At 65.5% G+C, this 53,026-nt stretch carries 54 protein-coding genes, 1 tRNA gene and 2 pseudogenes; 19 read left to right on the forward strand and 38 right to left on the reverse strand.

Annotated features, from left to right (window positions below; all coding sequences use genetic code 11):
* Positions 1-90: 90 nt before the first annotated feature.
* From ACZ60G_RS42265 to rpsA, 3 genes are all read right to left on the reverse strand, one after another.
* Positions 91-1,635: a phospholipase C gene (locus ACZ60G_RS42265; RefSeq protein WP_465817800.1), complete on the reverse strand. Its 1,545-nt coding sequence runs from the start codon at positions 1,633-1,635 to the stop codon at positions 91-93.
* 129 nt (positions 1,636-1,764) lie between these two features.
* Positions 1,765-3,222 (reverse strand): SPFH domain-containing protein, encoded by a 1,458-nt coding sequence (locus ACZ60G_RS42270; RefSeq protein ID WP_465817802.1) that lies wholly within the window; start codon positions 3,220-3,222, stop codon positions 1,765-1,767.
* A 96-nt stretch (positions 3,223-3,318) separates the two neighbouring features.
* Complete coding sequence (rpsA, locus tag ACZ60G_RS42275; protein WP_465817804.1) at positions 3,319-4,788, reverse strand: 30S ribosomal protein S1; 1,470 nt, start codon at positions 4,786-4,788, stop codon at positions 3,319-3,321.
* Between the two features lie 292 nt (positions 4,789-5,080).
* Between rpsA and ACZ60G_RS42280 the strand changes: the two genes are divergently transcribed.
* Positions 5,081-5,935, forward strand: coding sequence for a class I SAM-dependent methyltransferase (locus ACZ60G_RS42280; RefSeq protein ID WP_465817806.1), 855 nt, complete (start codon positions 5,081-5,083; stop codon positions 5,933-5,935).
* A gap of 4 nt (positions 5,936-5,939) precedes the next feature.
* On the opposite strand, the gene ACZ60G_RS42285 is transcribed toward ACZ60G_RS42280, so the two are convergent.
* Entirely contained in the window at positions 5,940-6,521 is a 582-nt protein-coding gene (locus ACZ60G_RS42285) for a hypothetical protein (RefSeq protein ID WP_465817808.1), read from the reverse strand.
* 43 nt (positions 6,522-6,564) lie between these two features.
* Entirely contained in the window at positions 6,565-7,152 is a 588-nt protein-coding gene (locus tag ACZ60G_RS42290) for a TetR/AcrR family transcriptional regulator (RefSeq protein ID WP_465817810.1), read from the reverse strand.
* A 43-nt stretch (positions 7,153-7,195) separates the two neighbouring features.
* On the opposite strand from ACZ60G_RS42290, the gene ACZ60G_RS42295 reads away from it, so the two are divergent.
* Positions 7,196-8,092, forward strand: a complete 897-nt coding sequence (locus tag ACZ60G_RS42295; RefSeq protein WP_465817811.1) for an SDR family NAD(P)-dependent oxidoreductase — start codon at positions 7,196-7,198, stop codon at positions 8,090-8,092.
* Between the two features lie 76 nt (positions 8,093-8,168).
* Here the strand turns inward: ACZ60G_RS42295 and ACZ60G_RS42300 are convergent, their stop codons facing one another.
* The 3 genes from ACZ60G_RS42300 to ACZ60G_RS42310 form a co-directional block, all read right to left on the reverse strand.
* On the reverse strand, positions 8,169-8,339 hold the full coding sequence (locus ACZ60G_RS42300) for a type II toxin-antitoxin system antitoxin (RefSeq protein ID WP_157187107.1): 171 nt from the start codon (positions 8,337-8,339) through the stop codon (positions 8,169-8,171).
* Positions 8,340-8,347: 8 nt separating this feature from the next.
* Positions 8,348-9,232, reverse strand: coding sequence for an SPFH domain-containing protein (locus ACZ60G_RS42305; RefSeq protein WP_387295553.1), 885 nt, complete (start codon positions 9,230-9,232; stop codon positions 8,348-8,350).
* 75 nt (positions 9,233-9,307) lie between these two features.
* On the reverse strand, positions 9,308-10,672 hold the full coding sequence (locus ACZ60G_RS42310; protein WP_465817814.1) for an FAD-binding oxidoreductase: 1,365 nt from the start codon (positions 10,670-10,672) through the stop codon (positions 9,308-9,310).
* Between the two features lie 71 nt (positions 10,673-10,743).
* On the opposite strand from ACZ60G_RS42310, the gene ACZ60G_RS42315 reads away from it, so the two are divergent.
* The gene (locus ACZ60G_RS42315; RefSeq protein ID WP_465817815.1) at positions 10,744-11,637 is read left to right on the forward strand and encodes a LysR family transcriptional regulator; all 894 of its coding nucleotides are present in this window, start codon (positions 10,744-10,746) and stop codon (positions 11,635-11,637) included.
* Positions 11,638-11,639: 2 nt separating this feature from the next.
* Here the strand turns inward: ACZ60G_RS42315 and ACZ60G_RS42320 are convergent, their stop codons facing one another.
* From ACZ60G_RS42320 to ACZ60G_RS42335, 4 genes are all read right to left on the reverse strand, one after another.
* Positions 11,640-12,392 (reverse strand): amino acid ABC transporter ATP-binding protein, encoded by a 753-nt coding sequence (locus tag ACZ60G_RS42320; RefSeq protein ID WP_465817874.1) that lies wholly within the window; start codon positions 12,390-12,392, stop codon positions 11,640-11,642.
* Between the two features lie 35 nt (positions 12,393-12,427).
* A complete protein-coding gene (locus tag ACZ60G_RS42325; RefSeq protein WP_465817817.1) occupies positions 12,428-13,390 on the reverse strand; it encodes an amino acid ABC transporter permease in 963 nt (320 codons plus the stop codon).
* Positions 13,391-13,393: 3 nt separating this feature from the next.
* Complete coding sequence (locus tag ACZ60G_RS42330) at positions 13,394-14,314, reverse strand: ABC transporter substrate-binding protein (protein WP_465817819.1); 921 nt, start codon at positions 14,312-14,314, stop codon at positions 13,394-13,396.
* A gap of 201 nt (positions 14,315-14,515) precedes the next feature.
* Entirely contained in the window at positions 14,516-15,583 is a 1,068-nt protein-coding gene (locus ACZ60G_RS42335) for an isocitrate/isopropylmalate dehydrogenase family protein (protein ID WP_465817876.1), read from the reverse strand.
* Positions 15,584-15,690: 107 nt separating this feature from the next.
* Here ACZ60G_RS42335 and ACZ60G_RS42340 point away from each other — a divergent pair, with 107 nt between their 5' ends.
* Together ACZ60G_RS42340 and trxA are read left to right on the forward strand one after the other, a co-directional pair.
* Complete coding sequence (locus ACZ60G_RS42340) at positions 15,691-16,212, forward strand: 2'-5' RNA ligase family protein (protein WP_465817820.1); 522 nt, start codon at positions 15,691-15,693, stop codon at positions 16,210-16,212.
* A 68-nt stretch (positions 16,213-16,280) separates the two neighbouring features.
* Entirely contained in the window at positions 16,281-16,649 is a 369-nt protein-coding gene (trxA, locus tag ACZ60G_RS42345; RefSeq protein WP_433521811.1) for a thioredoxin, read from the forward strand.
* A gap of 62 nt (positions 16,650-16,711) precedes the next feature.
* On the opposite strand, the gene ACZ60G_RS42350 is transcribed toward trxA, so the two are convergent.
* Positions 16,712-17,146: a 2-keto-3-deoxygluconate kinase gene (locus tag ACZ60G_RS42350; protein ID WP_465817822.1), complete on the reverse strand. Its 435-nt coding sequence runs from the start codon at positions 17,144-17,146 to the stop codon at positions 16,712-16,714.
* A 371-nt stretch (positions 17,147-17,517) separates the two neighbouring features.
* On the opposite strand from ACZ60G_RS42350, the gene ACZ60G_RS42355 reads away from it, so the two are divergent.
* Both ACZ60G_RS42355 and ACZ60G_RS42360 read left to right on the forward strand, forming a co-directional pair.
* Entirely contained in the window at positions 17,518-17,829 is a 312-nt protein-coding gene (locus ACZ60G_RS42355) for a DUF6191 domain-containing protein (RefSeq protein ID WP_397055058.1), read from the forward strand.
* A 300-nt stretch (positions 17,830-18,129) separates the two neighbouring features.
* Positions 18,130-18,246, forward strand: a pseudogene (locus tag ACZ60G_RS42360) (hypothetical protein); the annotation flags it as partial.
* Positions 18,247-18,366: 120 nt separating this feature from the next.
* Here the strand turns inward: ACZ60G_RS42360 and polA are convergent.
* Entirely contained in the window at positions 18,367-21,069 is a 2,703-nt protein-coding gene (gene polA, locus ACZ60G_RS42365) for a DNA polymerase I (RefSeq protein ID WP_465817878.1), read from the reverse strand.
* A 163-nt stretch (positions 21,070-21,232) separates the two neighbouring features.
* On the opposite strand from polA, the gene ACZ60G_RS42370 reads away from it, so the two are divergent.
* Complete coding sequence (locus tag ACZ60G_RS42370; protein ID WP_465817824.1) at positions 21,233-21,649, forward strand: nuclear transport factor 2 family protein; 417 nt, start codon at positions 21,233-21,235, stop codon at positions 21,647-21,649.
* Positions 21,650-21,661: 12 nt separating this feature from the next.
* On the opposite strand, the gene ACZ60G_RS42375 is transcribed toward ACZ60G_RS42370, so the two are convergent.
* The 8 genes and pseudogenes from ACZ60G_RS42375 to ACZ60G_RS42410 form a co-directional block, all read right to left on the reverse strand.
* On the reverse strand, positions 21,662-22,669 hold the full coding sequence (locus ACZ60G_RS42375) for a neutral zinc metallopeptidase (protein ID WP_465817826.1): 1,008 nt from the start codon (positions 22,667-22,669) through the stop codon (positions 21,662-21,664).
* An 83-nt stretch (positions 22,670-22,752) separates the two neighbouring features.
* On the reverse strand, positions 22,753-24,429 hold the full coding sequence (locus tag ACZ60G_RS42380) for a DUF885 domain-containing protein (RefSeq protein ID WP_465817828.1): 1,677 nt from the start codon (positions 24,427-24,429) through the stop codon (positions 22,753-22,755).
* Positions 24,430-24,580: 151 nt separating this feature from the next.
* Entirely contained in the window at positions 24,581-25,276 is a 696-nt protein-coding gene (locus ACZ60G_RS42385) for an ABC transporter ATP-binding protein (protein ID WP_245567112.1), read from the reverse strand.
* 141 nt (positions 25,277-25,417) lie between these two features.
* Positions 25,418-26,374: pseudogene (locus tag ACZ60G_RS42390) on the reverse strand (ABC transporter ATP-binding protein); the annotation flags it as partial.
* Positions 26,371-27,807 carry a branched-chain amino acid ABC transporter permease gene (locus ACZ60G_RS42395; protein WP_465817829.1) on the reverse strand — a complete coding sequence of 479 codons (1,437 nt, stop codon included), beginning with the start codon at positions 27,805-27,807 and terminating at the stop codon, positions 26,371-26,373. The gene ACZ60G_RS42395 and the pseudogene ACZ60G_RS42390, both read right to left, overlap by 4 nt.
* On the reverse strand, positions 27,804-28,838 hold the full coding sequence (locus ACZ60G_RS42400; protein ID WP_433598522.1) for a branched-chain amino acid ABC transporter permease: 1,035 nt from the start codon (positions 28,836-28,838) through the stop codon (positions 27,804-27,806). Before ACZ60G_RS42400 ends, ACZ60G_RS42395 begins: the two co-directional genes overlap by 4 nt.
* A 96-nt stretch (positions 28,839-28,934) precedes the next feature.
* Positions 28,935-30,146 (reverse strand): branched-chain amino acid ABC transporter substrate-binding protein, encoded by a 1,212-nt coding sequence (locus ACZ60G_RS42405; protein WP_465817832.1) that lies wholly within the window; start codon positions 30,144-30,146, stop codon positions 28,935-28,937.
* Positions 30,147-30,378: 232 nt separating this feature from the next.
* Complete coding sequence (locus ACZ60G_RS42410) at positions 30,379-30,996, reverse strand: ANTAR domain-containing response regulator (RefSeq protein WP_040688928.1); 618 nt, start codon at positions 30,994-30,996, stop codon at positions 30,379-30,381.
* 221 nt (positions 30,997-31,217) lie between these two features.
* On the opposite strand from ACZ60G_RS42410, the gene ACZ60G_RS42415 reads away from it, so the two are divergent.
* From ACZ60G_RS42415 to ACZ60G_RS42430, 4 genes are all read left to right on the forward strand, one after another.
* Positions 31,218-31,304 (forward strand) — tRNA-Leu (locus tag ACZ60G_RS42415).
* A 140-nt stretch (positions 31,305-31,444) separates the two neighbouring features.
* Entirely contained in the window at positions 31,445-31,957 is a 513-nt protein-coding gene (locus ACZ60G_RS42420) for a monooxygenase family protein (RefSeq protein WP_465817834.1), read from the forward strand.
* A gap of 244 nt (positions 31,958-32,201) precedes the next feature.
* Positions 32,202-32,822 carry an arsenate reductase/protein-tyrosine-phosphatase family protein gene (locus ACZ60G_RS42425; protein WP_465817836.1) on the forward strand — a complete coding sequence of 207 codons (621 nt, stop codon included), beginning with the start codon at positions 32,202-32,204 and terminating at the stop codon, positions 32,820-32,822.
* A 98-nt stretch (positions 32,823-32,920) separates the two neighbouring features.
* Entirely contained in the window at positions 32,921-33,331 is a 411-nt protein-coding gene (locus tag ACZ60G_RS42430; protein WP_465817837.1) for a hypothetical protein, read from the forward strand.
* Between the two features lie 21 nt (positions 33,332-33,352).
* Here ACZ60G_RS42430 and ACZ60G_RS42435 read toward each other — a convergent pair whose 3' ends face one another.
* From ACZ60G_RS42435 to ACZ60G_RS42485, 11 genes are all read right to left on the reverse strand, one after another.
* Positions 33,353-34,258: an acyl-CoA thioesterase gene (locus ACZ60G_RS42435; RefSeq protein ID WP_465817839.1), complete on the reverse strand. Its 906-nt coding sequence runs from the start codon at positions 34,256-34,258 to the stop codon at positions 33,353-33,355.
* Between the two features lie 2 nt (positions 34,259-34,260).
* Complete coding sequence (pyk, locus tag ACZ60G_RS42440) at positions 34,261-35,679, reverse strand: pyruvate kinase (protein ID WP_465817841.1); 1,419 nt, start codon at positions 35,677-35,679, stop codon at positions 34,261-34,263.
* A 105-nt stretch (positions 35,680-35,784) separates the two neighbouring features.
* Positions 35,785-36,453 (reverse strand): amino acid ABC transporter permease, encoded by a 669-nt coding sequence (locus ACZ60G_RS42445; protein ID WP_465817842.1) that lies wholly within the window; start codon positions 36,451-36,453, stop codon positions 35,785-35,787.
* A gap of 6 nt (positions 36,454-36,459) precedes the next feature.
* Entirely contained in the window at positions 36,460-37,215 is a 756-nt protein-coding gene (locus ACZ60G_RS42450) for an amino acid ABC transporter substrate-binding protein (RefSeq protein ID WP_465817844.1), read from the reverse strand.
* Positions 37,216-37,389: 174 nt separating this feature from the next.
* The gene (locus ACZ60G_RS42455; protein ID WP_465817846.1) at positions 37,390-37,902 is read right to left on the reverse strand and encodes a TM2 domain-containing protein; all 513 of its coding nucleotides are present in this window, start codon (positions 37,900-37,902) and stop codon (positions 37,390-37,392) included.
* A gap of 152 nt (positions 37,903-38,054) precedes the next feature.
* Positions 38,055-39,203, reverse strand: a complete 1,149-nt coding sequence (gene lgt / locus ACZ60G_RS42460; protein WP_465817848.1) for a prolipoprotein diacylglyceryl transferase — start codon at positions 39,201-39,203, stop codon at positions 38,055-38,057.
* Between the two features lie 66 nt (positions 39,204-39,269).
* On the reverse strand, positions 39,270-40,070 hold the full coding sequence (trpA, locus tag ACZ60G_RS42465; protein WP_465817850.1) for a tryptophan synthase subunit alpha: 801 nt from the start codon (positions 40,068-40,070) through the stop codon (positions 39,270-39,272).
* Positions 40,067-41,341 (reverse strand): tryptophan synthase subunit beta, encoded by a 1,275-nt coding sequence (gene trpB / locus ACZ60G_RS42470; protein ID WP_465817852.1) that lies wholly within the window; start codon positions 41,339-41,341, stop codon positions 40,067-40,069. The genes trpA and trpB overlap by 4 nt, the downstream gene beginning before the upstream one ends.
* Entirely contained in the window at positions 41,338-42,156 is an 819-nt protein-coding gene (gene trpC, locus ACZ60G_RS42475) for an indole-3-glycerol phosphate synthase TrpC (protein ID WP_063044178.1), read from the reverse strand. Before trpC ends, trpB begins: the two co-directional genes overlap by 4 nt.
* A 129-nt stretch (positions 42,157-42,285) precedes the next feature.
* On the reverse strand, positions 42,286-43,041 hold the full coding sequence (locus ACZ60G_RS42480) for a TIGR02234 family membrane protein (protein ID WP_465817853.1): 756 nt from the start codon (positions 43,039-43,041) through the stop codon (positions 42,286-42,288).
* Positions 43,038-44,588 carry an anthranilate synthase component I gene (locus ACZ60G_RS42485; protein ID WP_465817855.1) on the reverse strand — a complete coding sequence of 517 codons (1,551 nt, stop codon included), beginning with the start codon at positions 44,586-44,588 and terminating at the stop codon, positions 43,038-43,040. Before ACZ60G_RS42485 ends, ACZ60G_RS42480 begins: the two co-directional genes overlap by 4 nt.
* A gap of 160 nt (positions 44,589-44,748) precedes the next feature.
* On the opposite strand from ACZ60G_RS42485, the gene ACZ60G_RS42490 reads away from it, so the two are divergent.
* From ACZ60G_RS42490 to ACZ60G_RS42505, 4 genes are all read left to right on the forward strand, one after another.
* A complete protein-coding gene (locus ACZ60G_RS42490) occupies positions 44,749-45,057 on the forward strand; it encodes a hypothetical protein (protein ID WP_465817857.1) in 309 nt (102 codons plus the stop codon).
* Positions 45,058-45,149: 92 nt separating this feature from the next.
* A complete protein-coding gene (locus ACZ60G_RS42495) occupies positions 45,150-45,614 on the forward strand; it encodes a peroxiredoxin (RefSeq protein WP_063044176.1) in 465 nt (154 codons plus the stop codon).
* Between the two features lie 87 nt (positions 45,615-45,701).
* A complete protein-coding gene (locus ACZ60G_RS42500; RefSeq protein WP_465817859.1) occupies positions 45,702-46,274 on the forward strand; it encodes a permease in 573 nt (190 codons plus the stop codon).
* Between the two features lie 234 nt (positions 46,275-46,508).
* Positions 46,509-46,961 (forward strand): MarR family winged helix-turn-helix transcriptional regulator, encoded by a 453-nt coding sequence (locus ACZ60G_RS42505; protein WP_465817861.1) that lies wholly within the window; start codon positions 46,509-46,511, stop codon positions 46,959-46,961.
* Between the two features lie 10 nt (positions 46,962-46,971).
* Here ACZ60G_RS42505 and hisI read toward each other — a convergent pair whose 3' ends face one another.
* A complete protein-coding gene (gene hisI, locus ACZ60G_RS42510) occupies positions 46,972-47,316 on the reverse strand; it encodes a phosphoribosyl-AMP cyclohydrolase (RefSeq protein WP_062993581.1) in 345 nt (114 codons plus the stop codon).
* Between the two features lie 240 nt (positions 47,317-47,556).
* Between hisI and ACZ60G_RS42515 the strand changes: the two genes are divergently transcribed.
* On the forward strand, positions 47,557-47,853 hold the full coding sequence (locus ACZ60G_RS42515; RefSeq protein WP_465817863.1) for a hypothetical protein: 297 nt from the start codon (positions 47,557-47,559) through the stop codon (positions 47,851-47,853).
* A 75-nt stretch (positions 47,854-47,928) separates the two neighbouring features.
* Here ACZ60G_RS42515 and hisF read toward each other — a convergent pair whose 3' ends face one another.
* The 4 genes from hisF to ACZ60G_RS42535 all read right to left on the reverse strand — a co-directional run bounded on the left by hisF (position 47,929) and on the right by ACZ60G_RS42535 (position 50,856).
* Complete coding sequence (gene hisF, locus ACZ60G_RS42520) at positions 47,929-48,702, reverse strand: imidazole glycerol phosphate synthase subunit HisF (protein ID WP_465817865.1); 774 nt, start codon at positions 48,700-48,702, stop codon at positions 47,929-47,931.
* 84 nt (positions 48,703-48,786) lie between these two features.
* Positions 48,787-49,602 (reverse strand): inositol monophosphatase family protein, encoded by an 816-nt coding sequence (locus ACZ60G_RS42525; RefSeq protein ID WP_465817867.1) that lies wholly within the window; start codon positions 49,600-49,602, stop codon positions 48,787-48,789.
* Between the two features lie 7 nt (positions 49,603-49,609).
* Positions 49,610-50,341 carry a bifunctional 1-(5-phosphoribosyl)-5-((5-phosphoribosylamino)methylideneamino)imidazole-4-carboxamide isomerase/phosphoribosylanthranilate isomerase PriA gene (gene priA, locus ACZ60G_RS42530; protein WP_040688875.1) on the reverse strand — a complete coding sequence of 244 codons (732 nt, stop codon included), beginning with the start codon at positions 50,339-50,341 and terminating at the stop codon, positions 49,610-49,612.
* A 68-nt stretch (positions 50,342-50,409) separates the two neighbouring features.
* The gene (locus ACZ60G_RS42535; RefSeq protein WP_465817869.1) at positions 50,410-50,856 is read right to left on the reverse strand and encodes a MarR family winged helix-turn-helix transcriptional regulator; all 447 of its coding nucleotides are present in this window, start codon (positions 50,854-50,856) and stop codon (positions 50,410-50,412) included.
* Positions 50,857-50,956: 100 nt separating this feature from the next.
* On the opposite strand from ACZ60G_RS42535, the gene ACZ60G_RS42540 reads away from it, so the two are divergent.
* A complete protein-coding gene (locus ACZ60G_RS42540) occupies positions 50,957-51,466 on the forward strand; it encodes a nuclear transport factor 2 family protein (protein WP_465817870.1) in 510 nt (169 codons plus the stop codon).
* A 274-nt stretch (positions 51,467-51,740) separates the two neighbouring features.
* Positions 51,741-52,907 (forward strand): DUF2786 domain-containing protein, encoded by a 1,167-nt coding sequence (locus ACZ60G_RS42545; protein ID WP_465817872.1) that lies wholly within the window; start codon positions 51,741-51,743, stop codon positions 52,905-52,907.
* Positions 52,908-53,026: the final 119 nt, after the last annotated feature.

Below are 53,026 nucleotides of genomic sequence, written 5' to 3' on the forward strand. Positions count from 1 at the left end.
ATACGACAAACTCGCCGTCCGCTACCTGGCCACTGTCCACATCGCAGCCATCAACATCTGGCTTGGCACCGGCTACTTCTTAAACACGGCCTAGCCCCGCACGATGCCACTCGGACGGCGTCGCGAGCCGGGCTGCTGGGTCGGCATCTGGTTGGGCGGCACCGGATACGGAACACCCGAGTTTTCGGCGCCCAGTGCGATATTCGGGCCGCACTGGGCGATCGCGGCATCCATTTTCGGCTTCGGATCACTCAGCACCGGCTTCGCCGCATCCGGGGTCGAGCCGAAATCGAAGGCCGAGGTCATATCGCCGGTGACACTGCGCCGCCACCGCGTCAGGTTCGGCACCTCGACGCCGAAGCGAGTTTCCAGCAGCCGCAGCTGAGACGTGTGATCGAAGGTCTCCGAGGCGACCAGCCCGCCGCGGCTGTACGGCGAAAGCACCAGGCCGGGAACGCGATAGCCCAAACCGATCGGACCCGCGATACCGTTGGATGCCTTCACCCGATCCAGCGGCACGGTGACGAATTCGCCCGATGTGCCCGCGGGTGCGGTCGGCGGGGTGACGTGGTCGAAGAAGCCGCCGTTCTCGTCGTAGCTGATGATCAGCGCGGTCTTCTCCCACACCTTCGGATTGGAGGTGAGGATATCGAGCAGTTGCACGATGCCGTATGCGCCGAACGCCGCGGGCAACGCGGGATGTTCGCAGTTGAGCAACGACGGAATCACCCAGGACACGGCGGGCAGCGTGTCGTTGGCGACATCGGCCTGAAAGTCGTTGGGATACACCGGCGCAAGACCGCGCCGAGCCAATTCGGAATTCGGATCCGAGGATTGGGTGAAACAGCCGAGCATGCCGTCCAGAATCACCGAGGACAGCGGGCCGACATCGCGATTGTTGTAGACCTTCCAGCTGACGCCCGCCTCGGAGAGGTTCTCCGGGAAGGTCCGCCAGCTGTAGACATGCTGTGGAATCAGCGTGGGCGTCTCCAGCAGCGGCCCACCCGCCACGCCATCCGGGTCGATGGTGGCGCTGATCCAGTACAGCCGGTTCGGGTCCGTCGGGCCCAGGACCGAGCAGTGGTAGTTGTCGCAGATGGTGAACGCATCGGCGAGTTCGTGGTGGATCGGAATGTCCTCGCGCAGGTAGTAGCCCATGGCCGCGGGTGCGTTGGCGGGGCCGACGCTGGCAATGGACATCGGCATCCACTGATCGTTGGCGCCGCCGTTCCAGGCCCGGTGCATACCGCCCCAGCTGTGATCCGGATCGTTGATGCATTCACCGTCGAGGGTCGCGCCGCGGGTGGTGTCGAGGCGGAACGGATTCACGAAGCCGTCCGGGGTCGGACCGACACCGGGCGTCCATCCGTACTGCTGCCACGCCTTTGACGCCTCGCCGAAGCCGCGCACACCGGACATGGTGCCGAAATAGTGGTCGAATGAACGGTTTTCCTGCATGAGCAGCACGAAATGCTCGATATCGCCGAGGCCTCCGGTGCCTGCCGGATCGGCGGCGAATGCGCGTTCGATGATCGGGTTGGCCCAGGACGCCAATGCGCCAACCGCTCCCGCCGCGGCGGCCTTCGCCAGGAACTGCCTACGGTTGAGACCGCTGAACGGACTCGCTGCGCACATGCGTGGTGTTCCTTCTCATCCGGGCTGATCGGTCGGGGTTGATCTTGCCAGCAGGCTGCCGACACGCTGCACCCTATCGCTCGGTCGGGCACACATTCCGGCGAAGTTGGTCAATTGTCCGACTTATCGCTATCGGCGGTTCACCTGATCCCCCGACTCCTCGAGCCCGGCCCTGCTCTCGCTCAACGTCCGTGCCGCCGACCACGTTTCGAGCACCCGCGTCAGCTGCCCGATGAGCGCGGACAGCCCGGACAGATCCCCGCCGAGTTGATACGTCGTCAACTCACCGGGCGTCGGCAACTGCGCGACGATCTGCGGAAGCGAATCGACCAGTTGCGCCTGCGTGGCCGCGGCCGAGCGGTGATTCGTATTGTCGATCCGAATCCGATCACGTTCCAGATCGAGCAGGGCGTCATCATGCGTCGCCCGCGAGCGCCGGGCCGCGACGGCGATCTCACCGTCGAGTTCCAGCTCCCGCAATTCCACCTTCCTGCGCAGGTTTTCGGCCTGTTCGCCATGTTGCTCGCGCTCCAACCGCAGCGCGTGCAGTGCGGTCTCCTTGGCCAGATCGGCTACCGCGCGCTGATCGTCGTGCTCACGAGTGGTGCGCCGCAACCGTTCCGCGGTCTCCCGATCGAACCGCGCGGCCTCGTTGCGCGCCCGCAGTTCGGCCAATTCCCGCTCGTTCTCGATCCTGCGTTCCTCGGCGACCCTATTCGCGTCCGTCTCACGGGCCGAAAGCACTTCCTGCGCGGCGAGTTCCGCGAGGCGGGCGATCTGGTTCTGTTCGCTACGGTAGGGCTTCTGCAGGTTCTCCCACAGCGTCGAGGAGCTGACCACCGCCTCCTTGATCTGCACCGTGACAATGCGCAGGCCGAGCCCACGATCGCTGTCCGCCTCGGCATTTCGATCGGCGCTGCCCTCGGCGACCGCCCGCAGCCGCGCGGTCAACTCTTCGATGATCGGCTGTTTATCGCTGAGCACGTCGCGCACACCCATCGTGGAGACCTTGTCCTTGATGGCCGCCTCGGCCTGCTCGCGCAGCTGAATGTTGACCAGCCGCATGGGATCTTCGGCATCGGAGAAGTCCAGCTTGCGGTACGCGGTGGCGAAATCCTCGATGATCCACTGCACATAGCCCTGCACCAGCACACCCTGCAGTTCACTGCAGATGCAGTAGGCGTTGATGAGAATCGTCTGCATCGCGCCCGGCACAACGAGATACGAATCCGTCGTGGGGTTGAATCGGAACGACATCCCGAGGCCGATGTGCAGCGGTGCGCCGCGACCGCGGCGGGTGTGCACGACGAAGGCATTGGGTGGCACCAAAACCGTTTGCCAGCGCCAGAATCCGGTGACCCGGACCTCCACCGGCCCCGGACCACTGCCCTGTGGTGTGGGCCCGACCAGTTCGGCCCGCTTAGCGGTCGCACTGCGCCGCACCGGACCGCCCGGTGCCGCCGGCGCTGCGGCCGAAGCCATCGGCGCCGGGGCGACGGGTTTGCGGCTACGCAGGTCACCCTCGAGCGCCGCCTGCTGCGCCACCACTTGGTCGAGATAATCGTTCTTGGCCGGATTGCTCCCCATGTCCGGGCACACTACCGGTTGCCGCAACACGAAGGCCCCGGTCCGATCGGACCGGGGCCTTCGCTACTGCGCTGTTGAATCAGGTGCTACCGGGAATCAGGCGTTGCCGGAGAGCTTCTCACGCAGGGCCGCGAGCTGGGCGTCGCTGGCGAGCGAACCGCCGGCGGGCTCGGCCTGGCCGGAGGACGCCTGCGCACCACTCTCGGAGGAGTAGTTGCCCGACGCGCCGCCGCCGTTCGCGGCCTCGGCCGCGGCGTCGGCCGCCATCTTCTCCATCTGCGCGGTGTGCATCTTGTGGCGACGCTCCGCCTCTGCGTAGCGGCCTTCCCACTCTTCGCGCTGCTTGTCGAAGCCCTCGAGCCACTCGTTAGTGTCGGGGTCGAAGCCCTCGGGGAAGATGTAGTTGCCCTGGTCGTCGTAGCTGTCGGCCATGCCGTACTTCGACGGGTCGAACTCGGCGTGGTAGTCCTCGTTCGCCTGCTTCAGCGACAGCGAGATCCGGCGACGCTCCAGGTCGATGTCGATGACCTTGACCATCGCGTCGTCGCTGACCGAGACAACCTGATCCGGGACCTCCACGTGGCGCTCGGCCAGCTCGGAGATGTGCACCAGGCCTTCGATGCCCTCTTCGACGCGCACGAACGCACCGAACGGAACCAGCTTGGTGACCTTGCCCGGCACGATCTGGCCGATCGCGTGGGTGCGGGCGAACTGACGCCACGGGTCTTCCTGGGTCGCCTTGAGCGACAGCGAAACACGCTCGCGGTCCAGGTCGACGTCGAGGACCTCGACGGTGACCTCGTTGCCGACCTCGACAACCTCGGACGGGTGGTCGATGTGCTTCCAGGACAGCTCGGAGACGTGCACCAGACCGTCGACGCCGCCGAGATCGACGAACGCGCCGAAGTTGACGATCGAGGAGACCACACCCTTGCGGACCTGGCCCTTCTGCAGCTGGTGCAGGAACTCGCTGCGGACCTCGGACTGGGTCTGCTCGAGCCAGGCGCGGCGGGAAAGGACCACATTGTTGCGGTTCTTGTCCAGCTCGATGATCTTGGCCTCGATCTCCTTGCCGACGTACGGCTGGAGATCGCGGACCCGGCGCATCTCGACCAGGGAGGCCGGGAGGAAGCCGCGCAGGCCGATGTCCAGGATCAGACCACCCTTGACGACCTCGATGACGGTGCCCTTGACGGCTTCGTCCTTCTCCTTGAGCTCCTCGATGGTGCCCCACGCCCGCTCGTACTGCGCCCGCTTCTTCGACAGGATCAGGCGGCCTTCTTTGTCCTCCTTGGTGAGAACAAGAGCCTCGACCTCATCGCCCACGGAAACGACCTCGTTGGGGTCGACGTCGTGCTTGATGGAGAGTTCGCGAGAGGGGATGACGCCTTCGGTCTTGTAACCGATGTCGAGCAGGACCTCGTCGCGATCGACCTTGACGATGGTTCCTTCGACGATGTCGCCGTCGTTGAAGTACTTGATCGTGGCGTCGATGGCGGCGAGGAAGTCCTCGGCGGAGCCGATGTCGTTGACGGCTACCTGCGGCGAGGTGACGGTGGTGGGCATATGTCGGTTTGCTCCGGACGGATTGTGGTCGGTTGCGGACATTGGAACTTTCGGTACGCTGCGATCTCACCGCGATGACGCGACGTGACGGACATAATGAACGTACCGCACGCAAACGCTTGTGAAACTCAGCACGGGTGTTGGCGATACTTTCTGTACAGTTGCCCCCGCAGATTGTTACTGCAATGACACCGGTACGGGCAGTACCCAAGACACTCGCGCGTTCAGCGTACGCGACCTTGGTCCAGCCGGGCAAACCGGTCCCGACGCCACGCCGGGATAGTCTGACGGCGTGTCGGAAGATCGCCATGCGCAGGCAAATGCACTGCTAGGGACCACCGCGACCGCGCGGACCAGAATCGGCTCGGCCGCCAGTCAGCAGGCCAGTCGGCGCTGGTGGGACGCCGATGCCGACCAGTATCACGAAACCCACGCCGACTTTCTCGGCGTCGACTCCCCTGAGGGCGAATTCATCTGGTGCCCGGAGGGCTTGCACGAGGGCGATATGCATTTCCTCGGCGAGGTCGCCGGTAAGCGGATCCTGGAGATCGGATGCGGATCCGCACCGTGTTCGCGCTGGTTGGCCGGGCAGGGAGCGCAGCCGGTCGGGCTCGACCTGTCCATGGGGATGCTCGCGCGCGGCATCGCGGCGATGACGCGCGGCGGACCGCGGGTGCCATTGGTGCAGGCGGGGGCCGAGGCATTGCCGTTCGCCGATGAATCCTTCGATCTGGCGTGTTCGTCCTTCGGCGCGGTCCCGTTCGTCGCGGACTCCGAACTGGTGATGCGCGAGGTTGCGCGGGTGTTGCGGCCGGGCGGTCGCTGGGTGTTCTCGGTGAACCATCCGATGCGCTGGATATTTCCGGACGACCCCGGACCCGCCGGTCTGACCGCCTCGATCCCCTACTTCGACCGCACGCCGTATGTAGAGGTCGACAGCGAGGGCGCGCCGACCTACGTCGAACACCACCGCACCATCGGGGATCGGGTGCGCGAGATCGTCGCAGCGGGGCTGCTGCTCGATGACATCGTCGAACCGGACTGGCCGGAATGGCTCGAGCGGGAGTGGGGACAGTGGAGTCCGCTGCGGGGTGAGTTGTTCCCCGGCACCGCCATCTTCGTCACCCACAAACCGGCCTGCGCCTGACTTCTCAGAACGCCGGGAGGGCCGCGAAGTTCGGATCGAGACGGGCGGCGGGGCAGGTGTATGCCACCCAGCGGCGGGCACGCGAGAGCGGATGATCGGGGAAGCGCTCGTCCCAGCGCAGGTCATCGGCCATGTTGTAGGGCAGCGCGCCTTGCAGACCGGGGGCGTACGGATGGGGCGGATACATATTGTCGAAGCCGATTTCCAGTGCGAGGACCGCCTCACGGATTCCGGTGGTGCCGGTCTCCGGGCAGAGGATCTGCAGCACCGCACTGCAATTCGCCTTCGGTACGGTGAGCGAGGCGGCGAAGATCAGGCCCGTCGGCTGATCCGGCAGTCGCATCTTCTGCAGCCGCAGCAGTGCCGGTTGCGAATCGATACCGACGACGAAAGCTTCGATGAGACAACCGCTTTCGGCATGGATCTCGGCGAGCCTGCGGCGCAGCGCAGCCAGGTCCGTCAGTGGCGCGGGCAGATCTGGTACCAGATCGAAGTAACTCAACTGAACAATGTCGCCCGTGGCGGGGTCCCGCCACGCGTTGCTGTCGAGCTGCTGTAATCCACTGGTGTCGAACGAAATTGGCACCCGATCACGCTACTGCGGACGCGGCATCGCCTGAGGTGCCGGGTCAGATACCGGCCGAACGAAATTCATCGAGCAATGCGGTTCGCGCATCGCCGATGTGCGAGCCGAGGTCGCCGCCGGTGTGCAGCCAGATCTCGTAGCCCGCGAAGAAACAGGCCATGCCGACTTTGGCCCACAGCAGCGGCCGCACATCGGTGCCCGCCGCTACGCCCAATCGGCGCGCAAGGTGTTCGGCGACAAGGGATTCCACCGCATTTCGTTTGGCCAGCTCGCGGGCCTGCAGGGCCGGATTGCCCGCGATCAGCGCATCGCGGGCACGCGCGTCGGCGATGCGGTCGGCGAAACGTTCGACCAGCGGGCCGATGACCGCTGCCATGGTCGCCTCCGGCGATTCGTCGGCCGGACGGTCGGCCAATAGCCGAGCCAGCTCCGCGCGATGTTCGTCGTCCTCAGCGAATAGCAATTCGTCCTTGCTCGCGTAGTAGCGGTGCAGGGTGCGTGTCCCGACTTCGGCTTCGGCGGCGATATCAGCAACGGTCACGGCGTCGTACCCGCGCTCGACAAACAATCGCAGCGCGGCATCGGCGATCGCCCGCCTGGTCCGCTCCTTCTTCCGATCCCGCAATGACATCGGAATATTGTCGCACAGCGCGCCATATGGCAGACTCTGCCATATGACAACAAGTGACAGAACTGTTGTGATCACCGGCGGCACCAGCGGACTCGGCCGTGAATGCGCGCGGGCGCTCGCCGCCGATCCACGATGGACGGTCGTCGTAACCGGGCGCGACGCCGACCGGGCCCGGACGGAAGCCGCCGCCATCGGGGCGCGGGCGGCAACACTCGACCTCGGCGCACTGGCCTCCGTCGCCCATTTCGCCGACGAATTCCGCAGCAGCGGACTGCCCCCGTTGCGCGCGCTGGTCTGCAATGCGGGACTGCAATTCACCCGCCGCAGCTACACCGAGGACGGCATCGAGGCCACCTTCGGCGTCAACCATCTTGGACACGTCGCACTGGTCCAAGCGCTGCTCGACGACCTGATCGCGCCCGCGCGCATCGTCTTCGTCACCTCCGGAACGCACAATCCGGATCAGTTCACGGGCATGCCCGATCCGCTGGATACCGATGTCCGCGAACTCGCCTACCCACCCGAGTCGACCGAATTCGCGCAGCGCGACGGCCGTCGCCGCTACAGCACGTCGAAGTTGGCGAACCTGCAGACCGCCTACGAATTGGCGCGACAATTCGAGGCGCGCGGCATCACGGTGAATGCCTTCGATCCTGGACTGATGCCGGGCACCGGCCTCGCCAGGGATGCCGGGTCGGCGGCACAACTGTTGTGGCGCACGGTCGCTCGGGGTCTGGTGTTATTGCCCGGCGTGAATACGCCGCGCCGATCGGGCGAGGATCTCGCGTGGCTGGTCACGGATCCGTCGCTCGACGAGGTGTCCGGCCGGCATTTCGTGGGCCGCACCGCGAAACCGTCGTCGAAGGCGTCCTATGACCGCGACGCGCAACGCGCGCTGTACGCCGACAGTCTCGAACTCCTCGGCGAACTCGCGCGCTGACACATCGTCGGACCGAATACCGACGATGCCGAATACCCGTGGGCATTCGGCATCGTTACGGCAGAGCTTATTCCGGCTACTCCTCGGCCGGTTTCGCCTTCGGGCCACGCCCCGCCTGTTTCAACGCGAGGCGAAGTGCGTACTCGATCTGGGCATTGATACTGCGCAGGTCGTCGGCGGCCCATTGGGCAATCGCCTCGTGTATCGCCGGGTCCAGGCGTAGCAGGATCTTCTTGCGCTCGGCCATGAGGCGACTCAGGAGTAGAGCGAGCCGGTATTGACGACGGGTTGGGTAGCGCGGTCACCGCAGAGGACGACCAGCAGGTTGGAGACCATGGCAGCCTTGCGTTCCTCGTCGAGTTCGACGACGCCCTGTTCGGCGAGCCGGTCCAGTGCGAGGCGGACCATGCCGACCGCGCCCTCGACAATGCGGGTGCGCGCGGCGACCACCTGGGCCGCCTGCTGCCGCACGAGCATGGCCTGGGCGATCTCCGGCGCGTACGCGAGGTGGGTGATCCTGGCCTCGATGACCTCGATACCCGCCAGATCGGTGCGGTCGCGCAATTCGATGGTCAATTCCTCGGCCACCTCGGCGCCGTCGCGCAGGCTGGTGGTGTTCTGGTCGTGCGCGTCGTACGGGTGGGTCGTGGCCAGATGCCGCACCGCTGCCTCGGACTGGGTCTCCACGTACTCCTCGTAGTCGTCGACCGAGAAGGCGGCCTTGAAGCTGTCGACCACCCGGTAGACCACGACGGCGGCGATCTCCACCGGATTGCCGTCGGCATCGTTGACCTTGAGCTTCTGGGTTTCGAAGTTACGCACCTTCAGCGAGATGCTGCGCCGGTCGGTGAGCGGCACCACCGAATAGAAGCCGGGTTCGCTCAGCGAGCCTATGTAGCGGCCGAAGAACTGAACGACCTTGGCCTCGTTGGGATTCACCACGGTGAGCCCGGTGGCCAGCAGCAGGAGCACGACCACGACCACGGTCGCGATGATCGCGCCGACCAGGGCGAGCACATTGTCGTTGTGCGCGGCCACGGCGTATCCGGCAATGGCGCCGCCACCGATCAGGAGCGTGAGGACAAACCACGACACCAGCACGAGAAAGCCGTTGACGTGGAACGCCGACCGAAGCTTCATGACATCCTCCGAGTATCAAAGTGATATCACGAAGATAGCACCAGACCGCCCCCGGCGATAGGGCGGTCGCGGCGATCAACTCGCAGGTGTGATGTTGCGGTTGAAGCGGAACATGTTGCGGGAGTCGTACTTCGCCTTCAGCATGGCGAGCCGGGCGTAGGTGTCCGGCGCGTAGCCACCTCGGGTCTGCGCCTCGTCGGCTGCGGCACCCGCACCGTAGAGGAAGTTCAGGCTGTGGCCGACGGTCCACGGCGCGAGTGCCGTGCGGACCACCGCAAGCTCCTCGGGCGCGGCGTCACCCGCATCGGGTCCGGGCATGGTGATGACGCGAACGATGTACTCGGCATCCCGGTTGTCCACGGCAATCCCCGCAGGACCACGCCTGCCTAGCGCTCCGCCGAGGTGCCGGATATCGACGACCGCCTGAATCGTCGATTCGGGTCCAGTGGCAGTGAGCAAGGCCGACAACGTTTCTCCGGTGAGCTCACCGAGCAAGGCGTTGGTGGCGGCGTAGGCATGCGGGTGGTCGGGATCACTGTGGATGGTGTGCGACTCGGTGTACGGCATGAGCCGCAGATCGTCCTTCAAACGATCCCCGACCGCGCGCAACGGCGCGACCAGACGCTCGCCGTCCGCTGCGGATCCGTTGTAGGCGATCCGGATCGATGCGACATAGCGCCCGCGCAGCGGTTCCGGAATCTGCGGAATGGGCGGGAAGGCCATGACTGTCACCGTCGAGGTCACCTCGTCGGGAAGCGTCGCGGTCCAGTCCTTCCAGGCTTCCATGGCCTGCTGGACCAGCGGGGTATCGAAGACCAACTGACCGCCGTAGACGGACACAACCGGCACGAGTTCCAGTTCCAACGCGGTCACCACGCCGAAGTTGCCACCGCTGCCGAGCACCGCGCCGAAGAGTTCGTCGCCGGGGGTCAGCGTGCGGACCCGACCGTCGGCCGTGACGATCTCGATGACCCGCACATGTTCGGCGGCGTAACCGAATTGCCGTGCCAGTAGGCCTAATCCGCCGCCGAGGCTGTAGCCGACGACCCCGACCGACGGCGAGGACCCGTTCAGCGGCGCCAGCCCGTACGGTGCGGCGGCCTCGACCAGCGCGCCCGCCCGCACTCCGGCGCCGACACGGGCGATGCGCGCCTGCGGGTCGATCCGGATATCGGTCATCCGGCGGGTGCTGATCAGCACGCCGCCGTCGGCCGCGACCGAGAGTCCGTGCCCGGTGGCCTGGACCGCAACCGGAAGCCCCTGGCGCGCGGCGTATTCCACCGCACTGCGTACATCCTCTGTGTGCACCGCGCCGACGACCAATGCGGGGCGGTGGCGGTAAGCGGCCTGGAAGCCGGCGATCTCTTCGTCATATCCGGTGTCGCCGGGGCGGAAGACCGGGCCGGTGAAGGTGTCGATGATCTCTGCGGTGTTTCCCATGCCTTAGACGATGCCGCGCGCCGAGCCAGAAGTACAACAGATAGTTCTGCTTGGACCTATAATCAACAGTTATGGAACTGCGCCAACTTCGATACTTCGTGACCGTGGTCGAGGAGGCCAACTTCACCCGCGCCGCCGCCCGATTGCACCTGGCTCAACCCGGACTCAGCGCCCAGATCCGCCAGCTCGAACACGAACTGGGACAACAACTTCTGGATCGCGGCGGCCGCTCGGTGACCTTGACCGAGGTGGGCGCGGCGGTGCTGGCGCATGCCAGGGCCGCGCTGGCGGCGACCGAGCGGATTACCGCGACGGTGGACGAATTCACCGGACTGCTCCGTGGACACGTCCGCCTCGGCTGCATCTCCGGCGCGGGCGACGAGGAATTCGATATCGCCTCGGTGCTCGCGGATTTTCACGACGATCACCCGCAGGTCGGCATCAGCCTGACCGAGGACACCTCCGAACGGATGCTCGCGGCGGTGCGCAGCGGCGAGCTGGATATCGCCCTGGTCGGATTGACCGGTGCGGACATCGGCGCCGATATCGGCATAGATGTTGTGCTCGATACGCCGGTGGTCGCGGCGGTCGCGCTGGGCGGTAAGAAGCGTGCATCGATCACGCTCGACCAGTTGCGTGAGCACTCGCTGATCTGTCTACCGCGCGGCACCGGCATCCGGGGTGTCTTCGATCGCGCCTGCGCCGCAGCGGGATTCGAACCCGATATCGCATTCGAGGCCGCCGCTCCCCCGCTGTTGCTGCGGCTCGCCGCCCGTGGCCTCGGCATCGCGGTGGTGCCCGCGCTGACCGCCGAGGAGGCCACGGCATTCGGCGTGCGGGTGCTGCCGATCACCGAACCGGAGCTGCGCGGACAACTCGCGCTGGCGTGGCGGCGCGATCGCCCGGGCAGTCCGGCCGCGAAAGTCCTGCTCGGACAACTCCGTATCGGCTTGGGCGGCCGCTGAATTCAGAGCAATCGCGACAGGAACGCCTTGGTGCGTTCATGTTTCGGGTCGGCGAGCACCTCGCGCGGATTACCCGCCTCCACGACCACACCGCCGTCCATGAACACCAGTTGATCGGCAACCTCACGGGCGAAACCCATTTCGTGGGTCACGACCACCATGGTCATACCGTCGGCGGCGAGTTCGCGCATGACCCCGAGCACCTCGCCGACCAATTCCGGATCCAGCGCCGAGGTGGGCTCGTCGAAGAGCATCAGCTTGGGATCCATGGCCAGCGCACGGGCGATCGCGACGCGCTGCTGCTGTCCGCCGGAGAGCTGGGCCGGATAGGCATTCGCCTTGTCCCCCATGCCGACCCGGTCCAGCAACTCGTGCGCACGCGCCACCGCGTCCGCCTTGCGGATGCCCTTCACCTGGATAGGCGCCTCGACAATGTTCTCCAGCGCCGTCCGATGCGGGAACAGGTTGAAATGCTGGAACACCATGCCGATATCGCGGCGCTGCTTGGCCGCATCGCGCGGGTGCAATTCGTAGAGTTTGCCGCCCTTTTCGCGATAGCCGATCAGGTCGCCGTCGACATAGAGCCGACCCGCGTTCACCTGCTCGAGGTGGTTGATACAGCGCAGGAAGGTCGACTTACCCGAACCCGACGGCCCGATCAGGCACAGCACATCGCCGCGCCCGACCTCGAGCGAAATACCCTTGAGCACCTGCAGCGCACCGAAGTTCTTGCACACCCGATCCGCACGGATCATCGGCTGTACGCCAGCCGGCCCTACCTTGTCTGCGCTCATTTCGCCTTCACAATCGTCTGAGCGTCGGCCAGTTCCTGCAACTGCTTGGCGGTCAGCTGCCGCGAGGCGCCCCGCGAGTAGTAGCGCTCCAGGTAGTACTGCCCGATCATCAGCACGCTGGTGACCGCGAGATACCAAGTGGCGGTGACCAATAGCAATGGAATCGGCTGGAAGTTCACGCCGTAGATATCGCGGGCCCGGCCGTACAGGTCGGTGCTCAACGGGATCGCGGTGACGAGCGCGGTGGTCTTGAGCATTCCGATCAGCTCATTGCCGGTGGGCGGGATGATCACCCGCATGGCCTGCGGCAGCACGGTCCTGCGCATGGTCTGCGACCACGACATGCCGAGCGCCGTCGAGGCCTCGCGCTGCCCCTCGCCGACGGAATTGATTCCGGCACGAACGATTTCGGCCATATACGCGGCCTCGTTCAGTGCGAGGCCGATCACCGCGAAGGCGAACGCGGCCTGCAGCCCCTGCACGTCGATCCGCACGAACTCGGGCCCGAACGGCACACCGAGCTGGATCGACTTGTAGAGCGACGGGAACAGACCCCAGAAGACCAACTGCACGAAAACCGGTGTGCCACGGAAGATCCAGAGATACACCCACGCCACGGCGCGCAACACCGGATTCGGCGACAGACGCATCACCGCGAGCAACGCGCCGAGCACGATGGCGATCGCCATCGCGAACACGGTCAGCTCGAGGGTGACCACCGCGCCGGAGGCGATCCGGCTGTCGAACAAATACTTTCGATAGGTGCCCCACCCGTACGCGGGATTGGTGGCCGCGCCGTAGATGAACAACCCGAGCAGGGCGAGAATGATCGCCGCGGCGATCCAGCGGCCCGGCCTGCGTAGTGGAACGGCCTTGATCGGCTCCGGTTCTGCCGCGTCGATCGGCCCGCCGGGCCCGGTGTTGTCGCCGGGCGCCGACGTGATTTCGGATGACGACATCGATCAGCCCGCGGCGCCGTTGATGACCGACTTGGTGATCGCGCCTTCCTGCACACCCCAGTTCTTGGTGATCTCCATGTACTTACCGTTATCGATCAGGTGTTGGACGGCGGCCTGCAGCGCCTTGCCGAGCGCCGAACCCTTGGGGATGGCCCAACCGTAGGGTGCGGAATCGAAGACCTTGCCCGCCGCCTCGATCTTGCCGTCGCTCTTCTTGATCGCGTACGCGGTCACCGGCGAATCCGCCGACATCGCGTCGACCTGGCCGAGCACCAGTGCGTTGGTCGCCGCGCTCTGCTCATCGAACGGCTTCTTATCGATGGCGGGCTTGCCCTCCGCCTCGCATTTCTTGCTGCGCGCCGGAATCTCGTCGGTGTCCTGAACCGTGGTGGCCTGCACCGCGACCCGCTTACCGCAGGCATTGTCCGGGTCGATCGGCTTACCCGTCTGCTGCGCCCACTGGCTGCCCGCGTTGAAGTAGGTGGTGAAGTCGACGCTCTGTTCACGTTCCTTCGAGTCGGTGATGGAGGACATGCCGACGTCGTAGGTGCCCGCCTGGATCGCGGGAATGATCTTCTCGAAGGAGGACTCGAGGTATTCGGCCTTGAGGCCGAGGGTCGCGGCGACCGCGTCCATCATGTCTACATCGAAGCCGACGATCTTGCCGCTCGGATCCTTGTACTCGTTGGGCTGATACGGGATATTGACTCCGACGACGAGCTTGCCCGACTGCTTGATCTTGTCCGGGAGCAGCGCGGCGGCCGTGTCGAGCTTGTCGATACCCTGTACCTTCGCTACCGCGGGCGAGTTGTCTTCGGAGTTACTACAGCCCGTCAACACCAGTGCACCACCGGCTAGTACGCACATCGCTTGCAGGGCGCGCCTGCCAAGAACCGATCGAACAGACACAGCAGCCCTCCACATTTCGGATTCGAGAAACCCGGGTGTCACCACCCGTTTGGCAATCTAAGCGATCGTCGCGTTTCGTGCTGGACAGTAACGGAAGATTATCCGTTCTGTGCGGAACACTCCGGGCACAGCAAACACTCAGGTACCGGCGGTGGACCCTACCGGACGGTCCAGTGTTCGAACGAGCCGGGTTCACGGTCGCCCCGCCGATCCGAGTCAGCGGCGGTGCACCCTGGCGCAGACCTGCTCGGTGAATTCGCTGGTCGAGGCGAGACCGCCCAGGTCGGCGGTGGCAATGCCCGCGGCAAAGGCGCCCGCGACGGCGCGTTCGATACGCTCACCCGCGCTCGACAGCGCGCGGTTGTTGTCGCGAATTCCCAGCCAGTGCAACAACATTGCCGCCGAGAGTTGGAGCGCCGCCGGGTTTGCGCGGTTGTGTCCGGCCAGTGTCGGCGCGGCGCCGTGCACCGCCTGTGCCATCGCCTTGGTCGCCGAGCAGTTTAGCGATGCGGCGATGCCGAGCGAGCCGCTCAGCTCACCCGCGAGATCGGAAAGGATGTCGCCGAAGAGATTCTCGGTCACCACCACGTCGTAGTCGTGGGCGGCGCGGACCAGATGGGCGGCGACCGCGTCGACGTGTTCGTCGTCGACCTCGACGCCCGGATAGGCGTGAGCGACGTCATAGCAGACGTCGCGGAACAGGCCCATGGTCATGGGCAGCACATTGGCCTTGTGCACGATGGTGACCCGCTTACGTCGCGCGGCCGCGAGCCGGAAGGCATCGTGCGCGATCCGCTCGCAGGCCTGCCGGGTGATCAGGCCGACCGCCATCGCCACGTCGGGGGTGGGCCGGAACTCGCCCGACCCGGCGAACATATTGCGGTCGGCGTAGAACCCCTCGCTGTTCTCCCGGACGATCACCAGATCGATATCGGGAGCGCTCGACTTGATTCCGGCGAAGGCACGGGCGGGGCGGATATTCGCGTAGAGGCCGAAGCGTTTGCGGATGGCGCCGCCGGGTGCGATTCGATGTTCGGGAGGGTAGGCGGCATTGTCGTGCGGGCCGAGGATCCAGGCATCGAGTTCGTCGAGGACCGCGAGGGTCTGCTCCGGCAGCGGATTGCCGAATTCCGCGATCGCGTGCTGGCCCATCGGTAACCGAACCCAGTCGACCGCGGCCGCGCCGACCGCGGCGAGTGCTTCGTCGACCACCGCGCGGGTGGCGCGCACCACCTCGGGGCCGATGCCGTCACCTTCGATGAGGCCGAGTCGCATGGGCGACATATCACGGTTCACCTGGCCATCCTCCCGCGAGACGGTTCGTGCGCCGACAACTGGGCCGCGTGTTCGCTGCCCATCGAGCCGCGCGGGCGGCTAACCTCTCGTGAACTATGGTGCAGTCGGTCGAATTGCTATTGGACGATGTGGCCGATGCGGAGATCCGGCGGCAGTGGCAGTTGCTCGCCGATGCAGGCATTCCGAGTTTGGCCGGCAAGCAGGCCGAAACCAACCGGCCGCATATCACCGTCGCGGTGGCCAGGCAGATCTGGCCGCGCATCGATCACGCACTGGACCAGCTCACCTTCCGGCCGATTCCGATACGACTCGGCGGCGTACTGGTCTTCGGTGCGCGCAATCCGATCCTGGTCCGGTCGGTGGTGCCCTCGGAACACCTGCTCGCACTGCAGCGTCGTATTTTCGCCGTCGTTTCGCCGTGTCCCGACATACCGTCGAATGTGCAACCCGACGGGTGGACGCCGCATATCACCCTGGCCAGACGAGTGCCGACGCAGCATTTGGGCGAGGCGATCCACGCCGTCGCCAGGGACCGTGATTTTCCCGCGACCGTCGTGGGTATCCGGCGTTGGGACGGCGATCAGCGGCGCGAGTGGCCGGTCGCCCGGGGAAGATAGAGGCACCGTCGGAAGATATGTACCGCGCCGGACGTTATAGCTGGCGACATACGACACGAGAGGACGTCATGGCCACCCAGACGCTGAACCAACAGAATTTCGATGAGATCGTCACCGGAAACGACGTGGTACTCGTCGATTTCTGGGCCGACTGGTGCGGTCCGTGCAAGAGCTTCGCGCCCACCTTCGAGGCCTCCTCGGACAAGCATCCCGATGTCGTGCACGGCAAGGTCGACACCGAGGCCGAACAGGGTCTGGCCGCCGCCGCCAACATCCGCTCGATTCCGACCATCATGGCGTTCCGCGAGGGCGTGCTGGTCTTCGCGCAGCCGGGCGCCCTGCCGCCCGCCGCGCTGGAGGATCTGGTCACCCAGGTGAAGGCGCTGGATATGGACGAGGTTCGCAAGCAACTCGCCGAGCAGCAGCCCGGTCAGTAAACCGCGCCGACGGGCCGTTCACATTCCGCGGAATGTGAACGGCCCGTTGCGTTTTCGTACGTTCAGACGCCCAGCTTGTTGACGCCCGCGATCATCGCGCGGACGGTCGATTCGGCGCCGTCGTCGGCCAGGGCCGCGCCCCAGCCGCGTCTGCCGTTGCATTCGCACTGCACGAACGTCGCGGTGCCCGCAGCGGTGCGGCGCTGGTGGAATTGCAGGATTTCGACCGGATAGCCCTCGTCGTAGAGGGCCGAGGTCATCGCGGCGACCGGGCTGCCGGTGGCGATCACCGTGCGCAGATGGTCGGCGAATTCCAGGGTGGCCGTGAACTCCGCGCTCCGATTGCCCGCGGGCGACCAGTCGCCGACCCGAATTGGGCCGGCGTGCTCGCAATAGCGGTGGTGGAATTGCGCGGGTGTCAGATCGGCGCATTCGGCGCGCAGCGCCTTGGGGGCAGCGGCGATGAACATGTTGGGGTCAAGAGTCAGGATGGTCATTGTGCGGAGGTCTTCCCGAGGATTGTCTTCTCAATTGACAGAGGGGACCAGCAGTAAGTAGTCAGTAGCCCGCAGCGAGGGGGCCGGTCCGAATCAGACCCCGCTACGGCGGGTTACTACGAGAAGTCGCCGGGTTGCCACCATCGCGGTAAGCGGAATTAGCACTGCGCTGTCGCGGTCTGCGACATGGAGCGCGGCGCTGTGGCGGTCGGCGGGATTCGGCACGCCGACCAGAATATGTCGATCCCGACGCAATAGCAACCACATATGTTGCCCCGTCGCGCCTACTCGCGAGTACCATCTGCGCAGCTCAGGGGCATAGCGCCGAGGCGCGGATGGCAAGCCGCCGTCGCGGCGGTACTTTCGGTCACATGGGTGCCCTTGTCGCCATGACCATTCCCGGGTTGGCCATCCTGCTGATCGGACTCGCATTCGTCGAGGTGCTGTGGAATCGGCTCACCGGCAGTCGGATACTGCCGTGGTTCAAGCACCGCAAGCACACGCCGGTCGCCGCGACCGGATTCGAACAGGTCGCCGCGACCTTTCAAGGTTCGAAGCATTACGAGTTCGAGCAGCGGCAGACGGCGCTGATGCATAAAGAAGACAAGTCCGACGGAGCGCCGCCGCGCGATGAGATCGATCTGCGCACCGGGTCGGCGAAGCTGGTGCGGCGCGAGCAGTGATCATTCGAACGTGAACGATCCGGCGGTCCGACGTAGTATCCGCACCATCGGAAAGCTGTCCCGGGGGACATTGATGTCGTTATCGGTCTTGGCTCGAGCTGGATGTGCGCTGGTTGTCGCCGTGACCTGGCGATCGGTGTAACCGGTTGCGGCTCCGCGATTTCCGGACAGGCCGAGCCCGGCATGACCCCGGCGAACCTGACTGCTCTCAATACCGGGCCGTACCAGTCCGCACCGCAGGTCTACCGGCCGAAGATCAGTTACAACACCCAGGTCTTCCATATCGAGTCCCGCCGCATGATGGGCTATCTCGTCTCGCCCTACCAGATCGATCCGGATATGAAGTTGCTGGAGGCGGTGCGGGTCATCGACCAGAGCAGCTTCCGCAGCATTACCGGCGAATTCCCGGAGAGCTATGCGCCGGTCGCCGAACGCAGCCATCTCATCGGCGGTGCGCTGACCAGGCGGTCCAATATTGGCCGCCGGGCACTGAATTGCGGTGCGGCACACCGGATTTCCGGTGTGCCGCCCAAACGCTCAGTGCGCGGCGGAGTCCCAGCTGCGGCCGGTGCCGACGGATACGTCCAACGGGACCGACAGCGTGATCGCCGAGGACATCTGTTCGCGGGCGAGTGCGTCGAGGGCGTCCTTCTCCCCCTCGGCGACCTCGAAGACCAGTTCGTCGTGGATCTGCAGCAGCATGCGCGAGCGCAGGCCCGCCTCCTTGATCGCCTTGTGCACGTTGATCATCGCGACCTTGATGATGTCGGCGGCAGTGCCCTGGATGGGCGCGTTGAGGGCCATACGTTCGGCAGACTCGCGGCGCTGGCGGTTACTGGAATCCAGATCGGGCAGGTAGCGGCGGCGACCGAAGAGGGTTTCGGTATAGCCGACCTTGCGTGCCTGTTCGACGACCTCGTACAGGTAGTCGCGAATGCCGCCGAAGCGGTCGAAGTAGACCTCCATCTGCTCCTTGGCCTCCTGCGTGCTGATCTTCAGCTGCGTCGAAAGGCCATAGGAGCTCAGGCCGTACGCGAGACCGTAGGACATCGCCTTGATCCGGCGGCGCATCTCGGGTGTCACCTCCGACAGCGGGATATCGAAGGCCTTGGAGGCGACGAAAGTATGCAGATCCTCGCCGGAGTTGAAGGCCTCGATCAGGCCTTCATCACCGGAAAGGTGGGCCATGATACGCATTTCGATCTGGCTGTAATCCGCGGTCATCAGCGACTGGTAGCCCGGGCCGACCACGAAGGTGTCGCGGATCTGGCGGCCGGTGTCGGTGCGGATCGGAATGTTCTGCAGATTCGGCTCGGTCGAGGACAGTCGGCCGGTGGCGGCGATGGTCTGGTTGAACGTGGTGTGGATGCGGCCGTCGTCGGCGACGGATTTGAGCAGCCCGTCCACGGTGACCTTGAGCCGGGTGGCGTCGCGGTGCTCGAGCAGATGCCGCAGGAACGGATGCTCGGTCTTCTCGAACAGCGATTCCAGCGCGTCGGCATCGGTGGTGTAGCCGGTCTTGGTGCGCTTGGTCTTCGGCATATCGAGTTCGTCGAAGAGCACCACCTGCAGCTGCTTGGGTGAGCCGAGGTTGATCTGCTTGCCGATCACGGCATAGGCGGCGTTGGCCGCATCGGTGACCTTATCGGCGAATTGGCGCTGCAGGTTCTCGAGCTGCTCGATATCGACCGCGATGCCGGCGTTCTCCAGTTCGGCGAGCACGCTGAGCAGTGGCAGTTCCATATCGTCGAGCAGTGCGCTGGATTCGATCTGGCGCAGTTCGCCGTCGAGTGCCTCGGCCAGGTCGAGAACCGCCCTGGCGCGCAGCATTTCGGTCTGCGCCAGCTCGGCGTCCACGGTGTCGGCGTCGTCGAGCAGGGACAGCTGCGGGGTTTCGTCGGTTTCGGCGCGCAGTTCGCGGTGCAGATAGCGCAGCGAGAGATCGTCGAGGTTGAAGCTGCGCTGGCCGGGGCGGACCAGGTAGGCGGCCAGCGCGGTATCGCTGGTGAGACCGGCCAGGGTCCAGCCGCGACCACGCAGCGCGTGCATGGCGGCCTTGGCCTCGTGCAGGGCCTTCGGCACGGCCGGATCGGCCAGCCAAGCGCCAAGTGCGGCTTCGTCTTCCGGGGTCAGCACGGCGACATCGATGTAGCCGCTCTCGCCGTCCGCGGCGGCGATGGCGAGCGCGCGCGCGTCGCCATTACCTGGAGTATTGGTGCCGACCACCGAAATACCGTGTCGGGCACCGACTTTCGCATGTTCGGCGAGCCACTCGGTGACCGCGCCGACCTCGAGCGCGCCGCCGCTGATCTCGAAGCCGGATTCGGCCTCGGGCTCCGGCGGGGCAAGGGTTTCGAAGAGCCGGTCGCGCAGCACCCGGAACTCCAGGTCGTCGAAGAGCTGATGGATCTTGTTGCGATCCCACGGCTGCTGGGCCAGCTGATCGGGGGTGTAGGGCAGCGGAACGTCGCGGACCATCTCGGTGAGCTGGCGGTTGAGCACGACACTGCTGAGATTGGCGCGCAGTGCGTCGCCGACCTTGCCCTTCACCTCGTCCACCTTGTCGACGAGGGTGGTCAGATCGCCGTATTCACGAATCCACTTGGCGGCGGTCTTCTCCCCGACGCCCGGAATGCCGGGCAGGTTATCGCTCGGGTCGCCGCGCAGGGCCGCGTAATCCGGGTACTGGGCCGGGGTGAGCTGATATTTGGCCATCACCTCATCCGGGGTGAACCGGGTGAGATCGGAGACGCCCTTGCGCGGGTAGAGCAGTGTGACCTCATCGCTGACCAGCTGGATGGCATCACGGTCACCGGAGACGATCAGAACGCGGAAGCCTTCGCCCACGGCCTGGGTCGCGATGGTGGCGATCAGATCGTCGGCCTCGAAACCGTCGATCGCCATCACCGGGATGCCCATGGCGCCGAGCACATCCTTGGTGAGTTCGACCTGGCCGCGGAACTCATCGGGCGTGGCACTGCGCCCGGCCTTGTACTCCGGATACGCCTCGGTGCGGAAGGTCTTGCGGCTGACATCGAAAGCGGCCGCGATATGCGTCGGCTTCTCGTCCCGCAACAGATTGATCAGCATCGCGGTGAATCCGTACACCGCATTCGTGGTCTGCCCGGTGACCGTCTTGAAGTTCTCCGCGGGCAGCGCGAAGAACGCGCGATAGGCAATCGAATGCCCGTCCAACAGCAACAACGTCGGCCGCTCACCACCCGCATCACCGGCTGCCATAGGCACGACGCTGGAACGCTGATCAGTAGTCGCTGGGGTCACGTGCAAGAGTCTAGGGAGCCCCACCGACAATCCACAGCCGCGGCACCCCCTTGTTGTGCGAGTCCAGCGAGCCGTCCGATTTCCGCCGGAAGCGATACGCCGCGGCAACCATGATTTCCCGGTGACCACAACCCGCGCAGCACTGCAGAACTTTTTCGCCGCCGAAGCCGCCTACATCACCGAGGGCGCGAACTTCGATGCGATGGCCGCCTGCCTGGCCCCCGATGTCGTCATGTACCAGGCCGAGCACCTCCCCTACGGCGGCGAATGGCACGGCCCCGACGGCATCGAGAACTTCATGGCGGCGATGAGCCGGACCTGGGCCTCGCTGGAGTTCCTCGAGCAGCGGTTCGTGGTGGACGGCGACGCGGTGGTCATCTACAACCGCGGCCGCATGCTGGCCCGCGCCACCGGCCGGATGCTGGAGACCTCGGTGATGCAGCTGATGACATTCCGCGACGGACTGATCGCCGAAATCCGGCCGTTCTATCTGGATACCGCGGCCGTCATCGAGGTACTGACCCAAGCGCACCGCTGATAGAGCACGCACTCATTCCACGTGGGCCGGAGAGCTGTACCAGGTATTGCACTCCCAGGTGTCGCCCTTGTCGGAGCCCCATTTCCACCAGCCCCACACGTTTTCCTCGGTGCCTTGCATGCGTGGATCGCGGGTTGCGTGGCCGCTCTGGACGGTGTGGGAGGCTTCGGTCCAGGTTTGTTCATCGATATCGGCGCGGCCGAAGTTGGTGCCGAGGAACATGCCGGAGAAGCAGCGGGCCTGCAGTTCCATGCGGCGGCTCTGCTCGCGACCGGTGGTGGTTTCCTTGCCGACGGTCGCACGTTTTTCGTTGTAGGCCTGCATGACGCCGATCAGGTTCTGCACGTGGTGGCCGTATTCGGTACTGAGGACGGCCAATTGGGCGCCGCGACGCGAGCCGCTGGACAGCGGCCGCATGGCGTCGTACGGCAGAACCAGGGTTTCGTCGAGGGCGCAGTAGAAGGTTGTCGGGCCGTTGCGCAGTCGCTGCACGCATTGGCTTGCCACATCACGGGATTCGGTGGGGGCGAGTAGCCGCGGCGGATGGAACGGCAGTCCGGCACCGCGCAGTGTCGGTTCCCATGACGCGTCCAGGCAGGCGATCGCGGACCGGTAGAAGGCCCGCGCCGTCTCCGGATCGTCGTGCCAGGCGGGCAATTTGCAATCGACCCTGCCGAGTCCGACGTGCTGGGCGAAGAGCGGATGATCGGCCAGCGCCTGCACCGCGCGGCTCGACGCGACCGGCATCCCGGCCGGCGATAACCCCGCCAACGGCGCGAAGGCGACCGGGGGCGCGGCATCGCCGATCGGATTCGCCGAGTCGGGCAGAGCGCCCGCGAATCCCGGTGTCGTCGAATCGGAAATCGTACGCGCAGTACGCGTTTCACCCGCGTCGGCGGAGCGTCCGGTCACCAGCAGCCCCGTCGCGGTGAGCGCACCGATCACACCGAGAACCACCCAGATCAGCACGATGCGATTGCCGCGCAACAGACCGAGCCGAGAGCTGAACGTGCTGTTCATGACCTACCTAGAGAGCTCGATCACCGCACATTCATTGGAACTCCGCCCACATCGGTCCGCAACTCGAGGAGCCGCTCAGCGGGTCACAGTGTGGCCACAAGTTCGCGCAGCACCGGCAGGCTGACCGAGCCGGAGCCGAGCACCACATCGTGGAAGGCCTTGATGTCGAAGGCGGCACCGAGCCGCTCGGCGGTCTGCCGTCGTTGCCGACGAATCTCGAGCTGACCGACCTTATAGGCCACGGCTTGACCGGGGATCGCGATATAGCGGTCGATCTCGACCTCGATCTCGGTCAGCCCGACCGGTGCGTTGGCCACCATGAAGTCGATGGCCTGCTGACGACTCCAGCCCTTGGCGTGGATTCCGGTATCCACGACGAGCCGGCACGAGCGCCACGAATCGGCGGCCAGCATGCCGACGCGCGCCAAATCGTCGTCGTACAAACCCATTTCGTCGGCAAGTCGTTCGGTGTAGAGCGCCCAGCCCTCGACGAAGGCGGTATTCGCGAAGGACTGCCGCTGGAATCGCGGCAGCTGATCGAGTTCATTGGCGATGGTGAGTTGCAGGTGATGCCCCGGAATCGCCTCGTGATAGGCGACCGCCGCCGTCTCGTAGCGGCTGCGGCCGGTGGGTTCGTACTGGTTCACGAAGTAGGTGCCGGGCCTGGATCCGTCCGCGGCGGGCGGAAAGTAGTACGCCGCAGGCGCATCCGCGGCCAGGAATTCCGGCACCGGGACGATATCGCAGGATTCCTTGGGCAGGCGGCCGAACCAGTTGCCCATCTCCGCGACCGCCGCGCCGAGCGCACGCTGCGCATCGGCCATGATCTCCTCGCCACTGACATAACGCAGTTCGGTATCCCGGCGCAGGCGGGTGAAGATTTCGGCGGTATCGGCAGTGCCGAACAACCGGGTGCCGACCGCTGCGTATTCCGCACGCAGCAGCGCCAATTCGGAGAGACCGAGCTCGTGGATCTCGTCCGCGCCGAGATCGGGCAAGGTGGTGTGGCGGCGCAGCTGCCGCTGGTAGATGTCCTCGCCGTCGGCACCGAGCCAGCACAGGCCGCATTTGTCATCGGGACGGGCGGCGGGCCGCAATTCGTCGGCCAGCACGTCTCGATACCGTTGGAACGCCGGGCGAATCACCTCGCGGGCGACCTCGGTGAGTTCGGTGCGCCAGGCGCCTTCCCCGTCCCAGTCCGCCGGTCCGGCGAAGGTAGCGAACGGATCGGTGGCGATATCGGAGGCCAGGTAGCCATCCAGCTGGTTGAGCGAGCGTTCGATGGTGATGCGCGCCGGCGTGCGGCCTGCGGCCAGGCCGTTGCGGAACTGCTGGACCGCCTGGTCGAACAGCGTGCCGAATTGGCGATACCGCCGGACCAGGGCGTGCGCGTGTTCGGGCTGCGGCGCCTTGGTCTGGGTGGCCATCATGAGCATGCCCGCGTGCACACCGTCCATCTGGTCCGATGCCAGTTCGGTCGGTCGCCACGCCAGATTGTCGATGGCCGTATCCAGTTCGGTGCGCAGCAGACCCCAGGTGACCCGGTCGGTTCCGTCGAGTTCTTCGGCGTCGAGACCGACGACCTGATCGCGCAACTCGCGCAAGGTCGCGAGCAGTCGCTGTTCGGCCTCGGGCGAGCGATCCTCGACGCGGTCGTCGAAGCGGTGGTCGCCGAGCAAGGTGGCTGTGCTCGGCGCGGCCGCCAGCACACTGTCCCAGTAGCGGTCGGCCAGATTCGTCAGTTCGTCATGCCCGTCCACAGCGCCATTCCTCCAGTAGTGGTCATTGGGCGCACCAGCGCCCAACGCAGGCCAGCGTCTGATGTGCACGGCGAAGACCGAGCGCCAGCTCGGCCTTCGCCGTGCACATCCCGCCATCATGCCTGAAGGCAGCCACGGACGGGTCCGACTTTCAGCCCACGCCGAGGTAAGCCGACTTCACGGCGGGGTCGGTGAGCAGATCCCCACCGATACCGCTCTTGGTGACCTCACCGGTCTCCAGGATGTAGGCGCGATCGCTGCGGGTGAGCGCCTGCTGGGCATTCTGCTCGACCAACAGCACCGTTGTGCCCTGCTGGTTGATCTCGCTGATGATCCGGAAGATCTGCTGAATCACCATGGGCGCCAAGCCCATCGACGGTTCATCGAGCAGCAGCAGGCGCGGACGGGCCATGAGCGAGCGGCCGATGGCCAGCATCTGCTGCTCACCGCCGGAGAGCGTGCCGCCGACCTGCTTGCGCCGCTCGGACAGCCGCGGGAACAGCTCGAAGACCCACTCCAGCGTCTGTCCGTACTCCGCCTTCTGCTTGAAAGCCCTTCCGTAGCAACCCATATCGAGGTTTTCCTGGACCGTCATACCGGGGAAGACACCCCGGCCCTCCGGCGCCTGGATCAACCCGTGCGTCACCCGCTCGTGTGCCTTCATTTGGGTGATGTCGCGACCCTCGAACCTGATCTTGCCGCGGGTCAGCGGCAGCAGGCCGGACAGCGCACGCATGGTGGTGGTCTTCCCCGCGCCGTTGGCACCGAGCAGGGTCACCAGCTCACCCTCGGCGACACGGAGCGAAACTCCGTGCAGCGCTTGGATTCTGCCGTAGTTGACGACCATATCGTCGACCTCGAGCAGCGGCGGCGCCTCGCTGAAGTCGCGCGGCTCCGCTTTGCGATGCTCGCCACCGGCCGGAGTCGATTCGCCGACGGGCTGTTCCGGTTCGATCACTTCGGTTACCGCGGTGGCCTTTTCGGCTGCCGCGGCCTCGGCATCCGGCACACCCAGATACGCCGCGATCACATCCGGGTTGTCGCGGATGTCCGCGGGCAGCCCATCGGCGATCTTGCGACCGAACTCCAGCACCACGATCCGGTCCGTGACACCCATGACCAGGCGCATATCGTGCTCGATCAACAGCACGGTGAACCCGTCGTCGCGGATCTTGCGGATCAGATCCATCAGCGCCGATTTCTCGCTCGGATTGAACCCGGCGGCGGGTTCGTCCAGGCAGAGCAGTTTCGGTTCGGTGGCCAGCGCGCGGGCGATCTCCAATCGGCGCTGATCGCCGTAGGAGAGATTGCGCGCCTTCTCCACCGCACGCGGCGCGATTCCGACGAATTCGAGCAGGGCCATGCCGCGCTCGATCGCGTCCTTCTCCTCGCTGCGATGCCGCGGGGTGCGGAAGATCGCACCGGGTACCGAGGTCTTATGCCTGGCGTCGGTGCCGACCACCACATTCTCCAGCGCGGTCATCTCGCCGAAGAGCCGCACATTCTGGAAGGTGCGGGCAATTCCGAGCCGGGTGATCTCATTGCGCTTGGTTTTCGTCAGCGGTTTGCCATCGAAATACACCAGACCCGAGGCCGGTTTGTAGACACCGGTAATGGCGTTGAAGCAGGTGGTCTTGCCCGCGCCATTCGGTCCGATCAGTCCGAGGATTTCACCGCGGCGAATCTCGAAACTGACCTTGTCCAATGCGGTCAGACCGCCGAACTGCACCGTGAGCTCATCGGTGCGCAGCAGCGGCGCACCCACCGCGGTCTCGATATCGCGGTGCGGCGCAACCACATCCGCGACCACCTCGGCATCGGCGAGCACCGGGATCACGGCGGTGACATCGACCTCGCCCGCGCTCTCGACCTCGGGCGGGGCCGCGTAACCGGCGGCCATATCTTCGTTGTCGAACAGGGCGTCACCCGCGCCTGGCCCGGTCATCGTCGCGCTCCGATCAATTCACGCTCACCCGGTTTGCGCACGGCCTGATACACCTGCCTGCCGAAGGTCAGCAGCTTCTGCCGCACCGGGAACAGACCCTGTGGCCGCAGAATCATCATGACCACCAAGGTAATTCCGAAGTACATGTACTTGAGGTCACCGAGGGACTGCGCACCGCCGACCCGGAACAGCAGCACGCTGCCGAGCAACAGTGCACCCAAGACGCCGGTGACCACCATGCCGAGGATGCAGCCGCGCCGCGGCCACGCACTCAGACTGTCGCCCTTGTACCTCCACACGAGGACCAACCCGACGAAGACCAGCACGTCGATGGCCAACAGGATGTACCCGGTGGATTCGTTGCTCACCAATTTCACCGACTGCAGCCGCGCGGGCAGATAGGCAATGATGAACGCGCCGAAGATGACTCCGAGCTTATTGCCCTGACCGCCGATGACGACCGCGCACAGGAACAGCATCGAGTTGATGATGTTGAACCCGGTCGGATTGATGAACTGCACCTGACCGGCGTAGATCGCACCGGACATGCCGCCGACGGCTGCGCCGATCAGGAAGGCCCACAGCTTGAATTTGAAGGTCGGCACGCCCATGATCTCGGCGGCGTCCTCGTCCTCGCGAATGGCCACCCAGGCGCGGCCGACCCGGCTGCGTTCCAGATTGCCGACGATCAGCAGCACGATGATCACGAGCACCATCGCGAACCAGTACCACCACGTGCCGTAACTGGCTCGGTCGAGCAGATTCGCGCTGTCGGCATTGCCGCTGTTACCGCCGGAGAACACACCCTCCGGCTTGCTGGCGGATTCGCCGATATGCGGGAAGGCGACACCGGACAAACCCAGGCTGCCATTGGTGATATCGGAGAGATTGTCGGCGAGCAGCCGCACGATCTCACCGAAGCCGAGGGTCACGATCGCCAGATAGTCACCGCGCAGCCGCAGTGTCGGGGTGCCGAGGATGATGCCCGAGATGGCCGTCACCGCGACCGCGATCGGCAGACAGGCCATCCAGGCCCAGGTCGGATTCAGCCAGCCACCGTCGGTCTGATTCCACGGACTGTTCGGACTGGTGAGCAGGCCGACCGTATACGCGCCGATGGCGTAGAAGCCGACATAGCCGAGGTCGAGCAGACCCGCCTGCCCGACAACGACATTCAGGCCGATGGCGATCAGTGCGTACATCGCGACCTGCGCCATGACCAGACCGAAGTTGTAGCCGGGGGTATCCAGCAGCGGCGGCGGGAACAGCGGAAGCAGTGCGAGCAGAATGAGGATCGGCACGCCGACACCCCATTGCGCGGGGCGGCTCAAGCCGTCCCACCAGGTCCGAATCGCGTCTCCGACACCGTGTTTGGGCGAGGCCGCCTTGGTCGTCTCGGGTACCGAGTCCGGGGTTTTGGTCGAGTCGGTCATGCGCGGGCCCTCCCGAGACTCTCACCGAGGATGCCGGTCGGGCGCACCATCAGCACCAGCACCAGCACGACGAACGCGACGACATCGCGCCACTCCGACCCGAGCAGCGACTGGCCGTACTGTTCCACCACACCGAGCAGGATGCCGCCGAGCAATGCGCCGCGCAGATTGCCGATGCCGCCAAGTACCGCGGCGCTGAATGCCTTGATGCCCAGGATGAATCCGCCGGAGTAGATGATGCCCTGCGGGATCTTGATCGCGTACAGCAGCGCGGCCGCACCGGCGAGTACACCGCCGATGAAGAAGGTCAACATGATGACCCGCTCCCGCGAAACGCCCATCAGCGTCGCGGTATCGGGATCCTGGGCGACGGCACGGATGCCGCGCCCGAATTTGGTCCGGTTGATCAGCACCTCGGTCACGATCGCCAGCGCGATCGCCGCGAGGACGATCAGAAGTTTGATGTTGTCGACCTCGGCGCCGAAGAAGCTGAACTGCACGCTCGGCTCGACCAGTTTGATCGGCTGCTGCGCGTTGGTGCCGCCGAGTTTGGGATTGATCTTCGGCAGGATGAAGTGCACGAATTCCTGGATCACGAACGACATACCGATCGCCGTGATGAGGAAGCTGAGCGGTTTGGCCCCGCGTTTGCGCAATGGCCGATAGGCCACACGCTCCAATCCGACCGCGGCGCCACCGGATACCAGCATGCCGATGATCATCGCCAACGCGAGATAGGTGACCGTCAGGATGATGCCCTGGGTGTACACATCGGGATTCGCCACGAATCCGAACAGCATGAGCCCGACCAATTGACCGAACATGCCGAGCATGAATATTTCCGAATGGGCGAAATTGATCAGCCGCAATACGCCGTAGACCAGGGTATAGCCCACGGCGACCAAGGCATAGATTGAGCCGTAGGTCACCCCGTCGACGGTCAGTCGCCAGAAGTTATCGATCACTCCGTGGTAGTTGAAGTCGATCGAGCCGGCGAGTTGTGCTGCACCGGCCAATGCCGTTGATGTCATTCGTCTTTTGCCCTCATTCATTCGCCCACCCGACACGGCGGCACGTACGGGGATTCCACGAACCCCTGTACGTGCCGCCGTGCGGATTGTCTAGGGCTACTTGACCTCGTAGATCCAGATCAGCGCGTTGGACAGTTCACCGGTCGGGTTCCACTTGTACTGACGCGCAAGACCGGGGCCGTCATAGGAGCGCACGTATTCCAGCAGGTCCGGACGGGTCAGCTTGCCGCCGTCGATGCCCTTGGCCAAGATCGTGGTCAGATCGTAGCCCTCGACCGAGTACACGCCCGGCTCGGCGCCATTGAGTGCCTTGTAGTCCGCGGTGAACTTATCCGGCGCCGGACCACACGGGCAGGACAGCACCGCACCCTTGGCCGAGCTACCGGCCTGGGCGACGAACTGCGGATCGTTGGTGCCGTCGGCGGAGACGAAGACCGCCTTGACGCCACCGGACTTCAGCTGCTGGGCCAGCGGGGCGCCCTCGGAGTAGTAGCCGGAGTAGAAGACGGCGTCCGGCGCGGCGCTCGCGATCTTGGTGACCGTGGCGGAGAAGTCCTTGTCGCCCTTCTTGATGCTGGCGTTGCAGGACGCGTCGTTGGCCGAACCGAGGCCCTCGATGATCGTCTTGGCCAGACCGGTGCCGTAGTCGGTGTTGTCCTGGATGACGCAGACCTTCTTGTAGCCCGCGGTGTTGACCAGGTACTTGCCGACCGACGGACCCTGCACGCCGTCATTGGCCAGGCCGCGGAAGAAGCTGGTCCAACCGTTCTGGGTCAGCGTCTCATTGGTGGCCGAGGCGGTCGTCGAGACCAGGCCGGCGTCGCTGAGGATCTTGCCGGTCGCCTTGGTCTCACCGGAGAACGCCGGACCGACCAGGCCGATGATCGACTTGTCGTTGACGATCTGCGGGATGACCTGGGTGGCCTTCTGCGGGTCGCCCTCGGTGTCGAACTGCTTGAGCTCGATCTTGCAGCCCGGGTTGGCCTTGTTGTGCTTGTCCAGTGCAAGCTTCACGCCGTCGACGATATTGATGCCGAGGGCCGCGTCCGGACCGGTGAGCGCACCCGCCATGGCGATCGCGGTGCCCGCGGGGCAGGTGGCCTTACCGTCGCCTGCGGGGTCGGCGGCCGAGGCGCTGTCCGACTTCGGCACCTGCTTGCCGTTGGCGTCGATCTGCATGACCGGCTGGATCGTCAGACCGCCCGCGCCACTGGTGCCGGAGGTGCCCGAACCACCGTCGGTCGATTTATCGCTACACCCTGTCAGCACGAGCGCGGCGGCGGCACCGATGGCCAATGCACCCCGCATCGAACGACTGCGCCATGTCGAACTAAGCACGTTTCACCTCTACGTCCTGTGCTCCCCCGGGCTCTCCTCCGAGGAGGCCGACCACGTCAGCCCGGTCAGAACATAGCGTTGGTACGTTAGCTCCGCATCACATTCGGATCATCCGATCGACTTCGTTTCGAATTTTTCATCGCGATCGGGTTTCCGGAAAGTAAAATTTCCGGCGTTGTACCGCCGAGGCGCAAGGACGGGCCTACTTCGGGGCCAGATTTTCCAGCACGACCTCGGCTACCGCCTTCATGGTAGTGCGGCGGTCCATCGCCGTACGCTGAATCCACTTGAATGCCTGCGGCTCCGATAATCCCTGGGTCTGCATGAGCACGCCCTTGGCCCGCTCGACCAGCTTGCGCGTCTCGAGGCGGTCGGCCAGATTGGCGACCTCGCTCTCCAGCGCGGTGATCTCATGGAAGCGGCTGGCCGCCAATTCGATGGCAGGCACCAGATCCGACTTCGTGAACGGCTTGACCAGATACGCCATCGCACCGGCGTCGCGGGCCCGCTCGACCAGATCGCGCTGACTGAATGCGGTCAAAATCACAACCGGCGCAACGCGTTTCGACGCGATCTCGGCCGCGGCATCGATACCGTCGCGGCGCGGCATCTTCACATCCATGATGACCAGATCCGGCCGATGCTCCACCGCCAGATCCACCGCCTGCTGGCCGTCGCCCGCCTCACCGACAACCTGATAGCCCTCTTCGGTCAGCATCTCCACCAGATCCATGCGGATGAGCGCTTCGTCTTCCGCGACGACGACCCGCTTCGCCCCGGCGTCCCGCTTCGTGCCGGCGCCCCCTGCTGTGTTGCTCATAGGTAGACCCCTCTGGTTCCGATGCCGTGTCCCCGACACGCGAACGAGTGGCCGCGGTCCGGGCACCGGTCCAACGCCCACTATCGCCGTCGAGTGATGTAAAGAGTACCTTTCAGTTCCACATACAACCCATATACCCTGCGCAAACCGGGCGTCGATCACTTCTGACCCAGCCCATTCGTGATTTTCGACAGTGACCCGCTATGCTTTTCCACCGGTGCGCCGATTTGGCGGAACTGGCAGACGCGACGGTCTCAAAAACCGTTGTCCGAAAGGACGTGTGGGTTCGAGTCCCACAATCGGCACCAGCTGGTATGCGGCCCATGCTCTTGGAGAGCATGGGCCGTCTTACTGAGGTCCGCCCGGGCGGCGATCGAACTAGGGCGCGGGCTGTCTCGTAGTTCGGGCGTAGGGTTTGCAGTGGGCGGCCCGATGCGGAGGTGCCTCGATGCGGGTGAACAGGACCACTGTCGATCTGTCCGGGTATCCGGATCTGGTCGTCATCTATCTCGGGATGCGCGTGCGCAAGCCTCGCGGGATCCTGCGATTGCTCGGTCTGGGCCCGAAACTGTATCGGTCGCACAAGGATCGGCCGGACGGGCTGCTGTTGCACGAGGACGTGATCTGGGCGCTGTTTCCGCCGCATTGGGGAGCGCGGCAGTATTGGCGGGATCTGGATTCACTGGAACGGTGGACACGCTCTGCGCCGCATCGGGATTGGTGGCAGAAGTTCCTGCGCGACTCCGGCGGGACCGGGTTCTGGCACGAGGCCTACTTCATGCGCGGCGGTATCGACGCGATGTACGACGATATGGAAGGCGCCTCCGGCCTGCCGCGGTTCGCACCCGTCGTGGCTTCGCGCGGCCGGATGTTCACGACCCGGGGGCGGGTGCACGGGGAAGCGGACAAGACGGCGCCGGTCGTCGCCGAATCCACTTACTACCGTGGGGAGTCCGAGTAAATCCGATCCCCAACCGTGGCAATACTGTGATGGTTGAAACCGCGCGCGCCGGGTACTTTCAGCAGGACGCCCAGACCTCGATTACCGATCGACCACCTAGCGGCAACGCGTATCGAGCGTCTATCCGAATACCGGGGCGTACTTCGTGTACGGCACTTGACCAGCAGATGAATATATGTTCCGCGGGCTGTGATTCGATCTCGACAGCCTTCTGGTCGGCCCGTGCTCGGCCTACCGTATCCGCATGCACGTCCTGTTCGTCTGCAACGGCAATGTCTGCCGTTCGGTAATCGCCGAGCGGCTAACCCGCGCCGTAGCGGTCGAATACAACCTGCCCGGGCTCACCGCGGAGAGTGCGGGAACCCGTGCGCTGGTTGGCTTTCCGATCGAACCGCTCGCCGCGCGGACGATCGAGGGGCTCGGCGCGGGCGCCGACCATTTCCGGGCACGCAAACTCAAGCCGGAGCTGATCGACCGCGCGGATCTGGTGCTCGCCATGACCGAGCAGATCCGGGATCAGGCGGCGCAGATGGCGTTCGGCGCCGGATCGCGCACCTTCACCCTCTTGGAGGCGCATCGCATCGCCAAGGTCACCGGCGCCGAGACGATCGCCGATCTGGACAGCGCCCGCCACGACCTCGCACTCGTCGGCCGGGAGAATATCGCCGACCCGGTCGGACTGTCGGAGGCCGCGTTCTGCGAGGTGGGCGACCGCATCGCCGAGGCATTGGTGCCACTGCTGCTGGCGTTGGCGCCGCACGAGCAGCAAAGGCCGGACGAGGACGAACGCCCCGGCCTCGTGGTGGCCCCCGGAGCGCGTCCCGCGCCGCTGGCCGCCTTCCTTGCCGCCCAGCGGATCCGGTGACACGCAGGGCCCGGTGTCCAATTAGCGGGTAAAGGGATTACACTCGCGCGCGGAATAACTTCCGCCGTTGATGGTTCGACACACGACAGGAATCAGACATGCCGAAACGAATTTCGGATGTTTCGCTCCATGTTTATGTGACACCGGAAACCCTCGATCGCGTCGTCGATTCGGTGCGGGAGGTGGTGGACGACCACCTCCAGGACCGCGATGTCTTCGCCTGGCGCTTCACACTGCCGGTCGAGCCCGACGCACCGGAACACCTACTACTCGAAACCCAGTGGCGGGTAGAGCATCCCGGCCAAGAACAGGGCGCCAGACGCACCTACGAGATCGCACTCAGCCTGGTCGGTGCGCCGCGCGATCTGACCACACCGAGCCTGAGCGCGCTGGAGAAGCGCCTGATGTTGGAAACCGCAAGCTGCCCAATGGATCCGGAGATCCCGCGGACCATCAGAGTGCAGCGCCGCGACAGCTTCGACTTCGAAACCGAGCGCGAATCCCTATGATTTGCGCTCGGTTTCGCAGTATCAGCGCCGCGCCGGGAAGTGGCGGATAATGCCTTCCTGGACCGTGGTGGCGAGCAATTCGCCGCTGCGGGAGAAGAATCGGCCCGTGGCCAGGCCACGCGAACCAGCGGCCACCGGGGATTCGGTGGCGTAGAGCGCCCAATCGTCGAAGCGGAACGGGCGGTGGAACCAGATCGAATGGTTGATCGTCGCGGCCACGATGCGGTCCAGACCCCAGGAAAGGCCGTGCGTGGTGATGATCGAATCGAGCACCGTGGTGTCGGACGAATAGCCAAGCGTCGCAACGTGAATCAGCGGATCGTCGGGCAGCCTGCCATCGGCCCGCATCCACACGCGGTTGTGATTGAGCCGCTCCCCCGTGCCCTTCAGGATCCAGGCCGGATCATTGGTGTAGCGCATATCGATCGGGTGCGGCGCCTTGACGAACATCTCCAGCTTGTCTTCCAAGCCTGCGAAGCTCTCCTCGACGCGCGGCAGCGTCTCCGGATCCGGTACCTCCGGCTGGGCGTGCGCGTGCTCGAGCCCCTTGCCCCAATCCTGGAACGCGGCGAGCATGACGAACAGCTCCTGACCGTCCTGGGTCGCGGTGACCGTGCGGTTGGCCAGCGAGCGCCCGTCGCGGTGGCGGTCGACCTGATATTCGATCGGCTTCTTCACATCGCCACCACGCACGAAATGCGCGTTGACGGCGTGCAACGGACGGTCGCCATCGACCGTCCGTCCCGCCGCCATGATCGCCTGCGAAACCAGCTGACCGCCGAACGTACGGCTCCAGACCTTCTCCGGATGCTGGCCGACGAAGACATCCTCGTCGACCTGTTCCAGATCGAGCAGTCCGAGCAGCACGCCGAGGTCGGTATCCGCTGCGGCCCGAAGACCGACAGCACCACCTAGCGAAGCACTCACGGCTAATGGTCCTCCTCACCGATACGGTGCACATGGATCAGATTGGTGGAGCCGACAGTACCGGGCGGGGAGCCTGCCACGATTACCACCAGATCACCTTTTTGGTATCGCTCCATGGACAGAAGTGCTACATCCACCTGGTGGATCATCGCATCGGTGCTGTTCACCGTCGGGACGATGAAGGTTTCGGTGCCCCAGGTGAGCGACAGCTGGCTGCGCACTTCGGGAAGGGGGGTGAACGCCAGCAACGGCAGCGGGGTGTGCAGACGCGCCAGCCGGCGAACCGTATCGCCGGACTGGGTGAAGGCGACCAGCGCCTTGGCATTGAGCCGCTCGCCGATATCGCGGGCGGCGTAGGAGATCACACCGCGCTTGGTGCGCGGCACGTGAGTCAGCGGCGGCACCCGGGTGGATTCGGTCTCCACCGCATGCACGATGCGTGCCATGGTGCGAACCGTCTCGATCGGATACGCGCCGACCGAGGTCTCACCCGACAGCATCACCGCATCGGCGCCGTCGAGCACCGCATTGGCCACATCGGAGGCCTCGGCGCGGGTCGGGCGGGAGTTCTCGATCATCGACTCCAGCATCTGGGTCGCTACGATGACCGGCTTGGCATTCTCGCGAGCCATCTGGATGGCCCGCTTCTGCACGATCGGCACCTGCTCGAGCGGCAGTTCGACGCCGAGGTCACCGCGGGCGACCATGACCGCGTCGAAGGCCAGCACGATGGCCTCGAGATTGTCGATGGCCTCGGGCTTCTCCAACTTGCCGATCACCGGAACGCGGCGGCCGACCCGGTCCATCACGTCGTGCACCAGCTCGACATCCGAGGGTGAACGCACGAAGGACAGCGCGATGAAGTCCACGCCGAGCTTGAGCGCGAATTCGAGGTCGTCGATGTCCTTCTCCGACAGCGCGGGCACGGAGACGTCCATACCCGGCAGCGAGACACCTTTGTTGTTGCTGACCGGTCCGCCCTCGGTCACCCGGCAGACGACATCGTTGCCCTCGACCCGAGTGACCGTGACGCCGACCTTGCCGTCGTCGATGAGCAGGCGGTCGCCCGGTTTAGCGTCCTTGGCCAGCTCTTTGTAGGTAGTGGAGACGCGATCGTGGGTGCCATCGATCTCGTCGACGGTTATGCGGACCTCTTCACCGTTGGCCCATACGGTCTTGCCCTCTGTGAAGCGGCCCAGCCGGATCTTCGGTCCCTGCAGGTCGGCGAGAATGCCGACCGCCCGGCCGACATGGTCCGAGGCCTGCCGCACCTTCTTGTAGTTCTCGGCATGGTCGGAGTGCTCGCCATGGCTGAAATTCAGCCGCGCCACATCCATGCCGCTCTCGACGAGTTCCCGAATACGTTCCTCGGTAGCGGTCGCTGGGCCGAGAGTGCACACAATCTTCGTCCGTCGCATCACGAGTAGAGCCTAGTCCCGTGTAGTGCCCCTAGCCTGCTGTGGCCTCGGTGAAAGCTAGGTGAAAAATATGTACGAAGGCTTAGCGGAAAGTACAAACGGGCCTCGTCAGCGGGCGACATGGCGGGACAGCCGAGTTTCCAGACGGGTCTGGCCGAAGCCGAGGACCAGACAGATCGCCCAGTAATACAACGCGGCGACGCCGTACAGGGCGAAGAAGTCGAAGGTCGGTGCGGCGGCAAGCTGCGCGGTGCGCAGGAGTTCGGTCACCAGAATGGTCGAGGCCAGCGAGGTGTCCTTCACCAGAGAGATGAGGGTGTTGGACAGCGGCGGCACCGCGATGCGCGCGGCCTGCGGCAGGATGATCAGCCGCAACTCCTGCGCATACGACATGCCGAGCGCCTTGGCCGCCTCCCACTGCCCTTCCGCGACGCTCAGGATGGCGGCGCGCACCACCTCGGCGGCGTAACCGCCGACATTGAGGCTGAAGGCGATCACCGCCGCCGGGAACGGGTCGATGACGATATCGAACTGCGGCAGCGCATAGAACACGATGAACAGCTGCACCAGCAGCGGCGTGCCCCGAATGATCGAGATGTAGAACCTGGCGGGCGCCGAGAGGAACCACAGCGGTGACATCCGCGCCAGCGCCACGAACAACGCGATGACCAGACCGATGACGAAGCTGATGGCGGTGAGCGGGATGGTCTTGTCGATCGTGGCCTGCAGCATCGGCCACAGGTTGTGCCAGATCAGCTCCCTGGTTGCGGGATCCACGGACGGCTATTTGCTGACGTCGGTGCCGAAGTACTTTTCCGAGATCTTGGCCAGCGTGCCGTCCGCGCGCAACTGGTCCAGCGCGGTGTTCACCTGGCCGATCAGCGCGTCGTCCTTGCGGGCGGCGAACGCCTGGTTGCTGACCTCACCGGCCTTGGCGGCGATCTTGACGCCGGTGGCGCCGTTCTTCTTGATGTAGTCGAGCGCGACCAGGCTGTCGTTGACGGTCGCGTCGACGCGGCCGGTCTTCAGCAACTGGACCGCCTGCACGAAGCCCTCAACCGCCTCGACCTTCGCACCCGCGCCCTGGGCGACCTTGGCCCAGTTACTGGTCGCCGACTGCGCGCTGGTCTTGCCGTTCAGGTCCGCGAGCGAAGTGATGTTGTTGCTGTCCGCGCGGGTGAGGATCACGCCCTCGGAGGTGGTGTAGGACTGCGACAGGGCGTACTTGGCCTTGCGCTCGTCGGTGATCGACACCTGGTTGGCGACCAGGTCGAAGCGCTTGGACTCGAGACCGGCGAAGATCGCGTCCCACGGCGTCTGCACGAACTCGATCTTCTTGCCGATCTTGTCCCCGACCGCCTGGATCACCTCGATGTCGTAGCCGGTGAGCTTGCCGTCGGAGCCCTGATAGCTGAAGGGCGAGTAGGTGCCTTCGGTGCCGACCTTCAGCACGTTCGGATCGCTGCTGCTGCCGCAGGCGGTGAGCCCGGTGGCTGCGACGATGGCGAGCATGGCGGCGGCGAATAGCTTGCGGCGCACGGAAGTCCCTCTCTCGACACAAAAACCCGGCTCAGGCTACGCCAGGAAGATACCGACCGACAGTATTGCGATCACGGTGCGCCGAATCCTCGCACAGCCTGCCGAAAATGGCGACGGGCCCCGTCACATCGTCATCCGATGCGACGGGGCCCGTCGGTAGATTGTTCGCGGCGGTCAGTCGCGCAATGGCCGCCCGAGGCTGTCGGGCACCTTGCCGGTCAGCATCATGATGCCGTCGATCAGCGGCCAGATGCCACCGAAACCACAGGTCAACCAGGTGACCGCAATCTGAGCGATCGCGATGCCGGTGTGGCCGGTGTAGAAACGGCCGATACCGAAGCCGCCGAGGAAGATCTGTAACAGACCCGCGGTCAGCTTCTGCTTATCCGAGAACGGCACGCCGAACGGATCGCGACCATAGGGCGCTTCCGGATCGTTCGGGTTGTAGCCGCCGCCCTGGTACGGCGCGGGCGGGTAGCCGCCCGGCTGCTGACCGTAGGGATCGGGCTGGCCGTACTGCGGCTGACCGTACTGCGGCTGACCGTACTGCGGCGGCTGCTGATTGTACGGATCCGACGGGTACTGCTGCCCCGGTGCATCGGGCTGCTTGTTCAGGTCCGGCCCCGTCCCGGGCGGACCGTACTGGGGGCCGCCGAAGCCTGGCTGATTCTGGTAGGGGTCGGTCACTAAATGTCCTCCATCATTCGTGCATTTCGACGGGCGCTCACCCGCCTCCCCGCGTATTTTTGCCGGGCAATTGGGCGCCCGAAGGTATCGTCGCGGACACGCGTTCACGTGTCTACTCGGTGCACCGACGGGTGGCCCAAGTCGTTATGGGATCAGCCGTCCTTTTTCGAGGTATCGACCTTGCCCTGCTCGGCGTCCGAGGTTTCGGACTCCGTTGAGTTATCGCCGGCGGAATCCGGTTCGTTGCCGGAGTTCTCCGATTTTGTCGGATCCGAGATCTCGGCACTGTGCTTCGGCGGCGCTGCTTCGGCCACCGCGGCCGCCTTCGACGCGGCCTCGGATTCGGCGCCCGCCGCCCGGAGGGCCCCGATCTGCCACGGCCACGGCCGCGAGACCGTCGACGGTTGCAGTTGATCGGCGGTCTCCCTGCCCTTGGTCGCGAAGACGAAATAGGCGACGGCGGCGAGGAATACGAGTGCCGAGGTGAACGAGTTGATGCGGATACCCGCGATCTTGGTCGCCTCGTCGTCACGCAGCAGTTCGACGAAGAATCGGCCGAGGCAGTACCCGGCGACGTAGAGCGCGAACAGGCGGCCGTGCCCGATGCGGTAGCGCTTGTCGATCTGTACCAGCAGCACCACGATCAGCAGGTTCCAGATCATCTCGTACAGGAAGGTCGGCTGCACGACCTTGTCGACGATGCCCGTGGAGGCGCCGTTCATCATGTCGAGCTTGCCCTGATCGTCGAAGCGCAGGTAGATCTCCAGACCCCACGGCAGATCGGTCTTGCGGCCGTAGAGCTCCTGGTTGAAGTAATTGCCGAGCCGGCCGATGGCCTGGGCCAGCAGAATCGGCGGCGCGATCGCATCGCCCAATGCAGGCAATGGAATTCGGTAGACCCGGCAGCCGATCCAGGCGCCGACACCGCCGAGGAAGACCGCACCCCAGATGCCGAGGCCACCCTGGTAGATCTTCAGCGCATCGATCGGATGACCGTCGGCGCCGAAATACTTCTGCCAGTCGGTGGCAACGTGATACAGCCGCCCGCCGACCAGACCGAATGGCACCGCGAACATCGCGACATCGAGAATCGCGCCCTTCTGCCCGCCGCGTGCCTGCCAGCGCCGCTCACCCCACCAGATGGCGACGACGATGCCGGCGATGATGCACAGGGCGTAGGCCCGTAGCGGGAATGGACCGATATGCCAAACGCCCTGGGACGGGCTAGGAATGTAGGCCAGCACATCAGCGGTGACGGCACCGTTGCTCAGGACGCTGTCTGCGAGGACTCGTAAGGTCACGGCCCCAACCGTAGCGGAGCACGGCCACATCGCGAGATTCGCGGTCGGCGTGCCCTCTTGCGGCGCCTAGGAGGCGACGGTCGCGGAACGAACACCCTCGGCCAGTTCGGCCGTGAGGGTGCGTACCGCGTCGAGTCCCTGGGCCGCGGCTGTCACGAGTGCCGAGCCGACGATGACTCCGTCTGCGTAGGAGGCGATTTCGGCCGCCTGCACACCGTTGCGCACGCCGAGGCCGACACCGATCGGGATATCGGAGTGGGCGCGGATGCGCGCACACAGTGCCGGAGCCGCGGACGAGACCACATCTCGGGCGCCGGTGACACCCATGGTCGAGGCCGCGTAGACGAAGCCGCGGCTGGCCTCCAGCGTCTTGACCAGACGCTCCTCGGTGGACGACGGCGCGACCAGGAAGATGCGGTCCAGATCGTGTGCGGCCGAGGCGGCGAACCAGCTGTCGGCCTCTTCCGGGATGAGGTTGGGGGTGATGATGCCGGACCCGCCCGCGGCGGCCAGATCGCGCGAGAAACGGTCGACGCCGTACTGCAGCACCGGATTCCAGTAACTCATCACGACGGCCTTACCGCCCGCCGCGGTGATTGCCTCGACCACCGAGAACACGTCGCGCACCCGGACACCGCCGCGCAGCGCCTGATCGGCGGCGGCCTGGATGGTCGGTCCGTCCATCACCGGATCGGAGTAGGCGACGCCGACTTCGACAATGTCGCAACCGGATTCGACCATGGTGCGGCACACCTCGATCGAACCGGCCAGATCCGGATAGCCCGCGGGCAGGTAGCCGATCAGCGCGGCGCGGCCCTCCGCGCGACAGGCGGCGAAGGTGGTCGCAAGGCAGGACTGCTGACTCACTGGTGGCTCTCCTTGTCAGCGGCGTGGTCGTCGAACAGGCCGAACCATCGTGCCGCCGTGTCCATATCCTTGTCGCCGCGCCCGGACAGGTTCACCAGGATGATCGCGCCCTTACCGAGTTCCTTGCCCAGTTTCATCGCACCGGCCACCGCATGCGCGGATTCGATCGCCGGGATGATGCCCTCGGCGCGGCTGAGCAGCAGCAGCGCGTCCATTGCCTCGACATCGGTGATCGGCTGGTATTCGGCGCGACCGATGTCCTTGAGGTAGGCGTGTTCCGGACCGACGCCCGGATAGTCCAAACCGGCCGAGATCGAATGCGATTCGATGGTCTGGCCGTCCTCGTCCTGCAGCAGATACGAGTACGCGCCCTGGAACGCGCCGGGGGTGCCACCGGTGAAAGTCGCGGCGTGTCTTCCGGTTTCGACGCCGTCACCGGCCGCCTCGTAACCGATCAGCCGCACGCCGGGATCGTCGATGAAGGGATGGAAGATGCCGATGGCGTTGGAGCCGCCGCCGACGCAGGCCGTGACCGCATCGGGCAGCCGCCCGGTGAGCGCCTGCACCTGGGCGCGGGCCTCCAGCCCGACGATGCGCTGGAGATCGCGCACCATCATCGGGAACGGATGCGGGCCCGCGGCGGTACCGAAGCAGTAATAGGTCGCGTCGGCATTGGTGACCCAGTCGCGCAGCGCCTCGTTGATCGCGTCCTTGAGGGTCTGCGAACCGGTCCGCACCGAGATCACCTCGGCGCCGAGCAGCCGCATGCGGGCCACATTCAGCGCTTGGCGGGCGGTATCGACCGCACCCATATAGACGACGCATTCGAGGCCGAGCAGTGCGCATGCCGTCGCGGTGGCGACGCCGTGCTGACCTGCGCCGGTCTCCGCGATGACCCGGGACTTGCCCATGCGCTGGGCGAGCAATGCCTGGCCGAGCACGTTATTGATCTTGTGCGAACCGGTGTGGTTCAGATCCTCGCGCTTGAGAATGATGCGCGCACCACCGGCGTGCTCGGCGAGCCGCCGGCATTCGAAGATCGGCGACGGGCGACCGGTGTAGTCGCGCTGCAGCCGGTCCAGTTCGTCCAGGAAGGCAGGATCGAGGCGACACTTCTCGTACTCGGCGGTGACCTCCTCGATCACCGCCATCAGCGCCTCGGGCACATGCCTGCCGCCGTAGACGCCGAAGTGGCCGCCCGGATCCGGCTCGTGGTCGCTGCGCTCGTGGATACCGTCGGAAGCCTTGGGCAGTGTCGCCACCGTCGTCACCGACCCCGCCGCGCGGGCTTCGGGCAGGACGGATGGGTGCCCGCGGTCACCAGTTCGGAGACGGCCGCGCGCGGGTCGCCACTGGTGACCAGCCCCTCGCCGACGAGCACGGCATCCGCGCCGGCACCGGCATAGGCCAGCAGATCTGCGGTGCCGCGGATACCGGATTCGGCGATGCGGATGACCTCGGTGGGCAGGCCGGGCGCGATGCGCGCGAAGACATCGCGATCGACTTCGAGGGTCTTGAGGTTGCGGGCGTTCACGCCGATGACGGAGGCGCCGGCTTCGAGGGCGCGGTCGGCCTCTTCCTCGGTATGCACCTCGACCAGGGCGGTCATGCCGAGCGATTCGGTGCGGTCGATCAGCGAGCTCAGCACGTCCTGTTCCAGGGCGGCCACGATGAGCAGGATGACGTCGGCGCCGTGCGCACGGGCCTCGTGGATCTGGTAGGGCCCGACGACGAAATCCTTGCGCAGGATCGGGATGTGCACAGTGGCGCGGACCGCGTCCAGATCGTCGAGCGACCCGTGGAAGCGACGGCCCTCGGTGAGCACGCTGATGATGCGCGCTCCGCCGTCCTCGTAGGACTTGGCCAGACTCGCCGGGTCCGGGATATCCGCGAGTTCCCCCTTGGAGGGGCTGGCCCGCTTGACCTCGGCAATGACGCCGATGCCGTCTTCGAGGAGCGCGGCGCGGGCGTCCAGCGGCGCGGGAACCGCGGCCGCGGCCGCCTTGATCGCCTGGAAGTCCAGAAGGGCTTCCCGAGCGGCCACATCCGCGCGGACCCCGTCGAGAATCGAGTCGAGTACCGTCATCTGGCTCGAATCCTTTCTGGGGAGACGGACTTGCTGCCTGAGAATCCCCCCAGGCGCTGTCTCACCGATGCTGACAAAGAATAAATGGCTGCTTGTGGCGCAACTGCGCCGGGGTTTGTAGTCACCTGCTCAGACACCTCGATGCCCTTGTTTCCCCTGATCATGATCGGCGGAATCGTCGGCCGCCGGAGCGGGCCGACTCGCTTCCTCGGTCGGGTCGGTCCCCGCGTCCAGCGCATCCCAGAGCACGCGCTCGGAGAGCTGACCCGTATCGCCGGCCGCCTCGTCGGTGCGCTGACGCGTCACCTGTTCGGTGGCGGCAGCCCTGCGGAAGACCGGATTGTCGTACTTGCCGGACAGGCGGCCGGCGTCCTCGGGCATCCGGGCCAGCAGGACACCGGCCACGAAGGCCGCCAGCGCTCCCAGCAGCGAAAGTACTGCCGGGAACTGGGAAGTGACCACCTCGGTGACCGTTGCGCGGCCGGGCAGCTCCGCCAGGGTGGCGGCACGGGCCGCGGTCGCGCCGGATCTGGTCAGCAGAGCGAAGGCCGGAACGGCCGTCACCGCGGCGACCAAACCGATCAGGACGCCGAACATGCGTCGCAGCCAACCGCGAGTCGCCAGCACCGCGGCGATGGCGGCCAGCAGCACCAGGGCCAACGGAGTGAGCGCACCGAACCAGACACCGCCGTTCAGTTTGTCGGTGCGCGGTTCGGTCAGGCCGTCGGTGGACGAGACAGTCACCCACGTCATCCGGGAGGAGCCCCACAGCGCCGCAGCGGCGACGGCGAGCAGGACGATGGCGCCGACCGGATACCTACGCTTCGGGGTCTGTGTGTCCGCTGGCGTGGTCGGATCGGTATCGGCGGGTTCCGAATCGGTCATTCCACGCCGCCGTCCGCAGGTGCGCTATACGCACGAACGGTTTTCGCGGCCGCCACCGCCCGCAACACCGCCATTGCCTTGTTGCGGGATTCGACATCCTCGTAGTCCGGATCCGAATCCGCGACGATACCGGCACCCGCCTGCACATACGCGGTGCCGTCCTTCAGCAGTGCGGTGCGGATGGCGATCGCGGTATCCGCATCACCTGCGAAGTCGAGATAGCCGACGACACCGCCGTAGACGCCGCGGCGGGTGGGCTCGAGTTCCTCGATGAGTTCCATCGCGCGCACCTTCGGCGCACCGGACAGCGTGCCCGCGGGGAAGCAGGCATTGACCGCGTCCAGCGCGATCTTGCCCGGTGCGAGGCGGCCGGAGACCGTCGAGACCAGATGCATGACGTGGCTGTAGCGCTCGATATGCCGATACTCGGTGACCCGCACCGTCCCCGGCTGGCAGACCCGGCCCAGATCGTTGCGGCCGAGGTCGACGAGCATCAGATGCTCGGCGTTCTCCTTCTCGTCGGCCAGCAGCCCCTTCTCCAGCAGCAGATCGTCTTCCTCGGTGGCGCCGCGCCACCGGGTGCCCGCGATCGGATGTGTCGTCGCCACACCCTCCTTCACGGTCACCAGCGATTCCGGGCTGGAGCCGACGATGGAGAATGCCGTGCCGCCGTCGCCGTCCGGGATGTGGATCAGGTACATGTACGGGCTCGGATTGGAGGCGCGCAGCATCCGGTAGAGGTCCAAAGGCGCGCCGTCGTAATCCATTTCGAAACGCTGCGAGAGCACCACCTGGAAGGCCTCGCCCGCCTCGATCTCCTTGACCAGGCGGCGCACGCCTGCACCGAATTCTTCGGTGGTACGGCGGCGGATGTACTCCGGGTCGGGCTGATCGAAGACCGACACCGTCGACTCCGAGGAGGCGGCCAGCGCGGCGGTCATCCGGTCCAGCCGGGCCACCGCATCGTCATAGGCCTCGTCGACCCGTTCGGCGGTGCCGTTCCAGTTGACCGCATTGGCGATGAGCGTGATCGCACCCTCGTGGTGATCGAAGGCCGCGAGATCGGTGGCGAGCATCAGCACCATCTCGGGCAGCCGCAGATCGTCGGCGGCGAGGGTGGGCAGCCGCTCGATCCGGCGCACCGCGTCGTAGCCGAGATAGCCGACCATGCCGCCGGTCAGCGGGGGCAAGCCGGGCAACCGCTCAGTCTGCAGCAACTGCAGGGTTTCGCGCAGCGCAACCAGCGGATCGCCACCGGAGGGCGCGTCCACCGGGGTGTGCCCGAGCCAGGCCGCTTCACCGTCGACAACCGTCAGCGCGGACGGGCTGCCCGCGCCGATGAACGACCAGCGCGACCAGGACCGCCCGGTTTCTGCGGACTCGAACAGGAAGGTACCGGCCCGATCGGCGGCCAACTTGCGGTACGCCGACAGCGGAGTTTCGGAGTCCGCCAGCACCTTTCGGGTCACGGGGACCACCCGATGCTCCGCGGCCAGTTGGTGGAACTGTTCGCGGGTCGTGGTGGTGGGAGTGGACGCGCCAGGCATGTGTCCATCATCCCAGGCGGCACCGACAGCCTTGTCGGCGCGTCCCATCCTCCTGAACCGACTGTCCGGTTCCGATGTGCTGCGGGCGCTGGTGACAGCCGTCACTACACTCGCCCCGTTCGATCTCATACGCGGTATCCATTTCGGGAGGAGACAACTGATGTACCCCTCGCAACCTGGTGCGCCGGACGGGCGGCGCGCCGCCGGCTCCGGCCTGCTCGGTCAACCCCCGCGGATGGTCGGCCTGCATTCGATGGGCGGATCACCGAGTTCCAACCAAGTCAACGCCCTAGCCTCCTTCGTCACCTACGTGAAGGCGCTGGAAGCCCTGGACAAGCACCACTTTCCGGATGAATACGCCACCCACAGCGACCGGATCAGGGAACTCAGGCCGCTCCTGCGCGCGCACGGAATTCTCGATGTCATGGAGATCAAAAATCCCGAGGTCGCCGCTCTCATCGGCGCTTAGTCGCGATAAGAACCCGTCATTCCGGTCTCCGGCGTGACCGGAACCGAGCGCGGGGGCGGCAAACCGACCTCGCGCCCGGTACTGTCCCCACTATGCAGACAGGTCAGCTCGCTCCCGAATTCGAGCTTCCCGATCAATCCGGCACCCCGCGTTCGCTCGATGCGCTGCTCGCGAACGGTCCGCTGGTGCTGTTCTTCTACCCCGCCGCGAATACGCCGATCTGCACGGCGGAGGCGTGCCACTTCCGCGATCTGTCCGCCGAATTCACGGCGCTGGGCGCATCGTGCGTCGGCATCAGCACCGACGGCGTCGATACCCAGGCCGGATTCGCCTCCAAGCAGAACCTCGGATACCCCTTGCTATCCGATGCCGACGGCAAGGTCGCCTCGGCGTTCGGGGTGAAGCGCGGGCTGCTCGGCAAGCTCGCACCGGTCAAGCGGCAGACTTTCGTGATCGACCGGGATCGCAAGGTCGCCAAGGTGATCACCGGCGAGTTGCGGTCCGATGTACACGCGGACGAGGCGCTGAAGTTCCTGCGCGAGCGCGCTCTGCAGTAGCCCTGTTCGCGAACGCGCGGTAACCACCGCGGAAAACGCCAGGTCTATCGCCGTTGATCTCCTGGTTGCCCGGCATACGCTGGTTTCATGACTTCGAGCGAGGTTCGGCCGGACGGGCAGAAATCCACGCTGGCCACGTGGCGCACCCGGATCATCGGCGCACTGGCGGTCATCGCTGCACTGATCATCGCCTACTTCATTCTGGCGGCGTTCATTCCACGCTGGTGGGCGCAGCGCATCGCCGAGCTGGTGAGCGGCAGTTTCAGCAAGGGCATCGGGTGGGGGCTCGTGTACGGCTTGCTCGGCACCGCCATCCCGCTGTTCCTGCTGTTGTTCGCTGCACTGATCTGGAAGCGGCGAGCCGGAAAATTCATCGCGGGTGCTGCCGCGTTGCTTGCGGTGATCATCGCGATTCCGAATCTGATGACACTGTCGATCGTGCTCGGCGGAAGTAGCGCCGCTCATGCCGGCCAACGAATTCTGGACGTCGACGCACCCGCATTCCGTGGCGCGTCACTGGTCGGCGCCATCGTGGCGGTCGCGTTTTTCCTCGCCGCGTCGGCCCTGATCAGCCGTCGATGGTGGCGGCGCAGGCATCCCGGCAAGCAGGCGGCACCGACGCCGCCCGCCGCCACTCCGCAAACGCCGACAGTCACCTAGGACACCTCGCCGACACGCCATCCGGCTCTGTGAGTGACCTCACGTCGCGAACCAAGTCCATGACGGTCGAGCGAAGTCGTGGCAAACTCATTCACGCGAGTGACCGTGAACATGCTTTTCGTTAATCGCTAGGTTCGCTAACAATAAGACGTCACTTGGCTCGAAAGAAGGCACCCAGTGACGAAGTGGCTCAACCCGGACGAACAACGAGCTTGGCGCGCGATCGTAGCGCTGATGACACGTCTACCAGGCGCTTTGGATACCCACCTGCAGCGCGAATCCGGGGTGACGCATTTCGAATACTGGGTGCTCACGCTGTTATCCGAGGAGCCCGGCCACCGGCTGCAGATGAGTGAGCTTGCCCACAAAGCAAATGCATCGCTATCGCGACTCTCCCATGTGGTGTCGAAGCTGGAGCGAATGGGCTGGGCGCAGCGGTCAGCAACCACCGGCCGCCGCGGCGTGCAGGCGGTGCTCACCGACGATGGCTACTCGAAGGTCGTCGAGGCCGCGCCCGGTTATCTGGATGCGGTGCGGCAGTTGGTATTCGATGGTCTCGACGCCGAACAGACTGCGCAACTCGCCGACCTCAGCGAACTGCTCGTCAGGCAGCTGGGCGACACTCTGAGCCAGTCCAACGGCAGGTCGGCGTCGGTCGAGGAGCGCGGCGAGCAGCCGAATTCCTAGCAGATCGGGCTCAGCTGTCGGCGAGCAGCAGGTCGGAGTCGAAGCAGGTGTGCGTGCCGGTGTGGCATGCCGCGCCCTCTTGGTCGACGACGAGCAGGATGGTGTCGCCGTCGCAATCGAGGCGGACCTCGTGCACGTACTGGGTGTGGCCGGAGGTTTCGCCCTTGACCCAGTACTGCTGGCGCGAACGCGAATAGTAGGTCGCCTTGCGGGTTTCCAGCGTGCGGGCCAGCGCTTCATCGTCCATCCAGGCAACCATCAGCACATCGCCGGTGCCGCGCTCCTGCGCGACCGCGGCGACGAGTCCGGCGTCATTGCGCTTGAGCCGGGCGGCGATGGCGGGGTCGAGAGTCATATCACCGTTATACAGGGGGCTCCCCGCCGGAACACATCGTGTAGTGCCGAAACACCACCCGCCGCGGCAGTTCCTACTCCTCCGGCAGCGGAATCAGTTCGAGATGTTCGGCCACAGGCTTTTTGGCGCAGGCGGCCCTGCCGGTGACCAAGTTCACCCCACCGCGGTGGGCAACCAGCCATTTGCCACAGACACAACGCAGATAGCGAACCGAACCATGTGTCGACACCAGCATCGGCGATGACCAAGAGCATGCGGGACACGTGGCGGACATGGTCGCTAAGCCTGGGTAACTGTCGAGCAGATAGCAATCACCGCCCCGGCGTGGCGGCCGAACTCTCCGAAGAAAATTCAAGCCGCGCGAGTGCGATTCAGCTGACCGAGGACCTGCCAGCTACGCCGGCAGTCAGCCTCGGAAACCAAATCAGTCTGGGCCACAACAACATCGGCAGAACCCTCGACCGCACCAGGCATCAGCGTTACGGCACTGAGGGTTTCGCCGCCGAATTCCGCCGGAGGCTGTCGCGTATCTGCTGAGAACCTCGCAGAGGCTCCATACCTTGTGCGAGGCCGTCACTGGTTATGCGTCAGCTTCGTGTGCGCCGGCGCGGGCTAGCGAACGATGATTTGTTCGGCGCGCATGGCGGCTTTTACCTGGGGAATGGTGAGGTCGCCGAAGTGGAAGACGCTGGCGGCCAGGACCGCGTCTGCGCCGGCCTGTACGGCGGGGGCGAAGTGTTCGACGGCGCCCGCGCCGCCGCTGGCGATCACCGGTATCGAGACCGCTTCGCGGACGGCCTTGATCATGGGCAGGTCGAAGCCTGTCTTGGTGCCGTCGGCATCCATCGAGTTGAGCAGGATCTCGCCGACGCCGAGTTCGGCGCCGCGCACGGCCCATTCGATGGCGTCGATTCCGGTGCCGCGCTTGCCGCCGTGTGTGGTGACCTCCCAGCCGGACGGAGTGTCGGGCTGGCCGTCCGGAACGGTACGGGCATCCACCGACAGCACGATGCACTGGGAGCCGAAGCGCTGCGACATTTCCCGCAAAACTTCGGGGCGCGCGATGGCGGCGGTATTCACCGATACCTTGTCCGCGCCCGCGCGCAGCAGCCGGTCGACATCCTCGACCGTGCGCACGCCGCCGCCGACGGTGAGCGGGATGAAGATCTGCTCGGCCGTGCGGGTCACCACATCGATCATGGTGCCGCGGTCGCCGGTGGAGGCGGTGACGTCGAGGAAGGTCAGCTCGTCGGCACCCTGTAGGTCGTAGGCGGCGGCGAGTTCGACGGGATCGCCCGCGTCACGCAGGTTTTCGAAGTTGACGCCCTTGACCACCCGGCCCGCATCGACATCCAGGCACGGAATAACACGTACCGCCAACGTCATCGGCTCACCCTTCTTCGAATCATGCTGTGTCCACCCACCCCGCCGGCTCCGTCGGCTGCCATCCCCTGTCCTTCGTGCGCAGCCTCACGCATCGTCGGCGACCGTGCAAATCATTTCGAGCAGTTCCTGGTGCACCCCCGGCGCGGCAGCCAGCACCGAACCCGAGGTGATGGTCCACGGATCCCCCGCCAGGTCGGTGACCACCCCGCCCGCCGCGCGCACCAGTGCAACGCCCGCGGCGTTGTCCCACGGATGGTGCCCGAAGACGATCGCGCCGCCGAGCACGCCCGATGCGGTGAACGCGAGGTCGATGCCGGTGGAGCCGTGCATGCGCACCCGTGACGACAGCCTGCTCAGCGGACCGAGCAGGTCGAAACGGAACCGGCCGGGAATGCGTCCGGCGGAGTCCACATTGAACGCTCCGAAGCCGATCATCGCCTCGCCGAGCTTCCCGTGCGGCAGGCGCGGCAGCGGTTCGCCGTTGAGCAGCACCGGACCATCGACGGCCGCCGAATAGCGCTGGCCGAGCAGTGGCAGCCAGGTCAGGCCGAGCAGCGGCTCCCCTTCGTGCACCAGTGCCAGCAGCATGCCCGAAAGGGGGTGTCCCGATGAGTAATTGAAGGTGCCGTCGATCGGATCGAGCACCCACGCGGTCCCCGATGTGAGCTGCGGACCGCCGAATTCCTCACCGTGCACCTCGATTCCGGTGCGGTGTTCGAGCTGTGCGGAGATGGTGCGCTCCAACTCCAGGTCGAGTTCGGTCGCGAAGTCGTTGCGGCCCTTGGCCACCGCGCTCGGCGCGCCGACCCCCTCGATGAAACGCGGGCTTGCCGCGTCGAGGATTTCGCTGGCGACGTCGAGCAGGGCCGGTAGTTCGGTATCGAGGCGGTTGGCGGTCATCGAATCGTCAGCGGACCGCGGCCAGCGCCTCGGGCAGCGTGAAGCGGCCCGCATACAGCGCCTTACCGACGATCGAACCCTCGACACCCTCGGGCACCAGTTCGGCGATGGCGATCAGATCCTCGATGGTGGAAACACCGCCGGAGGCGATGACCGGCGCGTCGGTGGCGGCGCAGACCTCGCGCAGCAGATCAAGGTTGGGGCCGGTGAGGGTGCCGTCCTTGGTCACGTCGGTGACCACGTAGCGCGAGCAACCGTCACGCTCGAGGCGTTCGAGCACCTCCCACAGATCACCGCCGTCGCTGACCCAGCCGCGGCCGCGCAGCCGGTGTTCGCCATCGATGATCCGTACATCCAGGCCGACGGCGATGCGCTCACCGTGTTTGGCGATGGCGCGGGCACACCACTGCGGATCCTCCAGCGCGGCGGTACCGAGGTTCACCCGGGCACAGCCGGTACCCAGCGCGGCCTCCAGGGATTCGTCGTCGCGGATGCCGCCGGACAGCTCCACCTTGACATCGAGTTCGCCGACGACCTTGGCCAGCAGTTCACGATTGGAACCACGGCCGAATGCCGCGTCCAGATCGACCAGATGCACCCACTCCGCACCGGCTTCCTGCCAGGCGAGTGCCGCGTCGCGCGGGGAGCCGTAATTGGTTTCGCTGCCCGCCTCCCCCTGAACCAGGCGCACAGCCTCTCCATTGGCGACATCGACAGCAGGTAGCAGCACAAGACTCACGGATGCAGTTTAGTTGCTCGCTCCGCGCGCCCTACCCCCGGCCTGCGGAAATAGGGGCCCGATCACCCTTACACATGATCATCGAGGATCCGGGTGAGCAGCCGGACCAGTTCGCGGCGCTCGGCGGCGGAGAGGGCGGTGAGTAGATCGTTCTGGGCGCCTTCGATTCGTTGGTCCAGTTCGTCCAGGTGGCGGGTGCCCGCCTTGGTGATGGTGACGATATTGCGGCGGCGGTCGCTCGGATCCGGGGTGCGTTCGATCAGGGCGCGCTCGGCCAGATCGTTCAGTGCGGCGACGATATCGCTGCGGTCGATGCGGGTGCGGCGGCCGAGATCGGCCTGACTGGCGGGGCCGAACTCGCCGAGGGTGGCGAGCAGGGCGTAGTGGTAGCGGCGGGATCCGGTTGTTTCGAAGGCGCGCTCGGTCGCCCGGTTGGCAAGGATTGCCACCTGGTTGACCAGTCGGGTGGGCAGGGCGCGCAGCCTGCCCGGGGTGTCCTCGTGCGCGATCTCCATGTGAGCAATGTAGCAAGACTTGTTGGTGTAACCCACGATCTGTTATCGTTGGACTCACCAACGTTGGAGTAACCAACATTTAGTTCGAAAGGTTCGACCGATGAGCAAGATCCGCCGCTTCTTCCCCCTCGCCGCACTGCCGCTGGCGCTGCTCGCCGCCTGCACCACTGCTGCCAAGGACGACTCGCACCAACTCCGCGAACTGGTGGACCGCAACGAGATCACCGGACTGGTCAACCAATTGGGCCGCGCCTTGGACGAGGGCCGCTTCGATGACTTCCGCACGATCTACACCGCCGACGCGACCGCGAAAACCCCCGGCGGCCGGGCCGAGGGTCGTGCTGCGCTGATCGCGCAGGCGAGCCGGAATCACTCCGATGACAAGCGCATTCAGCACTTCATCACCAATGTGGTGATCGACCTGCACGGCGATGCGGCAGAGGTACGCGCGAATCTCATCGCCACCTTCGCGCCGGCCACGACCGCCGTATCGGAGCCGCAGTACACCCTCGGCGAGGTCTACCGCTTCGACGCGGTTCGCACCGCGCAGGGCTGGCTGCTGTCACGGGTGGAGACGACGCCGCTGTGGTCCACGGGCACCCGTCCCTGAGCCAGCTGCTCGAACCTCGCATCGACCGTGGCTGGCATTCGACGGCTTCCGTACGCGCCGCATTGGATGCACGTCATCCACAGCCTCCCCCGACCTATACGGTTGTGGGCGCAGTTGCCGCCGGACTATGTGAGGGGGATCGGTCATAGGCAAGCAAAATCGTCGACAACGCTCGGGAGAGCACGGCGCCGCCAAGGGCTCCGCATTCTGGTCTGCGCAGTCAAGCGGGCCGCAGGATTCCGAGCAGATCGCGAACGCGATCCTGGCCACGGCCATGGAGGCCGCGCAGGGGAATGCCCGCGCCGCTCAGCAATTCGCGCAGCAGTTCGTCGGGCGCGAGCCGCTGACGCGCGAGCAGGCGGACGGCGCGCACCTGGCGGCACAGCACATCGTCACCCGAATCTTTCAATACGGCTGGCTGCCGGAAGACATCCACCAGGTCGCGCGGCGACGCGTGGACCAGTTCGCGATCGCGCTACTCATCGATGTCATGGCCGCCTACATCCGGCCTTTCACGCCGGAATCAGTCGATGAGACCTGGCGGTTGCAGCTTGCCGAGCTCGGAGCAGACCTCTGGTGGTCCGCATCCGAACCGCACCTCGGCCAGTGGGCCGCGAGGCAACTGCTGACTGCGGCAGAGGCGGTAACGACTGTGGTCGAGGCACTTGCGATGCTGATCCGACTGCCCAAGCTGGAACTGATCCGCCCCTTGCCCGGCACTGCACGACCGCAAGCCGCAGCGCACCACCACGCCGTCGACGCCAAGGTCCTGAGCCGAGTCCGCGGACTGCTCGCGAAGGCCGAGTCGACGTCATATCCCGAAGAGGCGGAGGCACTTTCGGCCAAGGCCCAGGAGCTGATGACCAAATACGCGCTCGATCGGGTACTCGTCGACGCGGACAACGCCGTGCCCGATCTGCCCGGCGCGTGCCGGATCTGGTTGGACACCCCCTATGTCGATGCGAAAGCGCTGCTGGTCGATGTGGTCACCAAGGCCAACCGGTGCCGCGCGATCTTCGCCTCGGCATTCGGATTCATGACAGTCGTCGGTGATGAAAGCGACTTGGAGGCAATCGAATTGCTGACGACATCATTGCTCGTTCAGGCCACCAGAGCGATGATCGCCAGCGGCAACGAATCCAAGCGCAGCGCCGATGCCAGAAGCCGCGCGTACCGCAAGTCATTCCTTATCGCCTACGCAACGCGCATCGGTGAGCGACTCGAAGAAGCGAATGAGACGACGATTGCGGAATCCCCGGATCCCGCGCGTTTGCTTCCTGCGCTCCGCTCCCACCAGCACAAAGTCGATGATGCGTTCGACGCGCTGTTCCCCACTATCCGAGACCGTGGGATTTCCATCGGCAACGCCAATGGTTGGGCGGCGGGGCGTGCCGCGGCTGAAAGCGCCCAGCTACAGGCTCGCCGCCCGATAAAGAACTAGCTCACGCCCGATGCACTGAAATACATTGCCCGCGCCCTGATATGCAGAAAGGCCCCCAACTGGTGTTGGGGGCCTTTCGCAAGGATGTTCCGGCGGTGTCCTACTCTCCCACACCCTGT

This window comes from Nocardia sp. NPDC102475, from assembly GCF_055584605.1.

Excerpts from the sequence above, each read along its gene's own strand:
- ACZ60G_RS42525 (WP_465817867.1), bottom strand. The coding sequence starts at position 49,602 with ATGACCGCCAACCGCCTCGATACCGAACTACCGGCCCTGCTCGACGTC.
- ACZ60G_RS42310 (WP_465817814.1), bottom strand. The coding sequence starts at position 10,672 with ATGGGAAACACCGCAGAGATCATCGACACCTTCACCGGCCCGGTCTTC.
- ACZ60G_RS42290 (WP_465817810.1), bottom strand. The coding sequence starts at position 7,152 with ATGTCATTGCGGGATCGGAAGAAGGAGCGGACCAGGCGGGCGATCGCC.
- ACZ60G_RS42490 (WP_465817857.1), top strand. The coding sequence starts at position 44,749 with ATGTACCCCTCGCAACCTGGTGCGCCGGACGGGCGGCGCGCCGCCGGC.
- ACZ60G_RS42305 (WP_387295553.1), bottom strand. The coding sequence starts at position 9,232 with ATGAAGCTTCGGTCGGCGTTCCACGTCAACGGCTTTCTCGTGCTGGTG.
- ACZ60G_RS42420 (WP_465817834.1), top strand. The coding sequence starts at position 31,445 with ATGCGGGTGAACAGGACCACTGTCGATCTGTCCGGGTATCCGGATCTG.
- ACZ60G_RS42330 (WP_465817819.1), bottom strand. The coding sequence starts at position 14,314 with ATGTGGAGGGCTGCTGTGTCTGTTCGATCGGTTCTTGGCAGGCGCGCC.
- ACZ60G_RS42405 (WP_465817832.1), bottom strand. The coding sequence starts at position 30,146 with ATGCGGGGTGCATTGGCCATCGGTGCCGCCGCCGCGCTCGTGCTGACA.
- polA (WP_465817878.1), bottom strand. The coding sequence starts at position 21,069 with ATGGCAGCCGGTGATGCGGGTGGTGAGCGGCCGACGTTGTTGCTGTTG.
- ACZ60G_RS42410 (WP_040688928.1), bottom strand. The coding sequence starts at position 30,996 with ATGAGCAACACAGCAGGGGGCGCCGGCACGAAGCGGGACGCCGGGGCG.
- ACZ60G_RS42395 (WP_465817829.1), bottom strand. The coding sequence starts at position 27,807 with ATGACCGACTCGACCAAAACCCCGGACTCGGTACCCGAGACGACCAAG.
- trpC (WP_063044178.1), bottom strand. The coding sequence starts at position 42,156 with ATGACGGTACTCGACTCGATTCTCGACGGGGTCCGCGCGGATGTGGCC.
- ACZ60G_RS42270 (WP_465817802.1), bottom strand. The coding sequence starts at position 3,222 with ATGGGGAGCAATCCGGCCAAGAACGATTATCTCGACCAAGTGGTGGCG.
- ACZ60G_RS42355 (WP_397055058.1), top strand. The coding sequence starts at position 17,518 with ATGGGTGCCCTTGTCGCCATGACCATTCCCGGGTTGGCCATCCTGCTG.
- ACZ60G_RS42300 (WP_157187107.1), bottom strand. The coding sequence starts at position 8,339 with ATGGCCGAGCGCAAGAAGATCCTGCTACGCCTGGACCCGGCGATACAC.
- rpsA (WP_465817804.1), bottom strand. The coding sequence starts at position 4,788 with ATGCCCACCACCGTCACCTCGCCGCAGGTAGCCGTCAACGACATCGGC.
- ACZ60G_RS42340 (WP_465817820.1), top strand. The coding sequence starts at position 15,691 with ATGGTGCAGTCGGTCGAATTGCTATTGGACGATGTGGCCGATGCGGAG.
- ACZ60G_RS42400 (WP_433598522.1), bottom strand. The coding sequence starts at position 28,838 with ATGACATCAACGGCATTGGCCGGTGCAGCACAACTCGCCGGCTCGATC.
- ACZ60G_RS42375 (WP_465817826.1), bottom strand. The coding sequence starts at position 22,669 with ATGAACAGCACGTTCAGCTCTCGGCTCGGTCTGTTGCGCGGCAATCGC.
- ACZ60G_RS42265 (WP_465817800.1), bottom strand. The coding sequence starts at position 1,635 with ATGTGCGCAGCGAGTCCGTTCAGCGGTCTCAACCGTAGGCAGTTCCTG.
- ACZ60G_RS42545 (WP_465817872.1), top strand. The coding sequence starts at position 51,741 with ATGGAGGCCGCGCAGGGGAATGCCCGCGCCGCTCAGCAATTCGCGCAG.
- ACZ60G_RS42425 (WP_465817836.1), top strand. The coding sequence starts at position 32,202 with ATGCACGTCCTGTTCGTCTGCAACGGCAATGTCTGCCGTTCGGTAATC.
- ACZ60G_RS42515 (WP_465817863.1), top strand. The coding sequence starts at position 47,557 with ATGACCAAGAGCATGCGGGACACGTGGCGGACATGGTCGCTAAGCCTG.
- ACZ60G_RS42350 (WP_465817822.1), bottom strand. The coding sequence starts at position 17,146 with ATGACCATCCTGACTCTTGACCCCAACATGTTCATCGCCGCTGCCCCC.
- ACZ60G_RS42480 (WP_465817853.1), bottom strand. The coding sequence starts at position 43,041 with ATGACCGATTCGGAACCCGCCGATACCGATCCGACCACGCCAGCGGAC.
- trxA (WP_433521811.1), top strand. The coding sequence starts at position 16,281 with ATGGCCACCCAGACGCTGAACCAACAGAATTTCGATGAGATCGTCACC.
- ACZ60G_RS42335 (WP_465817876.1), bottom strand. The coding sequence starts at position 15,583 with ATGTCGCCCATGCGACTCGGCCTCATCGAAGGTGACGGCATCGGCCCC.
- ACZ60G_RS42315 (WP_465817815.1), top strand. The coding sequence starts at position 10,744 with ATGGAACTGCGCCAACTTCGATACTTCGTGACCGTGGTCGAGGAGGCC.
- ACZ60G_RS42295 (WP_465817811.1), top strand. The coding sequence starts at position 7,196 with ATGACAACAAGTGACAGAACTGTTGTGATCACCGGCGGCACCAGCGGA.
- ACZ60G_RS42325 (WP_465817817.1), bottom strand. The coding sequence starts at position 13,390 with ATGTCGTCATCCGAAATCACGTCGGCGCCCGGCGACAACACCGGGCCC.
- ACZ60G_RS42385 (WP_245567112.1), bottom strand. The coding sequence starts at position 25,276 with ATGGTCGTCAACTACGGCAGAATCCAAGCGCTGCACGGAGTTTCGCTC.
- hisI (WP_062993581.1), bottom strand. The coding sequence starts at position 47,316 with ATGACTCTCGACCCCGCCATCGCCGCCCGGCTCAAGCGCAATGACGCC.
- ACZ60G_RS42495 (WP_063044176.1), top strand. The coding sequence starts at position 45,150 with ATGCAGACAGGTCAGCTCGCTCCCGAATTCGAGCTTCCCGATCAATCC.
- ACZ60G_RS42500 (WP_465817859.1), top strand. The coding sequence starts at position 45,702 with ATGACTTCGAGCGAGGTTCGGCCGGACGGGCAGAAATCCACGCTGGCC.
- ACZ60G_RS42485 (WP_465817855.1), bottom strand. The coding sequence starts at position 44,588 with ATGCCTGGCGCGTCCACTCCCACCACCACGACCCGCGAACAGTTCCAC.
- hisF (WP_465817865.1), bottom strand. The coding sequence starts at position 48,702 with ATGACGTTGGCGGTACGTGTTATTCCGTGCCTGGATGTCGATGCGGGC.
- ACZ60G_RS42540 (WP_465817870.1), top strand. The coding sequence starts at position 50,957 with ATGAGCAAGATCCGCCGCTTCTTCCCCCTCGCCGCACTGCCGCTGGCG.
- ACZ60G_RS42535 (WP_465817869.1), bottom strand. The coding sequence starts at position 50,856 with ATGGAGATCGCGCACGAGGACACCCCGGGCAGGCTGCGCGCCCTGCCC.
- ACZ60G_RS42320 (WP_465817874.1), bottom strand. The coding sequence starts at position 12,392 with ATGATCCGTGCGGATCGGGTGTGCAAGAACTTCGGTGCGCTGCAGGTG.
- ACZ60G_RS42505 (WP_465817861.1), top strand. The coding sequence starts at position 46,509 with ATGACACGTCTACCAGGCGCTTTGGATACCCACCTGCAGCGCGAATCC.
- ACZ60G_RS42430 (WP_465817837.1), top strand. The coding sequence starts at position 32,921 with ATGCCGAAACGAATTTCGGATGTTTCGCTCCATGTTTATGTGACACCG.